The organism is Streptomyces mutomycini (genome assembly GCF_001700505.1).
Classification (GTDB): domain Bacteria; phylum Actinomycetota; class Actinomycetes; order Streptomycetales; family Streptomycetaceae; genus Streptomyces; species Streptomyces mutomycini.
This window is the reverse complement of the sequence record NZ_MAPV01000162.1, coordinates 1-41,582: the sequence shown is the minus strand read 5'-3', so window position 1 is coordinate 41,582 and position 41,582 is coordinate 1. Positions and strand designations below refer to the sequence as shown.

General features: G+C 67.8%; 30 protein-coding genes and 1 tRNA gene. 19 read left to right on the top strand and 12 right to left on the bottom strand.

All coding sequences use genetic code 11. The annotated features are described in order from the left end of the window. Positions 1–284 precede the first annotated feature (284 nt). Positions 285–1,466 carry a pyridoxal phosphate-dependent aminotransferase gene (locus BFF76_RS22805; RefSeq protein WP_053929486.1) on the top strand — a complete coding sequence of 394 codons (1,182 nt, stop codon included), beginning with the start codon at positions 285–287 and terminating at the stop codon, positions 1,464–1,466. A gap of 106 nt (positions 1,467–1,572) precedes the next feature. Here the strand turns inward: BFF76_RS22805 and BFF76_RS22800 are convergent, their stop codons facing one another. The 3 genes from BFF76_RS22800 to clpB all read right to left on the bottom strand — a co-directional run bounded on the left by BFF76_RS22800 (position 1,573) and on the right by clpB (position 6,390). Beyond that, positions 1,573–2,118, bottom strand: coding sequence for a type III secretion system chaperone family protein (locus BFF76_RS22800; protein ID WP_031090719.1), 546 nt, complete (start codon positions 2,116–2,118; stop codon positions 1,573–1,575). Between the two features lie 70 nt (positions 2,119–2,188). Next, positions 2,189–3,457, bottom strand: a complete 1,269-nt coding sequence (locus BFF76_RS22795; RefSeq protein ID WP_053929487.1) for an MFS transporter — start codon at positions 3,455–3,457, stop codon at positions 2,189–2,191. Positions 3,458–3,789: 332 nt separating this feature from the next. Next, entirely contained in the window at positions 3,790–6,390 is a 2,601-nt protein-coding gene (gene clpB, locus BFF76_RS22790; protein ID WP_031090717.1) for an ATP-dependent chaperone ClpB, read from the bottom strand. 136 nt (positions 6,391–6,526) lie between these two features. On the opposite strand from clpB, the gene BFF76_RS22785 reads away from it, so the two are divergent. Beyond that, on the top strand, positions 6,527–6,928 hold the full coding sequence (locus BFF76_RS22785; RefSeq protein ID WP_031090716.1) for a pyridoxamine 5'-phosphate oxidase family protein: 402 nt from the start codon (positions 6,527–6,529) through the stop codon (positions 6,926–6,928). 131 nt (positions 6,929–7,059) lie between these two features. Here BFF76_RS22785 and BFF76_RS22780 read toward each other — a convergent pair whose 3' ends face one another. Continuing rightward, positions 7,060–7,380 (bottom strand): Rieske (2Fe-2S) protein, encoded by a 321-nt coding sequence (locus tag BFF76_RS22780; RefSeq protein WP_031090715.1) that lies wholly within the window; start codon positions 7,378–7,380, stop codon positions 7,060–7,062. A gap of 505 nt (positions 7,381–7,885) precedes the next feature. Between BFF76_RS22780 and BFF76_RS22770 the strand changes: the two genes are divergently transcribed. Then, positions 7,886–8,731: a hypothetical protein gene (locus tag BFF76_RS22770; RefSeq protein WP_031090711.1), complete on the top strand. Its 846-nt coding sequence runs from the start codon at positions 7,886–7,888 to the stop codon at positions 8,729–8,731. A 437-nt stretch (positions 8,732–9,168) separates the two neighbouring features. Next, positions 9,169–9,315, top strand: a complete 147-nt coding sequence (locus BFF76_RS33370) for a hypothetical protein (protein WP_199831511.1) — start codon at positions 9,169–9,171, stop codon at positions 9,313–9,315. 30 nt (positions 9,316–9,345) lie between these two features. Here the strand turns inward: BFF76_RS33370 and BFF76_RS22765 are convergent, their stop codons facing one another. The 4 genes from BFF76_RS22765 to dnaK form a co-directional block, all read right to left on the bottom strand. Continuing rightward, positions 9,346–9,792, bottom strand: a complete 447-nt coding sequence (locus BFF76_RS22765; protein WP_031090709.1) for a heat shock protein transcriptional repressor HspR — start codon at positions 9,790–9,792, stop codon at positions 9,346–9,348. Between the two features lies 1 nt (position 9,793). Continuing rightward, positions 9,794–10,987: a molecular chaperone DnaJ gene (gene dnaJ, locus BFF76_RS22760; RefSeq protein ID WP_031090707.1), complete on the bottom strand. Its 1,194-nt coding sequence runs from the start codon at positions 10,985–10,987 to the stop codon at positions 9,794–9,796. Positions 10,988–11,080: 93 nt separating this feature from the next. After that, a complete protein-coding gene (gene grpE, locus BFF76_RS22755; RefSeq protein ID WP_065848955.1) occupies positions 11,081–11,728 on the bottom strand; it encodes a nucleotide exchange factor GrpE in 648 nt (215 codons plus the stop codon). After that, complete coding sequence (gene dnaK, locus BFF76_RS22750; RefSeq protein ID WP_031090704.1) at positions 11,725–13,572, bottom strand: molecular chaperone DnaK; 1,848 nt, start codon at positions 13,570–13,572, stop codon at positions 11,725–11,727. The genes grpE and dnaK overlap by 4 nt, the downstream gene beginning before the upstream one ends. Before the next feature lie 295 nt (positions 13,573–13,867). On the opposite strand from dnaK, the gene BFF76_RS22745 reads away from it, so the two are divergent. The 5 genes from BFF76_RS22745 (at position 13,868) to BFF76_RS22725 (ending at position 20,343) form a co-directional block, all read left to right on the top strand. Further along, the gene (locus tag BFF76_RS22745) at positions 13,868–14,602 is read left to right on the top strand and encodes a sugar transferase (protein ID WP_053929488.1); all 735 of its coding nucleotides are present in this window, start codon (positions 13,868–13,870) and stop codon (positions 14,600–14,602) included. Between the two features lie 92 nt (positions 14,603–14,694). Then, complete coding sequence (locus BFF76_RS22740) at positions 14,695–16,962, top strand: (Fe-S)-binding protein (protein ID WP_065848954.1); 2,268 nt, start codon at positions 14,695–14,697, stop codon at positions 16,960–16,962. 188 nt (positions 16,963–17,150) lie between these two features. Next, positions 17,151–18,077 carry a Yip1 family protein gene (locus BFF76_RS22735; RefSeq protein WP_031090700.1) on the top strand — a complete coding sequence of 309 codons (927 nt, stop codon included), beginning with the start codon at positions 17,151–17,153 and terminating at the stop codon, positions 18,075–18,077. Between the two features lie 218 nt (positions 18,078–18,295). After that, positions 18,296–18,580 (top strand): hypothetical protein, encoded by a 285-nt coding sequence (locus tag BFF76_RS22730; protein WP_065848953.1) that lies wholly within the window; start codon positions 18,296–18,298, stop codon positions 18,578–18,580. A gap of 305 nt (positions 18,581–18,885) precedes the next feature. After that, positions 18,886–20,343 carry an FG-GAP-like repeat-containing protein gene (locus BFF76_RS22725; protein WP_065848952.1) on the top strand — a complete coding sequence of 486 codons (1,458 nt, stop codon included), beginning with the start codon at positions 18,886–18,888 and terminating at the stop codon, positions 20,341–20,343. 242 nt (positions 20,344–20,585) lie between these two features. Here BFF76_RS22725 and BFF76_RS22720 read toward each other — a convergent pair whose 3' ends face one another. Together BFF76_RS22720 and dcd are read right to left on the bottom strand one after the other, a co-directional pair. Then, positions 20,586–21,098, bottom strand: a complete 513-nt coding sequence (locus tag BFF76_RS22720) for a phosphoribosyltransferase (protein ID WP_031090697.1) — start codon at positions 21,096–21,098, stop codon at positions 20,586–20,588. A 6-nt stretch (positions 21,099–21,104) separates the two neighbouring features. Beyond that, on the bottom strand, positions 21,105–21,680 hold the full coding sequence (dcd, locus tag BFF76_RS22715) for a dCTP deaminase (protein ID WP_031090696.1): 576 nt from the start codon (positions 21,678–21,680) through the stop codon (positions 21,105–21,107). A gap of 464 nt (positions 21,681–22,144) precedes the next feature. Here dcd and BFF76_RS22705 point away from each other — a divergent pair. The 4 genes from BFF76_RS22705 to BFF76_RS22690 all read left to right on the top strand — a co-directional run bounded on the left by BFF76_RS22705 (position 22,145) and on the right by BFF76_RS22690 (position 26,100). Further along, positions 22,145–22,218: transfer RNA gene (locus BFF76_RS22705), tRNA-Gly, on the top strand. Positions 22,219–22,881: 663 nt separating this feature from the next. Then, positions 22,882–23,655 (top strand): DUF2637 domain-containing protein, encoded by a 774-nt coding sequence (locus tag BFF76_RS22700; protein WP_065848951.1) that lies wholly within the window; start codon positions 22,882–22,884, stop codon positions 23,653–23,655. 94 nt (positions 23,656–23,749) lie between these two features. Next, complete coding sequence (locus BFF76_RS22695; RefSeq protein WP_381823993.1) at positions 23,750–24,403, top strand: MobC domain-containing protein; 654 nt, start codon at positions 23,750–23,752, stop codon at positions 24,401–24,403. Next, positions 24,400–26,100 (top strand): relaxase/mobilization nuclease domain-containing protein, encoded by a 1,701-nt coding sequence (locus BFF76_RS22690; protein ID WP_065848949.1) that lies wholly within the window; start codon positions 24,400–24,402, stop codon positions 26,098–26,100. Before BFF76_RS22695 ends, BFF76_RS22690 begins: the two co-directional genes overlap by 4 nt. 35 nt (positions 26,101–26,135) lie before the next feature. Here the strand turns inward: BFF76_RS22690 and BFF76_RS22685 are convergent, their stop codons facing one another. Then, a complete protein-coding gene (locus tag BFF76_RS22685) occupies positions 26,136–26,978 on the bottom strand; it encodes an NAD(P)-dependent oxidoreductase (protein ID WP_065848948.1) in 843 nt (280 codons plus the stop codon). Between the two features lie 299 nt (positions 26,979–27,277). Between BFF76_RS22685 and BFF76_RS22680 the strand changes: the two genes are divergently transcribed. The 6 genes from BFF76_RS22680 (at position 27,278) to BFF76_RS32745 (ending at position 35,677) form a co-directional block, all read left to right on the top strand. Continuing rightward, a complete protein-coding gene (locus tag BFF76_RS22680; protein ID WP_065848947.1) occupies positions 27,278–28,507 on the top strand; it encodes a helix-turn-helix domain-containing protein in 1,230 nt (409 codons plus the stop codon). A 178-nt stretch (positions 28,508–28,685) separates the two neighbouring features. Then, positions 28,686–29,009 carry a hypothetical protein gene (locus tag BFF76_RS22675; protein WP_244167327.1) on the top strand — a complete coding sequence of 108 codons (324 nt, stop codon included), beginning with the start codon at positions 28,686–28,688 and terminating at the stop codon, positions 29,007–29,009. A 391-nt stretch (positions 29,010–29,400) separates the two neighbouring features. Next, positions 29,401–30,633 (top strand): SIR2 family protein, encoded by a 1,233-nt coding sequence (locus BFF76_RS22670; RefSeq protein WP_065848945.1) that lies wholly within the window; start codon positions 29,401–29,403, stop codon positions 30,631–30,633. Positions 30,634–30,742: 109 nt separating this feature from the next. Continuing rightward, positions 30,743–32,065: a UDP-glucose dehydrogenase family protein gene (locus BFF76_RS22665; protein ID WP_065848944.1), complete on the top strand. Its 1,323-nt coding sequence runs from the start codon at positions 30,743–30,745 to the stop codon at positions 32,063–32,065. Between the two features lie 1,027 nt (positions 32,066–33,092). Next, on the top strand, positions 33,093–34,322 hold the full coding sequence (locus BFF76_RS31555) for an ATP-binding protein (RefSeq protein WP_079122457.1): 1,230 nt from the start codon (positions 33,093–33,095) through the stop codon (positions 34,320–34,322). Positions 34,323–34,396: 74 nt separating this feature from the next. After that, positions 34,397–35,677 (top strand): DUF6414 family protein, encoded by a 1,281-nt coding sequence (locus BFF76_RS32745; protein WP_141695647.1) that lies wholly within the window; start codon positions 34,397–34,399, stop codon positions 35,675–35,677. A gap of 250 nt (positions 35,678–35,927) precedes the next feature. On the opposite strand, the gene BFF76_RS22660 is transcribed toward BFF76_RS32745, so the two are convergent. Continuing rightward, complete coding sequence (locus tag BFF76_RS22660; RefSeq protein WP_208604869.1) at positions 35,928–41,510, bottom strand: hypothetical protein; 5,583 nt, start codon at positions 41,508–41,510, stop codon at positions 35,928–35,930. Between the last annotated feature and the right edge of the window lie 72 nt (positions 41,511–41,582).

The following is a 41,582-nucleotide window of genomic DNA, read 5'->3' as shown; positions in this document are numbered from 1 at the left end:
CAGCTGCCCCCGCCGCCGCCTCCTCCCCCGTCGCTGCTGGAACCACGGCGTGCGCGACGCCCCGCGACCGGCTTCTTGCGGCCACCCGATCCCGAGGCGAGGGCGGCGATGCCCACGACCACGACCACCAGGAACACGATGAAGACGAACAACTCCACCGACCTCACATCCTTCTGTCCCCCGAAGCGAGGTCCCCGCTTCTCGACTGACCGTTGGATTCCCATGCCCCGCCGGAGCCAAAGCGGACTTGAGCAACTCCAGAGCTTCGGCACAGGATGGCGCCCATGACACAAGGACGACCGCTGCTCAACCGCCGCCTCACCGAGTTCGGCACGACGATCTTCGCGGAGATGTCCGCGCTGGCCGCACGAACCGGATCGATCAACCTCGGTCAGGGGTTCCCCGACACCGACGGCCCCGAGGAGATCCGCGAAGCCGCGGTCCGCGCCCTGCGCGCCGGCCACGGCAACCAGTACCCACCGGGCCCCGGCGTCCCCGAGCTGCGCTCCGCGGTCGCGGAGCACCAGCAGCGCCACTACGGACTGGAGTACGACCCCGACGCCGAGGTCCTGGTCACCACGGGCGCCACGGAGGCGGTCGCGGCCTCCCTGCTGGCCCTCCTGGAGCCCGGCGACGAGGTCATCGCCCTGGAGCCGTACTACGACTCGTACGCCGCCTGCATCGCCATGGCGGGCGGTACCCGCGTCCCCGTCACGCTCCGGCCGCACGAGGGCGCCTACCGGCTCGACCTCGACGAGCTGCGCGCCGCCGTCACGCCCCGCACCCGGCTGATCCTGCTCAACACCCCGCACAACCCGACCGGCACCGTCCTGACCCGGGACGAACTGACGGCCGTCGCCGCACTCGCGTGCGAGCGGGACCTCCTGGTCGTCACGGACGAGGTCTACGAGCACCTCGTCTTCGAGGGCGAGCACATCCCCCTCGCGTCCTTCCCCGGCATGCGGGAGCGTACGGTCACCATCAGCAGCGCGGGCAAGACGTTCTCCCTGACGGGCTGGAAGATCGGCTGGATCACCGCGAGCCCGGAACTGGTCACCGCGGTCCGCTCCGCGAAGCAGTTCCTGACGTACGTCTCCGGCGGCCCCTTCCAGTACGCCGTCGCCGACGCACTGCGGCTGCCCGACAGCTACTTCGACGAGCTGCGCGCCGACCTGCGCGCCAAGCGCGATCTGCTCAGCGCGGGCCTCGCCGAGGCCGGCTTCGAGGTCTACAAGCCCGCCGGGACGTACTTCGTCACCACCGACATCCGCCCGCTCGGCGACGAGAGGGACGGCTTCGCCTTCTGCCGGGCGCTCCCGGAACGCTGCGGGGTCGTCGCCATCCCGAACGCGGTGTTCTACGACCACCGCGAGCAGGGCGCGCACTTCGTGCGCTTCGCGTTCTGCAAGCGCACGGAGGTGATCACCGAGGCGGTCACCCGGCTGAAGACACTCCAGGCGTCCTGACCGGGGGCGCGGCAGAGGCCGGACCCGATCAAGACAGAGGCCCGGTCGGGGCCGCCGGCCGTACCGGCCGCGCCCCTGACCGGGCCCGTGTCGCACTTCCCGCGGATCAGGCCTCCGTGGGCTCGCCGCCCTCGTCCTTCTTCTCGGCGGGCTCCAGACCCAGGCGGTCCACCAGCCACTTGTCGAACTCGATGGAAGCCCGCACCCAGCTGACCGTCGAGGAGACGAAGTGCTCCAGGCTGACACCCGTGCCGATGAGCATCTGCGCCTCACCGACCAGCCGTACGGAGGCCGCGGCGCCCTCCTCGCCCTCGTGGGCGTGCGTGTAGACCTTGGGCCACAGGGTGCGGCGGTTCCAGTCGTCGATCGCGTCGAGCAGGACGGCGCGCTGGTCCAGGGCGTGGGGGCGGTCGTAGAAGGTCCGGACCGAGAAGACCTGCTGCTCCTCCTCGCCGCGGAACATGAAGTACGTCCGGAAGTCTTCCCACGGCGCGGCGAGGTCGCCCTCGTCGTCGACGACGAACTTCAGCTCCATCTGCTCGAGAAGCTGCTTGACGAGGTCCTGGTCGGGGACCACGGGGCCCTCGGGTCCTGACGTCTGCGGTTCGGGCTGTCCCCCGAAGTTGGGGATCGAGGACGGGTCGATAGACATCGCTGGGTACTCCTGTGGATCGCACGTGGTTTCCTGGCTTCGACCCTAGCCGCGATCGCGGCCGGTAGTCCTACGCGCTCAGGGGAATCGTCCCCGCGGTCGTTCCCCTGGCCCGCGACCAGGAAACCGCGACCACGACCGCGCAGAGCGTGCCGACGAGTCCCGCCCCTCCGATCGTCTGGGCGGAGGACCCCGACAGCTCGGCCGCCAGGCCCCCCGCGGCGACACCGATCCCCTGCACCGCGGTCAGCCCCGACCTGGCGAGCCCCAGTGCCTGACCGCGCTGGTCGGCCGGGGTGAGCAGGACGAAGGTCGCCCCCGCGGTGATCTGGTAGGCGGAGCAGATGCCGGACACCAGCAGCACCAGCAGGGCCACCCCTACGCCGGGCCCGGCCCAGTAGACGACCAGCGGGAGGTTCGCGCCCACCGCGAGCGGCCCGAGCAGCCGCCGGCGGCGCTCGACGTCGAAGCCCGCACGCCCCAGGAGGGCCGCGCCCAGGACCATTCCTGCGGGGTGCGCGGCAAGCAGGAGCCCCACGGACGCGGCGCTTCCGCCGGCCTCCTCCGCGAAGGGGGCGGCCAGGCCCTCCGGCAGGACGATGAACCCCGCCAGCCAGCCGAGCGCCACCAGGGACCGCAGACGGGGGTCCGACCAGATCAGTGCGGCCGCCTTGCCCACCTGGGTGTGCATCCGCTTCGGCCGTGCGTCGGCGCCCGGGTCCACCGGCCGCGCCTTCACGCCCAGCCTGATCAGAGCCGCGGAGATCAGGAACGTCACCGCGTTCAGCCCCAGGGAGACATGGCTGCCGAGCCACACGACGAGCGCCCCGCCCGCCGCGAACCCGATCAGCTGTCCGGCCTGGTGGGTGATCATCACGACCCGCTGCCCCCGCTCGTACAGGCGCTCCCCCAGGACAGCCGGCAGCAGGGCGCCCTGCGAAGCCCCGAACGGCGCCTCGGCGAGCTGTGCCAGCACCAGCAGCCCGGCCAGCAGCGGCAGGGGCGTGCCGGGCAGGGCCATCAGGCCGACGAGGACGGCGCGCACCAGGTCGCATCCGATCATGACGGTGCGCCGGGGAAAACGGTCGGCGAGGCCGGAGAGGAGCACCCCGGACAGCAGAGCGGGCAGGCTCGTCAGGGCGTAGGTCGCGGCGGTCCAGCCCGCCGACTCGGTGCGCTCGTACACCAGCAGGGACAGCGCCACCCGCGCCAGCTGGTCGCCCAGCACCGACTGGGCATATGCCGTCCACAGCGTGCGGAATTCGCTCAGGCGAATGAGACTGTCACTTTTGCAATCCTTCGGCTCCGCACTCGCCTCGCCAGGTATTCGCTCCGTCATGGGCGTACCTTACCGGCTTCAGAATTCGTGACAGCCGCCCCCGCCATTAAAGAAAAGGGTCCCAAGTGTCCCGATATTGCGCGGAACGCGATCACTCACCAGCACACCAATAACGCTTCGGCCGAGGGTGCCGATATGTATCGCCCCGACACAAATCGAGGTCTGGACCTTTTCGCATCCGCCATTCAGCCACGGAATGCAAATTTTCGGCTCGATTTGGAGGGCGGTTCCGCGGACAGTGTGTGCCGGATGCACCCTTCAATAGGCCGGGGCCGTACACACGTGTGTCCCCTGCCGGACCCGCGGGGTCCGGCAGGGGACACCGGCGGCGCCTAGAGGGTCTTCGCCTCCGTAGCGGCCACCACGGAGAGCCCGTCACCGGCCCGTTCCACCCGGACCGTGTCGCCGTCCCTGACCTCGCCCGCGAGGATCTCCTTCGCGAGCCGGTCGCCGATCGCGGTCTGGATGAGCCGGCGCAGCGGCCGGGCGCCGTACGCCGGGTCGTTGCCCTCCTCCGCCAGCCAGGCAAGCGCGTCCGGGGTGACGTCGAGGTGGATCCGGCGGTCGGCCAGGCGGGCAGCGAGACGGGCCACCTGGAGCCCCGCGATGTGGGCGAGCTCATCGCCGGACAGGGCGGAGAAGACGACCAGATCGTCGAGCCGGTTGAGGAACTCCGGCTTGAACGAGGCCCGTACGACCTCCAGCACCTGCTCCTTCTTCACCTCGGGGTCGGTCAGGGGGTCCACCAGGAACTGGCTGCCGAGGTTCGAGGTCAGGACCAGGATGGTGTTGCGGAAGTCCACCGTCCGCCCCTGCCCGTCGGTGAGCCGGCCGTCGTCGAGCACCTGGAGCAGGACGTCGAAGACCTCGGGGTGGGCCTTCTCGACCTCGTCGAGCAGCACGACGCTGTACGGGCGGCGGCGGACCGCCTCCGTGAGCTGGCCGCCCTCCTCGTAGCCGACGTAGCCGGGCGGGGCGCCGACGAGCCGGGCGACGCTGTGCTTCTCGCCGTACTCGCTCATGTCGATGCGGACCATGGCCCGCTCGTCGTCGAACAGGAAGTCCGCGAGTGCCTTGGCCAGCTCCGTCTTGCCGACACCGGTCGGGCCGAGGAAGAGGAACGATCCGGTGGGCCGGTCGGGGTCGGCGATCCCGGCGCGGGTACGGCGTACGGCGTCCGACACGGCCCGCACGGCCTCGGTCTGGCCGATCAGCCGCCGGCCGAGTTCGGACTCCATCCGCAGCAGCTTCTGGGTCTCGCCCTCCAGCAGGCGTCCGGCCGGGATACCTGTCCAGGCACCGACCACGTCCGCGATGTCGTCCGGGCCGACCTCGTCCTTGACCATGGTGTCGACGGCGGCCTCCTGCTCGGCCTCGTCGGCCTCCGCGAGCTCGCGCTCCAGGCCGGGGATCTCCCCGTACAGCAGCTTGGACGCGGTGTCGAAGTCGCCGTCGCGCTGTGCGCGCTCGGCCTGGCCGCGCAGCTCGTCGAGGCGCTCCTTGAGCTCACCGACACGGTTCAGGCCCTGCTTCTCCTTCTCCCAGCGGGCGGTGAGACCGCGCAGCTCCTCCTCCTTGTCGGCGAGGTCGCGGCGGATCTTCTCCAGGCGCTCCTTGGAGCCCTGGTCGCTCTCGTTCTTGAGAGCCAGCTCCTCCATGTGCAGCCGGTCCACGGAGCGCTGGAGCTCGTCGATCTCCAGGGGCGAGGAGTCGATCTCCATGCGGAGCCTGGAGGCCGCCTCGTCGACCAGGTCGATCGCCTTGTCGGGCAGGAAGCGGGACGTGATGTAGCGGTCTGAGAGCGTCGCGGCGGCCACCAGCGAGGAGTCGGCGATCTGGACCTTGTGGTGCGCCTCGTAGCGCCCCTTGAGGCCACGCAGGATCGCGATGGTGTCCTCGACGGACGGCTCGGCGACCAGGACCTGCTGGAAGCGGCGCTCCAGGGCGGGGTCCTTCTCGATGCGCTCGCGGTACTCGTCCAGCGTGGTGGCGCCGACCATGCGGAGCTCACCGCGGGCGAGCATCGGCTTGAGCATGTTGCCCGCGTCCATCGACGAGTCGCCGCCGGCGCCCGCGCCGACGACGGTGTGCAGCTCGTCGATGAAGGTGATGATCTGTCCGTCGCTCTCCTTGATCTCGGAGAGGACGGTCTTGAGGCGTTCCTCGAACTCACCGCGGTACTTGGCGCCGGCGACCATCGCTCCGAGATCCAGCGAGACCAGCTTCTTGTTCCGCAGGGACTCGGGGACGTCGCCCTTGACGATGCGCTGGGCGAGGCCCTCGACGACGGCCGTCTTGCCGACGCCCGGCTCACCGATGAGCACGGGGTTGTTCTTCGTGCGTCGCGACAGCACCTGCACGACGCGGCGGATCTCCTGGTCACGGCCGATGACCGGATCCAGCTTGCCCTCGCGCGCGGCGGCCGTGAAGTCGGTGCCGAACTTCTCCAGAGCCTTGTACTGGCCCTCGGGGTCGGGAGTGGTCACCCGGCGCCCTCCCCTGCTCTTCTCGAATGCGTCCAGGAGCTTCTTCGCACTGGCTCCCTGCCCGTCGAGGATCTCACCGGCGCGGCCGCCCTTCGCGGCGACGGAGATCAGCAGGTGCTCGGTGGAGAGGTAGTCGTCGCCGAGCTCCTTGGCGCACCGGTCGGCGTCGGCGAGGACTGCGAGCAGATCACGGCTCGGCTGCGGTGGCGCGACGGTCGACCCGGTGACGCTGGGCAGCGAACCGAGGAGCCGCTCGGTCTCCTCACGCACCGCCACCTGGTCGGCCTCGACGGAGGCCAGCAGGTCGGTGATGTTCGCGTTGTCCTCGCCCGCGAGCAGCGCAAGCAGCAGATGTCCGGGGGTCAGATCGGGGTGACCGTCCTTGACGGCCCTGCTGGTGGCCGCGTTGAGGGCGTCCCGGCTCTTGTTGGTCAGCTCGGCGTCCACGGGCGTCGTCTCCTCCTCGTGCTGGTGCTTCACGAAACTATGACCCGAACAACGGGTACAAAGTTGAGTCTATTCCACTCAAGGCTGATCCGGTGCCTCCGCGCCCTCCGAATCTCCCTCTGTCTAGGCTGACCCCATGCCTGACGTGCGCAACCCCGGCCCCGAGTACCTCGCCTTCTGGAGGGAGCGCCATGTGTGCACCCTGACCACGCTCCGCCCGGACGGCACGCCCCACGTGGTGCCGGTCGGAGTGACGTACGACCCGGAGACACGGATCGCCCGCGTCATCACCGGCGGGAACACCAGGAAGGCCGCCCACGTCCGCGCGGCCGGCCCGGACGGGGCACGGGTCGCCGTCTGCCAGATGCAGGGGCGCCGCTGGGCGACGCTGGAGGGCCGGGCGGTGATCCGCACGGAGCCCAGCGAGGTCGAGGACGCGGTACGCCGATACGCGGAGCGCTACGAGCGCACCCCGAGGGACAACCCGGAGCGCGTCGTCATCGAGATCGCCGTCGACCGGGCGCTCGGAAAGGGCTGAGAGATCTGCTCGAATCGAGCTGGTTGTTCAGAACGTTTCCGCGCAGCACAACGGCGCCATCGTGTTCAGGTCACGATGGCGCCGCTGTGTGGGGGAAGTGCCTGAACGACATGAAAAAACGGGGGAATCGTTCAGGCACTGCGGGGGGTGGCGGAAATGGCTTCTTGTTCGAACAGCTCATGGTCACGCTGATCGAGATTCACGAAAATCATGCCGTACCTCACGGCGCAGCGGACCGGTTGCGGCGCTCCACGAGGCCGGCGAACACAGCGATAGGCACGGATATCGTCATCCGTTTCCATGACGACGACGATCGGCTCTCCGAACAGGGTGACCATCAACGAATCGCCCTGGCGGGTGAGCGCCGTGAGCAGATCGATGAAATGCCACCCTGAGCGATAGGCCGTGGCCATCTCCCGCCGGAAGGTGCGGTCGTCCGGTGGGGTGGTCATGCGCCGACGTGGTTCGGAGCCGCGCCCCACGTGATGTCACTCGGAGCCGCGCCCCACGTGATGTCACCGGGTGCCGCGCCCCACGTGATATCCCCCGGAGCCGCACCCCACGTGATGTCACCGGGTGCCACCTGCTCGACCGACGCAACCCCCCAGGTGATGTCCTGGGTCCCCACCGCCCCGTACGCCAGGGCCCCGACAAAGGCAGTGGCAAGCACCGAGCGAAGCATTCGCTTAGACATTTCGGCTTCGTCCTCACTTGATGGATTCATCTCCCCCGCAACCAAGACGATGTCTTACACGGACACGCAAGCACCACCGGATCGATGCATCATGTTCCTGCACGTTCAGGAACATGGGGGGTGGAGATATGCGCACAAGTGACTCAAAAGCGTCACATCCTCACGGGATCACCCAACTATGCGATGCGGGGCAGGCCCTCTACGCCAGCGCGTTGCGGTCCGGACGCATCCCGCGCGTGGAGGTCGAACCAGCCCCTTGCCTGATGGATTTCGCCCTGCTCCACCCCGATCCCGACGACGCCGACTGGCTACGCCCCGTACCGCCCTCGGCGGCCCTCGCGCAATGGCTCCACCCCATAGAGCGGGAGATCCAGGAGCGGAGGCGCCACTCCCTGGAACTGGCCGAGTCCTTCGAGCCGTTCATGGACATCAGCGCCCAGGACCCGCCGACGACACACGCCATCACCGTGCTGGAGGGCAGCACACGCATCAACGCCGCCATCGACGCTGCCACGGCGGAGTGCCACACCGAGGTGCTCACTGTGCAGCCGGGGGGCGGCCGGAGCGAGGACATCCTCAGCAAAGGACTGGAACGGGGCAAGGCGGTGGTGGACCGCGGTGTGAGCATCCGCACGCTCTACCAGCACACGGTGCGCCACCACCAGGGGACGTTCGCGTACGCGGAACGCCTGGCCGAAGGCGTGACGATCCGCACGCTGGAGGAACTCGTGGAGCGCCTTCTCATCTTCGACCGGACCGTCGCCTTCATCCCGGCCCAGGACGACCGGACAGTCGCTCTGGAACTCCGGCACCCCGGTCTCGTCTCCTATCTGATCAGCGTCTTCGAGCAGCTCTGGCAGACCGCCACCCCGCTTCTGGAAGACATCCGGTACGAGCCGACTCCGGTCGGGATCAGCGGGGTTCAGCGCTCCATAGCCCATCTCCTGGTCGAGGGCCATGTCGACGACTCCATAGCCCGCAGGCTCGGCATGAACGTCCGGACCTGCCGGGCCCACATCGCCAAGCTGTCGGCCACCCTGGGCAGCACGAGCCGTGCCCAACTGGGCTTCCTGATCGCGCGTTCAGGAATCCTGGATCAGGACTCCTGAACGCGCGTGCCCCGAGGAACTTACGCCTCGGGCCGACGGACCACCCGCGCTCAGGGGGGGGCGAACGCAGCCAAGTCCTATCCGCACCGGGCGAGTTCGGCTCTCGCCCGACCCGTCCACACTCTCCCGGCGGCGCCGCTTCCACCACCGTCATCTCCCTGCACTGCACAAAGTGAGGGGTCATCATATGGATACCGATGGGACAAAACCGGCGCATCCGCACGACCTGAGGGAGCTCTGCGCGCCCGCGATCCATCTGCATGAGGAAGCCCTCCGAACCGGCCGCGCCCCTCGCACCGCCCTGGCGCAGGCGGCGTGCCTGATCGACATGGCACTCGTCCACCCGGACACGAGCGACGACGCGTGGATGCGGCCCGTCCCACCGTCCGCCGCACTGGCCCACCTGCTGCAGCCCCCGCGCCCACATCGCCAAGCTGATGCAGACTCTGGGCGCCGACAGCCGCACCCACCTCGGTGTTCTGATCGTGCAGTCCGGCATCGTCGAGTCCGGCGATGCCGAGTCCGGTGATGTCGAGTCGGGCAATGCGACCGCGACGCCGAAAGGGCCTGTCCCCGAGTCCTGAGACTCGGGGACAGGCCCTTTCACCGCCGGCTCAGCCCTTCGGCCTCTTCGGCCGCCAGACCACCAGCGCACCGGCCTGCTGAACGTCCTGGTACGGCACCAGGTCACGCCGGTAGGAGGCGTGCACCTGTGCCTCGCGCTGCTGCATGGCCACGGCCGCGCCGTCCACCGCAGCCGAGAGCTCGGCCACGCGCTGCTGGAGCGCGGCGACCTGGTTCTCCAGCTCGATGATGCGCTTGATGCCCGCCAGGTTGATGCCCTCGTCCTGCGACAACTGCTGCACCGTGCGCAGCAGTTCGATGTCACGGGCCGAGTAGCGCCGGCCGCGCCCCGCCGTGCGGTCGGGCGAGACCAGGCCGAGGCGGTCGTACTGGCGCAGCGTCTGCGGGTGCAGGCCCGAGAGCTGGGCCGCGATCGAGATCACGTACACCGGTGATTCGTCTGTCAGCTGGTACGGATTACGTCGACGGCCGTCCATCTCAAGCTCCCTTCGCAGCCTGGAACAGCTCCGCCCGCGGGTCCTCCCCCGCGGTCGCCTTCCGGTACGTCTCCAGCGCTTCCTGCGCCTCCGGGCCGAGGTCCGTGGGCACGGACACCTCGACGGTGACCAGGAGGTCGCCGCGGGTGCCGTCCTTACGCACGGCCCCCTTGCCCCGGGCCCGCATCGTACGTCCGTTGGGCGTACCGGCAGGGAGCTTGAGGGTGACCGGAGGCCCGCCGAGCGTGGGCACCTTCACCTCGCCGCCGAGCGCCGCCTCCGGGAAGGTGACGGGCACGGTGACGGTGAGGTTGTCGCCCTTGCGGCCGAAGACGGGGTGGGCGTCGACGTGGACGACGACATAGAGGTCGCCGGCCGGGCCGCCGCGCTCGCCCGGACTGCCCTTGCCGCGCAGCCTGATCCGCTGGCCGTCCAGCACCCCCGCGGGGATCCTGACCTGCATCGTGCGGGCCGACTTCGCCCGGCCGCTGCCCTTGCAGACGTCGCAGGGGTCCTGGGCGATGAGGCCCCGGCCCTTGCAGTCCACACAGGGATCGGTCAGCGAGAACCCGCCTCCGGTGCCGCGAGAGACCTGACCGGTGCCGACACACGTCGGGCAGACCCTCGGGGTGCCGTTCTTGTCGCCGGTGCCCGAACACGCCTTGCAGGGAGCCTGGCTGGACATCCGCAGCGGGACCGTGGCCCCGTCGACCGCCTCGGTGAAGCTGAGCGTCACCTCGGACTCGATGTCCTGGCCGCGCCGCGGCTGGACACGTGTGCCCGCACCGCCGCGGTTGAACAGCCCGCCGAAGACATCGCCCAGGCCGCCACCGCCGCCACCGCCGAAACCACCGGCGCCGGCACCCTGGCCGCCACCCGGGGCACCTCCGAAGAGGTCGCCCAGGTCGAAGTTGAAGTTGCCGCCCGCACCGCCGGGACCCGCCCTGAAGCCTCCGTTGCCGAAGAGGGCGCGCGCCTCGTCGTACTCCTTGCGCTTCTTGGGGTCACCGAGGATGTCGTTCGCCTCGGAGATCTCCTTGAAGCGCTCCTCCGCCTTGGCGTCACTCTTGTTGGCGTCCGGGTGGTACTCGCGGGCGAGCTTCCGGTACGCCTTCTTCACCTCGGCGTCGGTGGCGTCCTTGGGGACGCCGAGAACCTTGTAGTAGTCCTTCTCGACGAAGTCCTTCGTGCTCATCGACGTCCCTCCTTCCGGACGATCGGCCATGCGGCCGGCCCCGTGGCCGGCCGCACGCCCCGTCGGTGTTCACCGCAGTGGTCGGACGGAATGTCAGACCTCTTCGGTGCCACCGCTCTCCTCGTCGTCTGCCTTCTCTTCCTTCGCCGCCGCGGGCGTGGCGCCCGGCTGCGGCTCGGCCACGGCCACCCGCGCGGGGCGGATGGTGCGCTCCCCGATGCGGTACCCGGGCTGCAGGATCGCCACGCAGGTCGTCTCGGTGACGTCCGGCGCGTACGAGTGCATCAGGGCCTCGTGGATCGTCGGGTCGAAGGGCTCGCCCTCCTTGCCGAACTGCTGGAGGCCGATCTTCGCGACGACCGTCTCCACCGACTCGGCCACCGCCTTGAAGCCGCCGACGAGCTCGCCGTGCTCCCGCGCCCGGCCGATGTCGTCGAGCACGGGCAGGAGGTCGGTCAGGAGGTTCGCCGCGGCGACCTCCTTGACCGTGACCCGGTCGCGCTCGACCCGACGACGGTAGTTCTGGTACTCGGCCTGGAGCCGCTGGAGGTCGCCCGTGCGCTCGTTGAGCGCGGTACGGACCTGGTCCAGCTGAGCCGTCAGAGCCGCTGTCTGCTGTACGTCCCCGGCCGGGGCCGCCGCCTCCTCGGAGGGTGCGGCTGCCTTCGGCTCGGCGTCGTCGGCTTCGGCGCCGGAGGGGACGTCAGGCTTCTCGTCGAAGCCCGGAGTCTCCTCGGTCACGCCGCACCGCCCTTCGTGTCCTTCTCGTCGTCCACGATCTCGGCGTCGACGACGTCGTCGTCGGCCTTGGCCTGACCGTCACCCGGCGCCTCGGCGCCCGGCGCAGCGCTCTCGGCGTTGGCGTACATCGCCTGGCCCAGCTTCTGCGAGACGGCAGCGACCTTCTCGGTGGCCGTACGGATCTCGGCGGTGTCCTCGCCCTTGAGCTTCTCCTTCAGCTCGGTGAGCGCGGTCTCCACCTCCGTCTTGACGTCGCCGGGGACCTTGTCCTCGTTGTCCTTGAGGAACTTCTCCGTCTGGTAGACGAGCTGCTCGCCCTGGTTGCGGGACTCGGCGGCCTCGCGACGGCGGTGGTCCTCGTCGGCGTACTGCTCGGCCTCTTCACGCATCCGGTTGACCTCGTCCTTCGGCAGCGAGGAGCCACCGGTGACGGTCATCTTCTGCTCCTTGCCGGTGCCGAGGTCCTTGGCAGCGACGTGCATGATGCCGTTGGCGTCGATGTCGAAGGCGACCTCGATCTGCGGCACGCCACGCGGGGCCGGCGGCAGACCGGTGAGCTCGAACATCCCGAGCTTCTTGTTGTACGCCGCGATCTCGCGCTCGCCCTGGTAGACCTGGATCTGCACGGACGGCTGGTTGTCCTCGGCCGTCGTGAAGATCTCGGAACGCTTGGTCGGGATCGTGGTGTTGCGCTCGATGAGCTTGGTCATGATCCCTCCCTTGGTCTCGATACCGAGGGACAGCGGGGTCACGTCGAGGAGCAGGACGTCCTTGACCTCGCCCTTGAGGACACCGGCCTGGAGCGAGGCGCCGATGGCGACGACCTCGTCCGGGTTCACACCCTTGTTGGCGTCCTGGCCGCCCGTGAGCTCCTTGACGAGCTCGGCGACGGCCGGCATACGGGTCGAGCCACCGACGAGAACGACGTGGTCGATCTCGGAGAGCTGGATGCCCGCGTCCTTGATGACGTTGTGGAACGGGTTCTTGCAGCGGTCCAGGAGGTCCGCGGTCAGCTGCTGGAACTGCGAGCGCGTGAGCTTCTCGTCCAGGTGCAGCGGGCCCTCGGCGGACGCCGTGATGTAGGGCAGGTTGATCGTGGTCTCGGTCGAGGACGAGAGCTCGATCTTCGCCTTCTCCGCGGCCTCGCGGAGACGCTGGAGAGCCATCTTGTCCTTGGACAGGTCCACGCCGTGCCCGTTGGCGAACTGCTTCACCAGGTAGTCGACGACCCGCTGGTCCCAGTCGTCACCACCGAGGTGGTTGTCACCGTTGGTGGCCTTCACCTCGACGACGCCGTCGCCGATCTCCAGGAGGGACACGTCGAAGGTGCCGCCACCGAGGTCGAAGACGAGGATCGTCTGGTCGTCCTTGTCGAGGCCGTACGCCAGGGCGGCGGCGGTCGGCTCGTTGACGATGCGCAGGACGTTGAGGCCCGCGATCTCACCGGCCTCCTTGGTCGCCTGACGCTCGGAGTCGTTGAAGTACGCCGGGACCGTGATCACCGCGTCGGTGACCTTCTCGCCCAGGTAGGACTCGGCGTCGCGCTTCAGCTTCTGCAGGATGAAGGCGCTCATCTGCTGCGGGTTGAAGTTCTTGCCGTCGAGCTCGATCTTCCAGTCAGTGCCCATGTGGCGCTTGACCGAACGGATCGTCCTGTCGACGTTGGTGACCGCCTGGCGCTTGGCGACCTCGCCGACCAGCACCTCGCCGTTCTTCGCGAAGGCGACGACGGACGGCGTGGTCCTGGCGCCTTCGGCGTTGGTGATGACGGTGGGCTCGCCGCCTTCGAGAACGCTGACGACGGAGTTAGTCGTGCCCAGGTCGATGCCGACCGCACGTGCCATTTCAATTCCTCCAACTGACTACTTGAGTGGATCTGACTCAAGGATGCATGACGTCCACCCCGGAGTCAAAGGACCTGAGCCACTTACGCTCAACTTATATGCTCACACATGCCCTGACCAGGCATTCTCTGCGTTTGGGCGATCAGAAGGACCCGCCGGGGCGCCCTCGGCCCGCGACACCTGCCCTGCACCGGGCGCCACACACACCCCACCCACCATCGCACCGTGGGATCGTTCTGTCACAAACTGCATCGAGACGGTCATACCGTCCCTTCATCGACTCCGGGCAGGTGCAATGCGGAACGCGAAGCAGACTGCGGCACGAAGGACACGGCGCTCCGCCACGCCGGGACCGGCCGGCCGTGCCAGCGGGATGCCCCGGGCCCGGGTGATCCGGACCGGAGCGACCCGGGCAGCCACGGCCCTGGCGACCGCGACGGCGGAACGCGTCACCGGGACCCTTGCGGCCACGACCGCCAAGCGGACCCTGGACCTGGCACTCGGCTCGGCGCTCCTGGCCCTGACGACCCCCGCACTCGCCGTCGCCGCCCTGGTCCTCGCCCTGCGCCCGCCCCGCGGCCGGGCGTGCGTACTGAGCCGGGAGACCCGGATCGGCCTCGGCGGCCTCCCCTTCGAACTGCGCTCACTGCGCACCCGGCGGTTCCGCCTCGACCTGCTGTCCCGGCTGCCCCATGTCGTACGGGGAGAGCTCTCCCTCGTCGGCCCGGCACCCCTCACCAAGGACGAGGCCACCCTCCTGGGACACGCCGCCGGGCGCTGGCGGCACAGCGTCCGGCCGGGCCTGACCGGCCTGGCACAGGTGCGCGCCCGCTCCGGAATGCCCTGGGACGAACCCGCCCTCCTCGACGCTCACTACGCAGAGCATCATGGGACCGGGCTGGACCTGGCGATCCTGGCGCAGTCCGCACTCATCCCCCTGCGTACGGCGGTACACGGACTGCGGCACCCGGGGAAGGCTCACCTGAGCGACACAGATCACCGCCTGCCCGGCTACAGCGTGGCGGAATAAGTGGATAGTGTCAGCACAGACTGATTAAGTTACTGCTTAGTAATCACTTGTACGCGCTGGATCCCACCCTCGCAGGCCCGAGGAGCCCCCAAATGCAACTCGCCGCGATCATCGTGTCGCTGGTGCTGACCGTCGTCGGCGTTGCGCTCATCGCCCGAGCCGTCGCGCAGATCTACCGGTTCGTCCGTCTCGGACAACCGGTGCCGGCAGGCAGCCGCACCGACGACCCCAAGCAGCGCACGATCACCCTGGTCAAGGAGTTCCTCGGCCACACCCGGATGAACCGGTGGGGGATCGTGGGCTTCGCCCACTGGTTCGTCGCCATCGGCTTCCTGACCCTGCCGCCGACGCTGCTCCAGGCGTACGGACAGCTCTTCCAGGCCGACTGGGTCCTGCCGATCGTCGGCGGATGGCTGCCGTTCGAGATGTACATCGAGTTCATCGGCATCATGACCGTGCTCGGCATCGTCACGCTGATGGCCATCCGGCTGCTGAACCTGCCCTCCCGGGCCGGCCGCAAGTCGCGCTTCGCCGGCTCCAAGGCCTGGCAGGCGTACTTCGTCGAGTACGTCATCCTCGTCATCGGCCTGGCGATCCTGGCCCTGCGCGGCCTCGAGGGCGCGATCCACCACGTCGAGGGCTACGAGGCCGCGTACTTCGTCTCGTACCCCCTGGTCCTGGCCTTCAAGGGCATCACGCTCGGCACCCTCCAGAACCTCATCTACTTCACCGCGATGGTCAAGATCGGCACCTCGCTGATCTGGATGATCACGGTCTCCCTCAACACCAACATGGGTGTCGCCTGGCACCGCTTCCTCGGCTTCCCGAACATCTGGTTCAAGCGGAACGCCGACGGTGAGGTCGCACTCGGCGCGCTCCAGCCGATGACCACGGGCGGGAAGGAGATCGACTGGGAGGACCCGGGCGAGGACGACACCTTCGGCGTCTCCCAGGTCGAGCAGTTCTCCTGGAAGGGCATCCTCGACTTCTCCACGTGCACCGAGTGCGGTCGCTGCCAGTCGCAGTGCCCCGCCTGGAACACCGGCAAGCCGCTCTCCCCGAAGCTCCTGATCATGTCCCTGCGCGACCACGCGCACGCCAAGGCCCCGTATCTGCTGGCCGGCGGCGGCAAGGACATGGAGGGCAACGAGAAGGCCACCGAGGAACAGCTCAAGGACGTCCCCGCGGCCGCCCTCGCGGAGGCCGAGCGCCCCCTCGTCGGGACGCTCGAGGAGAACGGCGTCATCGACCCGGACGTGCTGTGGTCGTGCACCACCTGCGGTGCGTGCGTGGAGCAGTGCCCGGTCGACATCGAGCACATCGACCACATCGTCGACATGCGCCGCTACCAGGTGATGATCGAGTCCGCGTTCCCGTCCGAGGCGGGCACGATGCTCAAGAACCTGGAGAAGAAGGGAAACCCCTGGGGGCTCGCCAAGAAGCAGCGCGTCGAGTGGACCAAGGAGGTCGACTTCGAGGTCCCGATCGTCGGAAAGGACGTCGAGGACCTCAGCGAGATCGACTACCTGTACTGGGTCGGCTGCGCGGGCGCCCTCGAGGACCGCGCCAAGAAGACCACCAAGGCCTTCGCGGAGCTCCTCCACATCGCGGGCGTCAAGTTCGCGATCATGGGCGGCGACGAGAAGTGCACCGGTGACTCGGCCCGCCGCCTCGGCAACGAGCCGCTGTTCCAGCAGCTCGGCCAGGAGAACGTCGCGATGCTGAACATGGCGTTCGGCGAGGACGACGAGGACGACTCGACCAAGAAGGCCAAGGCGACGAAGAAGATCGTCGCGACGTGCCCGCACTGCTTCAACACCATCGCGAACGAGTACCCGCAGCTCGGCGGCGAGTACGAGGTCATCCACCACACGCAGCTGCTCCAGCACCTGGTGGACGAGGGCAGGCTCGTCCCGGTGACGCCGGTCGAGGGTCTGATCACCTACCACGACCCCTGCTACCTGGGCCGTCACAACAAGATCTACACGCCCCCGCGCGAGATCATCGCGAAGGTCCCGGGTCTGCGGAACGAGGAGATGCACCGCCACAAGGAACGCGGCTTCTGCTGCGGTGCCGGTGGTGCCCGGATGTGGATGGAGGAGCGGATCGGCAAGCGCATCAACAACGAGCGTGTCGACGAAGCCCTCTCCCTCAACCCGGACATCGTCTCCACCGCGTGCCCGTTCTGCCTCGTCATGCTGACCGACTCGGTCAACGGCAAGAAGAACGACGGCCAGGCGAAGGAGTCGGTGCAGGTCGTCGACGTCTCCCAGCTGCTCCTCGAGTCGGTGAAGACACCCGCCGACCCGGCGGACGACGCCGAGACGGCCGGCCAGCCGGAACCGGAACCCGTCAAGTAGCCGTCTCCACCACGGAAGCGGCCGGACCTGCCTCGGGGGCAGGACCGGCCGCTTCGGTGCGTCCGGGCCGTCGGAAAGGGGGCAGGCCCCCCAGGGTCCCCCTAGGGGATGTCACAGCTAGGCCGCAAAGGCACCCCTGTTCCCCCGGCTCACCCCCCGCACCCACACGGACCAGGTACGTTCGATGTGTGGCTGGATTCAGGATCGGACGCGGCCGGGACAACCGCACACCGCAACAACACCCGCAGCAGCAACAGCCGTACGGCGCGCAGCCATCATCGCCGCCCTACGGCCGGCAGTCGTGGCCCCCCACAGGAGGCAACGGCGCACCGTACGCAGGCCCACAGGGCGCCCCGTACAGCGGCGGGCACGGCGGCAACGGACACGGGGGTGGGAACGGGCAGGCAGGCGGACACGGCGAACCGGAGTACTTCGGCGAACCGCACCACCAGCCCTCGCAGCAGGACCCGTATGCCAACGCCCCGGGGCACACCCAGGCGTTCAGCATCAACGAGGACCCGTACGGCGACGGCAGCACCTACCGGGCCGACCAGGCCCCCGCGCAGCCCTCGGGCCCCAGGCTGCACTGGAAGCAGCTGCTGAGCGGCATCGTGATGCGGCCGGGACCGACGTTCTGGCAGATGCGCGACTACCCCGTCTGGGGCCCCGCGATCGTCGTCACGTTCGTCTACGGCCTGCTCGCGCTCTTCGGCTTCGACCAGGCACGCGACGAGGCGATCCACGCGGAGGTCTCCACGGCCGCCCCGTACGTCATCTTCACCGGCGTCGGCTTCGTCATCGGCGGGCTGGTCCTCGGCGCGGTCACCCACACCCTGGCCCGCCAGCTCGGCGGCACGGGGTCCTGGCAGCCGACCGTGGGCCTGTCGATGCTCATCATGTCCATCACGGACGCACCCCGCCTGGTCTTCGCGCTGTTCCTCGGCGGCGAGAACTCCCTGGTGCAGATCCTCGGCTGGATCACCTGGCTGGCCGCCGGCGCGCTGTTCACCTCGATGGTGAGCAAGTCGCACGACCTGCCGTGGCCCAAGGCCCTCGGAGCCTCGGCGATCCAGCTGATCGCGCTGCTCTCGATCCTCAAGCTCGGCACGATCTGACACAACCGTGAACGAGGAGGGGCTTCCGGTGCCTGCCACCGGAAGCCCCTTTCCGTTCAGCCGTGCCGGATGAGGCGGGGACGTACGGGGAACTGCGGCTGCCTACGGGTAGCGCAGCCAGCAGATGCCGCAGTCGGAATGCTGCAGGTCGGACCGCAACTCGTCCCACCTCGCTCCCGAAGCGGCGGTCCACACCGGGCGGGTGAGATCATCCGTGGATGGCAGACGCGCGACTACCCCCGGGGTGGACCCTTCAGCAGATCGCCGACGTATCCGGGGACCAAGAGGCTGTTGTCCTGGACCCCAACAGGGCGGTGAAGTGGGTAGCCGTCGACGGAGCCGACGAGGTGCTGCAACCAGAAACCGTGCTCGGGTTCCATGGTCTGTGCCTCGTGAAGCCAGTCCACGACGACGACTGGTACATGGGCAGCCTGTACGAAGACGGCAGCATCGACTGTTGGACAGCCTACGGCGACCTGTACGAGGCACTACGCGGCCTGTAGGGGCACAGGCCGAGTGTCCAACTGCGCTACGACGACCCCACACCGAGGCGGACGTCCACGGACTCTGGCGAACAGTTCACACAGGTCAAGGACCGTTGAGCCGCTGCCCATCGGGGCGGACGCATTGCTTCGGGACGAAGAGGTCCAGGGTGAACGCGCCTCGCTTCGACTCCTTCTGACGCTGCTTCAATCGTCTCAAAGGGCTTCTGCAGTATCCCCGCCCGGCCACCGCGCCCCGCACGCCTTTACAATCCGTCGCGATGTCTGGGTGCACAGGAGGTGTGCCCGGGTGGAGGGGGCTCAACATGAGAATGAACCGTGCTCTGACCGGGCGCAGGTGGAGAGCCGCCGGCCTTCTGGTCGCCGGTCTGATCGGCGGCACGTTGGTGCCGGCCACTCCCGCGGCCGCCGTGCACGGGGCGGTACCCGGTGACTTCAATGGCGACGGCTACCGTGACGCCGTCCTGCCCGCCCCCGGCGCCGATGTGGCGGGCAAGGAGGCGGCCGGTGCGGTCGTCGTGATGTACGGGTCGAAGTCGGGACTGTCGACGACCCGGCGGAAGACCATTACGCAGAACACCGCCGGCGTGCCGGGCACCGCCGAGGCGTACGACCGGTTCGGTGCCGCCACCGCCACGGCGGACCTGAACCGCGACGGGTACGCGGACCTGATCGTCTCGTCCCCCTACGAGGGCACGGCCCAGGGGATCAATGCCGGGACTGTGACGGTGCTGTGGGGGAGCAGCGCCGGCCTCACCGCGGGCACCAACCTGCCGACACCGGAGAGCGATCCGCTGCACTACGGCCTGGACCTGGCTGCTGTCGGCGCCGGTCCGGGAGTGAAGACCGAAGTCCTGGCGGGCGGCTGGCACGGGGCCGTCCGCTTCACTGGCCCCTTCAGCCGCACCGGCTCGTTCGGCAACGCGGCGATGCCGGCGGACATGTCCTGGGGCGAGTCTGTGGCGCTCGGCGACTTCAACGGGGACGGAGCCCAGGACCATGTGAACGTCACCTACCGCTACGGGGGTCTCTCCGGTGGCGTGGTCCTCGTGAACCCCGAGAACCACGTTCACAAGCCGGGTGTGTCACCCGGTCTCCAGAAGGGCAACGGACTCATCTCCGCAACCGGCGACCTCAACGGCGATGGATTCGCCGATCTCGTGGTCGGCGACCCGGACGAACCCGAAGTCGCCGGAGCCGACGGCGCGCTGGGCGGTCGCATCCTGGTCTGGTACGGCTCGGCACTCGGCATCGCGGCCGACGCGGCACCCGTTCAGATCACGCAGGACACCGCTGGCGTCCCCGGCGGGAGTGAGAAGTACGACGCCTTCGGCGGCGCTCTGGCGGTGGCCGACCTCAACCGTGACGGGCTCGCCGACATCGTGGTCGGGGCGCCGTACGAATCCATTGGCAAGGCCGGCCGGGCCGGGCAGGTGACCGTCATCCCCGGACGGCGCACGGGCACCCTCGGCACCGGTGCGTACGCTTTCAATCAGGACACAGCAAGTGTCCCCGGCGGCTCAGAGGCCGACGACTTCTTCGGTACGACGGTCGCCGCAGGTGACGTGAACAAGGACGGCAAAGCCGAGTTGTTCGTCGGAGCGGCCGACGAGAACAACTCCACGGGCGCCGTATGGGTCCTCCCCGGCGGCACCTCCGGACCAACAGCGGCGGGAAGCCGCATGTTCACCGCGTCCTCCGTCGGCCTCACCCAGCAATCCGGCACCCTCCTGGGCGGCAACGGGCTGCTCTGGGTGATCTGACACGCCATACGGGCAGCGGTCCCCCAATGCCGTACCGCCCGTAGTTGCCCAGATGACGCACAGATGACGCCACAGGTCAGGTACACGGCGCTACACCGCGCCCTACCCGTGTACCACCTGGGGCGGACAGCCTCGGTCAACAGGGGGCTGGACCGCAACAGCGCCGGCCGCATCGGCGGAAACCATCACATTGGCTACCCAGCTCACAGACCCGGCCCCCTCTCGCAGCCGTCACCCGCAGATCAGAGGGCTTCCCTGTTCTCCCGGGGCGCCCCGCCGGACCTATGTACGGGAGGCAAGACACTCCACGGGAAGTTGATCCACTGATCGGTCTTCTTCCACACGTATTCGCACTTCACGAGCGAATGCGGCTTCTCGTAGATGACGGCGCTGCGCACATCGGCCACCTGATCGATGCAGAAGTCCCGGACCAGCTTCAGCGTCTTTCCGGTGTCGGCGACGTCGTCGGCGATGAGGACCTTCTTCTCCGTGAAGTCGATGGCGTTCGGAACGGGCGCCAGCATGACCGGCATCTCCAGCGTGGTCCCGACCCCGGTGTAGAACTCGACGTTCACCAGATGAATGTTCTTGCAGTCCAGGGCGTACGCCAGACCACCTGCGACGAAGACCCCGCCCCGCGCGATGCTGAGCACGACGTCCGGCTCGAAACCGTCGTCGGCCACCGCCTGCGCCAGCTCACGTACGGCGGTCCCGAAGACCTCGTACGTCAGATTCTCCCGCGTCTCACCAGCCATGCCGTATCACACCTGAGTCCGATGGAAATTCATGAAGGAACGCGAGGCGGTCGGCCCCCGCTGGCCCTGATAACGCGATCCGTAACGATCGGATCCGTAGGGGAATTCGGAGGGCGAGGTCAGCCGGAACATACACAGCTGCCCGATCTTCATTCCCGGCCAGAGCTTTATCGGCAGCGTCGCCAGATTCGACAGCTCCAGGGTCACGTGACCCGAGAACCCGGGATCGATGAACCCGGCCGTGGAATGGGTCACCAGCCCGAGCCGCCCGAGAGAACTCTTCCCCTCCAGCCGCGACGCCAGGTCGTCGGGGAGCGAGATGACCTCGTACGTCGAGGCCAGGACGAACTCCCCGGGGTGGAGGATGAACGCCTCGTCACCGTCCGGCTCGACGAGACGGGTCAGGTCCCCCTGTTCGACGGCGGGATCGATATGCGGATAGCGATGGTTCTCGAACACCCGGAAGTAGCGGTCCAGCCGCACATCGATGCTCGAGGGCTGCACCATCGAAGCGTCGAACGGGTCAATGCGAACCCGCCCGGCGTCGATCTCGGCCCGGAGGTCCTTATCTGAGAGAAGCACGCACCGAGGATACGCAGAACGCGCGAGCCGACCCCAACCGGACCGCCCCGCGCGTCTGCCTCACCCCTCTAGCGCTCCTCGAACGCCACAGGAACGGCCTGCCTCAACCGCGCACAACGCGGACAGCGGATGAGCCGCCCGGGGCCGATCCGCTCGGACCCGAGCTGCTGCATCGGGAACGACGAGGCAGCAAACACGTGCCCTTCGGCACAGCGGACGACGGTGCGCTCCATCGACTCCATCAAGTCCCTTCCCCAACCAGCCATGGACGAGAACGCCACATTAGGGGATGAACGGGACGCCGCTCCACGCGGCACTCCGCTCACTCACGCTACGCCCTCAACTCCCCCCACCCGCAGCCGCATCCACACTCCGGAACGACACGCGGACCCCGCGGCGGAGACGCCGGGGGCCCGCGATGGGGTACAGTGTGGGCGATGCACTGCCGATCATCGGCACGCTTCGCGGGTGTAGTTTAATGGTAGAACATGAGCTTCCCAAGCTCAGAGCGCGAGTTCGATTCTCGTCACCCGCTCCACTAGAAAGCCCCAGGCCAGCGGCCCGGGGCTTTGCTGTTGTCTAGACCTCTTGAGGGGCGGCGTGCCCTCCGCGTGCCCCAAGTCGCCCAGATCGATCCACAGCCGAAAGGGCAGATGGCGTCCAGATCGCAGCGCGACAACTAAGGCTTCTCGGATCCCGAGACCCCCTGACGCGGTCTGCGTCACCCAAGACGAACAAGGCTCGCGGCAAGTACGCAGTTGCCGCACGTCACCCCTCCCTCACCTGAGCCGCCACCAGCCAATCCCTCCGGTTGCGGCAAGCCAGGCCGTCGCCGTCGATGAAGAACACCGCCGAACGTTCGCATTACCACTCAAGCCAGCCCTGCGGGTTGGAAACTCACCCGCCGCTTCCACGGCAACGTCCAGGCCCGAGGCTTCACCCGCCTGCAGTTCGCCGACTCCTGGGCGCGCTACTGCCCCGAGCCCACCCCCGAAACGGCCACCGGGGCCTGACCCGGCACGACCCGTCACGACCCGTCTCCGCACAGGTCAGCGCGGTGACGAGTCGCGGCCCTGTGACGAGTCGACTCATCACTACCGCCGCACTCGTACCAGCCCTGACCAGGCACGCGACAAGTCGTGACGGGTCCCCCACCCTCAGGGCCACCTCAGCCGCACCCCGCACTCTGGAGCCTTTCCCTTTGTCCTCCCCCGCCATCACCGCGGCACCGTCTGCCCCGCTGCCACTGGCCACCGCGATCCGCACGGGTGTGTCGCTGCTGGCCGTGGCCGCCTTCGCACTGTCCTACGACGCCCTGCGTCAGATGGCGGCCGCCAGCCACATCCACCGGGCGCTCACCTACGCCTTCCCGCTCGTCATCGACGGGTTCATCGCCATCGGGATCGGCGCCCTGCTCGTCCTGCGGACCGCGCCCCTGTCCGCACGCCTCTACGTCTCCGCCCTGGTCGGCGTCGCCACCGCCACAAGCATCTGGGCCAACGTCCTGCACGCCATCCGCCTCAACCAGCAGACCCGCCACACCAGCCTCGCCCTCGACGACATCACCGTCGGAGTCATCTCCGCCATCGCCCCGCTCGCCCTGGCCGGAGCTGTCCACTTCTACCTCCTCGTCGCCCGACGCCCCACAGCCACCGACCGCCACAACAGCGGCGACCCCCACGAACCCGGCGCGGAACACATCATCGGTGAGCTCGCGCCACCACACGCCACGGGCACGGACACCGATGTGCCGCAGCAACCCGGTAAGCCGGGAGGCAAGCAGTCGAGCGTTTCCCTGGAGCGGGCCGTGGCCATCGGCCGCACGGCTCCCCTCGGACGAGGCAACAGCGTTTCCCGCCGCAACGTCGAGAAGGCGATCCGGGACAACGGATTCGGCATGTCACGCGCCCGCCTGGACAAGGTCAAGGACCTGCTGCAGGCCGAACTCGACGCCGTCACCACAAGCACCGACTGAACCTCGCACCCCACGTCACCCCAGCCCGTTCCTCCCATGAATCAGCACCGGAGGAACGGGCCCTCTCCCTCCACCACCGCTTGCAGGAGCTCTCATGCACAGGCCCGTCCGCGAACCCTTCCCGGCGCAGCAGCAGACCACCTACACCCCGGCTTCAGGCGGAGCAAGGTATGGCGTTGGACCGTCCACGGGCCGGTCCATCGCAGATGCCTCCGCCCCGGGGGTGGCGGAGGAGCTCGAGCGCCAGGGGGCGCCCGACCCGAACAAGCCCGTCGACACCGCCACCCGCACCGTGCTGCCGCAGCGTGCCGCCGAAGCCGCCGCACTGCACCGAGTCGCCCGCCGCCGTCAGCGCAAAGAGACCCAGCGCAAGGAACGCGTGGACGTCCGCTACAGCACCGACGAGAAAACAGCGATCCTCACCGTGGCCCGCTCGCTGAACATCGCCGCCGCCCACTACGTCGGCGCCGTCGTCATGGCCCACATCCAGGGAGACCTCACGCTGCCTGGTCAGCGCACTCAGCTCGACGACTACATCGACGAACTCACAGCCCTCCGAGGTGAAGTCGCCAAGATCGGCCACAACGTCAACCAGATCGCCAAGAAGCTCAACTCCGGCGACCGTCCACACCCTGGGGGCACCGCACTCCTCGACCATGCGGAACGCGTCCTCGACACGGCCGGCACCGCCGTCCGCCACATCGCAGCAGCCACCAATCAGGTTGCCGCCACAAAGGGGCCACGGTGATCGCGAAGATCAGCAGCGGCAAGAGCACAGCCGGCCTCATCCGCTACCTCTACGGCCCCGGCCGGGCCAACGAGCACACCGACCCGCACCTCGTCGCCTCCTGGGACGGCTTCGCACCCGACCCCGGCCGCACCGACGACACCGCCGCCACGAAGAAGCTCCTCGTGGCCGACCTCGACCTACGCGTCCAGCAGGCCAGGCGACTCGGCCGGGCCCCCAAGCAGCACGTGTGGCACTGCTCCGTCCGCGCCGCACCCGGCGACCGCATCCTCGACGACGCCGAATGGGCGGACATCGCCCGCCGTGTCGTCACAGCGACCGGCATCGCACCGACAGACGATCCGGACGGCTGCCGATGGGTCGCCGTCCGGCATGCCGACGACCACATCCACATCGCCGCCACCAAGATCCGAGGCGACCTGCGCACCGCACGCCACTGGAACGACTACCTCACCGCCGACCGCGAACTCGCAGCAATCGAGAAGGAATACGGCCTCTTCCAAGTCGTACGCGGAGACCGCACCGCCGCGAAACGGCCCACCCGCGCCGAGCAGGAGAAGGCCCGCCGCACCGGCCACGACAAGCCCGCCCGCGTACGCCTGCGCACCCTTGTCCGCACAGCAGCGGCTGCCGCCACCAACACCGAGGAGTTCCTCGCTCTACTCACCCGCACCAACGGCGTCCTCGTCGAGGTCCTGCACTTTCCCTCCGGAGAACCACGCGGCTACAAAGTCGCCCTGGAGCACGACACGAACGCCGAAGGAGAACCGGTGTGGTTCTCCGGCCCCACGCTGTCACCGGACCTCTCCCTCCCCAAGATCCAGAGCCGTCTCACCGCAGCAGACATCCCGGTCGGCAATCCCAACGGGCATCTACGGCCGCACCCGTGGCACCAAGCCACCGCAGCCACAGAGCGCATCCCCCACCACCTCGGCCGGCCGGACGCCGAAGCCGCCCAGGCCCACCTGGCCGCCCTCGGCGAAGCACTCGACGCCGTGGCCCTCACCGCACCGCCGGACATCCGTACCCAACTCCGTTCAGCGGCCTCTGCCTTCGAACGGGCAACCCGTTCACGTATCCACGCCGAACACCACCACGCCCGTGCCCTGCGCGGGGCAGTGAAATCTATGCTCCGCGAGCCATCACCCAAGGACGGAGCTCTCCTGGCGATGTTCCTCGATGCCGCGCTCCTGGCCGTCATCGCCGCCGCCCGCTGGCACGACCAACAACAGCACAACCAGCAGGCCGCAGCCGCCCACCAGACTCTGCTCCACCTCCAGGCCGCCTACGAGCGAATCTCATCCGGGCACCTGCCTGCCGCCGGCCAGCATCGACCGCCTCAGAAGGTCGCAGTCCGGTACGCCCAGCTCATCCGCCAGACCACCCCCGCACACGCTGACCAAATCCTCGCCGACCCCGCCACCGATGCGCTGACCACCGCATTGGCCGCTGCGGAGACCGCAGGCCACGATCCCGGCCAGCTGTTGCAGCAGGCGGCAGACGAACGCGCCCTCGACGACGCCCGCTCCCCAGCACGCACACTGGCCTGGCGCGTACAACGGCTCTCGCAGAGGCCCGCTCCAAGCCGGCAAGCTCAGGCGGCACAGGCACGTAGCACCGTCCTACGCCCCGTAGCTCTCCCGCAGCCTGCGCCACCGGCCGCACCCACCGCTACCTCTCGGCCTCGGCGTAGGTGATCAACCCTGGGCGGGCACTCTCGGCGGCAGCGGGGTCAAGTGGTTCTTCCTGACCGGAGCTGAGAGAGGACCTGCGCGACCGGCAAGTCGTACTGGTCCTTGTCCTGCTCCCAGAACGAAAGGGCCCGAGCCGTAGCCTCGGCCATGTCGGCGGGCAGGTCGGCCGCCCGGAGAGTCTCGGCGACCTCTTCCATCTCGGGCGCCCAGCGCCAGGCCCTGGCAGCCACGCTCGGCAGGTATCCCGGATCGGAGAGGATCGCAGAGACCATGATCTCGGCTTCAGCCGTGAGCTGGTCGCCGACTCCATGGGCGTGTGCGAGCGCGTGGGAGACCCCTGCGAGAGTACGAGCGGCTTTCTGGTAACTGGCGAAGGCCATCTTCAGGGCGGAAGCGGAACCGATGGCCTCGCCTGCCCGGCGCACATGCAGTGAGGACTTCGCGAACAGCGGCTCCACCAGGTCGACGGCGGGGCCGACCCCTGCGAGATAGAGCCGTGCCGTACGCCCTCCACCCGGCGGCGGACCGAAGACGGCACCGTCGACGACCTCGGATCCGGGACGGATCTCCTCGGCGATGCGCTGCACGCGCTGGGGACTGATGGCATTGACATCGACGTACACCCCAGCGAAGGCATGCGCAGCCACCGCAGCTGCCACCTCCTCCGCCGCCTGCGGAGGGCAGACCGAAAGAACGACGGCACTACGGGACAGCGCTTCCGCAAGCGAGTCACAGGCCGTGGCGTCCGCCTCCCTCGCGCGCCGCCACGTGTTCTCGCTGCGCCCCTTGGAAACCCACAGCACGCCGTGGCCGCCGGCGACAAGCTCGGCGGTGACCGCCGCTCCCATGCATCCAGGGTGCAAGACGGTCACGACGGTCACTGGCTGCCTCCGGTGAAATGCGACGTGGTGTGTTCCCTATCAACATGATCCGCTGTCGTGGAGCAGCAACGGCGGAGGACTGGGCACCAGGCTCGGACGGGCCGGTCGCCGACACGAGGCAGAAGTTCTCCCTACCTCGTGTCGGCCCTTCATGGCGAAGCAGGGAACACGGCTGGGGCACCCCTGACGCGGCAGCTGACTCACGCGCAAGCCGCGTCATGGGTACCGTGCTGGAGACGAACTCTGTACGGACAGACCGGCGATCGCGCCGGATCGTCCGGCGGCCAGGAGGTGTCCTGATGCTGGAGGAAGCCGAGGAGATCGGCAAGCGCGCCCGCAGGGCGAGGCTGCGGTTGGGCATGCCGCAGGCCGACCTGGCGACGGCCCTGGGAAAGTCGCAGGGCTGGGTCTCGAAGATGGAACGTGGCCTGATCGAGCTGGACCGGGTCGGGCTGCTCAACCAGGTGGCCGCAGAGCTGCACGTCCATCCGAACGACCTGATCGGGCGGCCATACAGCAGCTCCCCCGACGACAACCAGTGGCAGGTTGCCGCCTCGTCGATCCTGCGCGAGCTGCGCCGCTACGACCTCGTCCCCGTCTTCGACGGCGCACCGCGGCCCGCATCACAGCTGTGGCGTGAGGTAACCCGGCTGCACCGCTTGCGGGACACCGCTTCCAACGTGGCGATTCTCCGGGTTCTCCCGGACCTGTTCCGCGAGGCGCGCGCCCTGGCTGAGGAGTCGGAGGGGCACGAGCGGGAGGAGGCGTATGCCATCTACGCCGTGTGCTGCAAGTTCGCACACACCGCCGCCCACTCCCTCGGACACCCCGAACTGGTCGCCATGGCCTGCGAACGCGCCGCATGGTCAGCCAGGTTGTCGGGAGATCCGGTGCTGCCCGCCGTCGCCGACTGGATGAGGGTCTGGGACATGTGGGCGACGGCTGACTGGGCCGACGCTCTGACGCTCTCGGACAAGGCGATCACCTCGGTGGAGCAGGAGTACGACCGTGGCGAGCCGCTGGCCGTGCGGGCCTGGGGCACGCTGCAGCTACGGGCTGCGGTCTCTGCCGCCCGAGCCGGCCGCTCCTCGGAGGCCGAGGACCGGATCGGACACGCGAAAGCTGCTGCCGAACGCATGGACGCGTACGTCGGGGCACCGGTGTACGACCGGCATTCGCTGACGTTCTCTGCCGGGAACGTGCAGATCCACGCGATCAGCGTGGCCCTGGAAATGGGCAAGCAGGGCAAGGCGCTGGAGATAAACCGCCGTACCAGCCCGGGACTGGTGGGTTCGCTGCCCAACTCCCGCCAGGGACACCACCACATGGATGTCGCGCGAGCCTGGTTGTGGGACGGGAACCGGGGAAAGGCCCTGGCCGAACTGGAGACAGCCGAGCGGATCGCGCCCCAGCTCGTACGGAACCACCCCATCGCCCGTTCGACGCTTCGCAGCATCGTCTACGCGGAACGAGCAGCCACGCGGGAGAAGCTGCGGCGCATGTCCGACCGCTTCCACCTGGACGGATAGAGGTCGTATTCCTCCGGCTCATATTCGAGGGTTGGCCGGCCCCTAACTTCAGGGCATGACGCCACGACGTTCTCCCCACCTCCCATCCCAGGGAGCCGGGTTAGGTACCGCAGCTCCCTTCATTCCCCGGCTCGGCGACCTCGCCACCGACAGTGCCCGCGAGGACCGTGTGGGGGTCGTGGTCGCCCTCCCTGGTGAGGGCTCCGCCACGACCTACCACCTGCGCCCTCCCGGGGGCGGGACCCAGTGGTCCGCGCCCGCTGACGGGACGACGCTCAGGCCCGTGCCGGTGAAGGCCACCCACGCGACGCTGCTGGCCGGCCGGGACGCGGTCTACGACCCGAGGGCCCGGCAAGGGTCGGTTCCCGTCGAGTTCCACTTCGATGACGGCTCGACCCTCAATGGCGCCCTCATCCTCACCACGGCGGAGCTGGAGCGGTTGTACGCGCAGACCAGCCGCCTCTTGGATGCACACGAACGCGCCCTCGGCGGCACCTCGTGATCGGGGCACGGCGCCGCCATGCCCGAATCGCCGCGTCCACAACCGCACGGGCCGACCACGGAGGTCGAATCGCGCTCACGTTCCTGGCCGTCGCCGGCCTGGTCGGCCCGGCCTGGGCACTGCGTGAGCACGCCGGCCCGCTCCTTGAAGGAGCTGGCCATCGGCCCACCGCCGTCGCACCGGACGCGAGCCTGCCCTCGGACCGCTGAGGCCCTTTCCGGCACCGCCGCCGTCTGCCCGCGCTCGACCGCCGGAGCCTCCCGCGCTGCTCTCTCGTCGAGCGGCGCTGAAGAACCGCCCCGCTCAGCGCGGCTTCGGCTGCCCGGGGCGGGACGGCCTGCACCTCGTCAGCCATCTGGAACATCCACGCGTGATTCCCCAGGGAGGGATCATGGACATCCCGTACATCGTCATCGACCAGCTCGTCCCCGACCAGCAGCAGGTCTGGAAGACGTACTTCGGCGACGCCGACCGCCCCCGCTACATCGAGGAAGGCATCTGGCGCCGCACCCAGGAGAAGGCCACCGCCGGCCAGTCCGGCTGGGCGGCCTCCGACGACGCACGGCGGCGGATCATCCACTACCGCTACCGGTACGGCCTGGTGCCCACCACGGCTGCGCCGGCCATCGGCTTGACCGACCTGTACCTCTATCACTCCGCATCCGCCCCGGCCGACGAGATCGACGCGCACCACGACGCCCTGTGGGATTCGCTCGCCACCGGCGGCTGGAAGGAGGCCCCCGGTGGATTCTTATGGACACGGCGGGATCTGAAGTGCCGGATCACCGAGCACGACGTCCACCCCCAGGACGCCGCTGCGGGCCGCACCCTCCCAGCCGGCTACCGGAGCCTGGACGTGCAGATCGCCTCTGTGTCCTACGCGCCGCCGCCCGCTGTCCGGCAACTGCCGTGGAACGTGCTCTCCACCGGAATCCGGTTCAAGGACCGCCCCGGCACGCCGACCCGCGTGCCGGACCTGTCCGTCCTCGTGGACTTGCGGCCGTTCCAGGTGGAGATCGGATGCGGTACGTCGGTCGAGGCGGGTATCCCGCCCCTGCACCGGCTCCACGAGATCTACCGGGTCACCGACCGCCAGGGCCACGAGCCGCGTGAGCATCGCTTCACTCTCTCCCCGACCGCGGACACGCTCCTCCATGAGGTGCTGACAGAGCCGGAGGAGAAGACCGCGGAATTCGTGGAGATGTTCCGTGCCTGCTTTCTGGCCGAGCCGACTCCGGCCATGTGGGCGCTGAAGGAACTGAAGGACGCCGGGCACCTCGTCGGCCCGGTCATCACCAACAACTTCGACGTGCTCGCCGCGCGCGCCGGCCTCGACGAGTGCTTCATGCGCCGCTACGACCAGGCCGTACCCGACGTCGAGTGGGTCGACGGCGCCAAGGCACTCCTCGTCGTCGGCCTGCACGCCGACCGACGCAAGGTCCAGGCTCGCGCCCGTGCTCGCGGCATGCAGGTCGTCTACCTGGATCCGGAGGGCTTCTGGCACGACGGCCAGTTCATGCCGTACCCGCTGGAGGGGCCCCAGGACGGTGATCTGGTATGCCGGGCAACCGCCGCTGAGGCGCTGCCCGCACTCGTCAATCTCCTGAAACGGCACGCTGGTTGATTCACCTGCACGAAGAGGGCCGCGCCGGGGGGGGTGACGCTAGCGTGACGCACCCGGCCGGCCCGGACTCACCGGGCGGGCGAGAGGCAAGGAAAGGAGCGTAGATCCCATGCGCGTATCCGTCATCGGCTGCGGTCACCTGGGCATCCCCCACGCCGCTGCCATGGCCGAGATCGGCCACGAGGTCATCGGCGTGGACTTGGACCAGGCGAAGATCGACCGCCTCAACGCCGGCGAGTGCCCCATCTACGAGGACGGCCTGCCCGAACTCCTCACCACCCACACCGCCACTGGACGACTGCGGTTCACCACCAGCCTCGAAGAGGCGGCCGAGTTCGCGGACGTCCACTTCCTCGCCGTGGGCACGCCGATCGACGCGGACGGACGCAGCTACGACACCGGACAGGTCTTCGGCGCCGCCCGCGCCCTCGCCCCGCACCTGACCCGCCCGGCAGTGGTCATCGGCAAGTCCACGGTCACCGTCGGCACCTCACGCGACCTCGGCGCACTCCTCGCGCGTCTCTCCCCGGCGGGTGAGGACGTGGAGGTCGTCTGGAACCCGGAGTTCCTCCGCGAGGGCCACGCCATCGACGACACCCTGCGACCCGACCGGATCGTCGTCGGCGTCCCCTCGGCCCGCGCGGAGGACGCCGTTCGCCAGGTTTACGCACCTCTCCTGGCGAACGGGATCCCGCTGTTCGTCACCGACCCCGTCACCGCCGAACTCATCAAGGGCGCCGCCAACGCCTACCTCGGCATGAAGATCTCCTTCATCAACGGCGTCGCCGACATGTGTAACGCCGCCGGAGCCGACGTCCAACAGCTCACCGAGGCCATCGGCCTCGACCCCCGTATCGGCCGCGGCGGCCTCAACGCCGGCCCCGGTTATGGCGGCGGCTGCCTCCCGAAGGACGTCCGCGCATTCACCGCCTCCGCCCGCACCCTCGGCGCCACCGAAGCAGCAACCCTTCTACGAGCCGCCGAGGAGGTCAACGAATCGCGGCCCACCGCCGCGCTGAGGCTCATCGAGCAGACTCTCGGCCACCCCGTCGACGGCGTACGCATCACCGTCTGGGGAGCTTCCTTCAAAGCTGGCACCGACGATGTCCGCGAATCCCCGGCCCTGGCGATCGCCGCCCTCATGCACCAGCGCGGAGCGACCGTCACCGTCCACGACCCGCACGCCGTGCCCACGGCACTGCGTCGGCACCCGGAGCTTGACTACGCCGAAGCCCTCGACGACTCCGTCCAGGGCGCCCAACTGATCGTCCTGGCCACCGGGTGGCCCCACTTCCGAGAGGCCGACCCTAAGGCCCTCGCCCCACTGGTCGCGGACCAGGTCCTCGTCGACCTCCGCAACCTCATCGACGCCGACGCCTGGCGCATGGCCGGATGGACCGTACGCCAGCTCGGACGACCCGCACAGGAATAGCCGAAGCCATCGAACCGGAGGTCCGCCGTGGACACCCTGTGGGACAACATCGAGAAGCTCTCCGCCGTCTGCCGTGCGGCAGGCGCCCACCTCCCCGACGAGGAGCTCAAGGCCCTCCAAGTCGGCAAGGTCGCCGAGGAAGCCGGCGAGGCCATGCACGCCCTCCACGGCCTGAAGGGCCTCACCACCCTGCGGCGACGACCACGCCTGGTCCGAGGTCCAGAACGACCTCGTCGGCGCCGTCATCGCCGCTCTCCTGGCGATGCACTACATCGACCCCGCTGGCGCCCGCGACACCTTCGAAGAGATCCTCCACCGCCGGACGCGCAGGGGTCGCGGAGCCGCCCCTGCGGCCTAACGACCTCCGGACGCGGCCGTCGACCGCTCCAGGTGAGCGCGGTTGACTGCCGCGTCCGGCACACAAGCTGCGGCAGGCACCTGCTCCCAGCGCGGTAGAACTTTCCCTACTTCATCAAGACCCGCGCACGGCGCGGGCGCGCGTCGCCTCAGCGGCGCGGCCTGCCTCTGTCTTCGCCCCGGCTGGCCACGCCAGGCGGCGCGCTACGTGCCGCGGGCTGAAGCCCGAAAGCCATCCGTGGCTTCAAGGCATGCCTCCGGCTGGGGCGCCGTTTGCGGGTACCGGCGGATTCGTGGTGAGTGTGGCGGGCTCCCATCCCAACCGCCTTCGGCCAAGGGCGTCAAGGTCGTTCGTACAGTGCCGCGCTCCACCTTGAGGCGCTGAACCACGCCCACTCCACGGTGTGTGGGTCGAAGGCGGACGGGATGGGAGGTTGGGGCAAGCGAGTACTCCAGGCTGGATGTCCACCGTGCTCGCCCCCATCACCGGGCCGCAACAGAGGTACGAGCAAAGCAGCCGAAAACGCACCGCTGTCAGTGCGCGCCGCTAGATTCACTGCACGGGTGTCTGCATGCATCGGGACGCCGTCCAGCGTGGCGTTCACCCCCGTGCTGCACCGGTTCGCACCCCAACCGGGTTGTGACGACAACATACGCAACAGAGGCCGCCATGATTTGGGACTACGACGGTGCGACAGCTCTGGGCCGAGTCAAAGTAGTAAGCGCCGACAAAACATTTGTACACGTCGAATACCCCAACGGAAACACAGCAATTTGCTTCTCCGAGGAACCCTCAGATTTCAGAGTGGGGGATGTGGTGTTCATTACGGAAACCTCCTTGGAGACAGCACCTCCAGAATTGTGGCCCTCAGAAAGATCATGGGTTGGAGTAATTAAGCTACTGCACGCAACCGAAGCAGTAGTGGAAATCGGCAGCAGCCTACAGATCATGCCTCGCCCTCAGGAACTAACCTTGCACGTTGGCAATACGATCGAAGGCACGGGACTGGAGACGATTAACCGCGTCGTTTCAGACACTCCCATTCGCTACCTCGACCTAGCAAATGTCGACGATGTAACGATCAGACAATTCAAGGAACCACCGGAGAACACTTACTCGTTCGAAGATTTCGCAGGATCAGCTGGAATCGTAGCGAGGGCAAAAGAGCTCATTGAAACCCCCCTGAAGTACCACCAAGAGTTGGAGGAGATTGGAGCACGCCCCATCAAGGGCGTTCTCTTCACTGGGGACCCAGGGACCGGAAAAACACTACTCGCAAGAATTATTGCGAACAGGTCTGACGCCGTCTTCTATCAAATTAGCGGCCCGCAAATCATGAACAAATGGCTGGGCCAAAGCGAGGAGCTTATTCGCAAGATTTTCGAAGACGCCGCAAAACAAGAAAAGGCAATTGTCTTCTTCGACGAGATTGATAGCCTGGCGACTCAGCGGTCCGACGACTCTCACGAAGCATCACGAAGAATCGTTGGTCAACTCCTTTCATCTATGGACGGGTTTAAACGCGATGAGAACGTCGTCGTAATTGCAACAACCAACCGACCGCAAGATATTGACTCCGCTTTGCGGCGTCCAGGAAGATTCGACTGGGAAATTCACTTTCCGCTACCGGGCATAGGCGATAGGGAGGCGATCTTGCGGAAGTCTCAGCCTCGGGGAGCGGCGGCTGACCTTCCACATGCGATCATTGCCGAGAAAACTGACACATGGTCGCCGGCCGAACTGGTTGCGATTTGGAGCGAAGCGGCGCTCTTCGCTGTCGCCGATCGACGCAAGAAGATCCTAGAGGAGGATTATCTGGGAGGTTTCGAACAAGTGACTACGCAGCGAGCTCGCAAGCAAGCCGAACGGACATCCCGCGATGAAGGACTCATTCAGTGATTAGACGCCTAAGGACCTGGTGGCACCGCATCAGAAATAAGCCCCAGCACGAGGAAAACCCTCTTCGAGAATTCATGTACCTGGACGAGGTGAGTGTTACCAGTCTGCTCTCGTCACGCACAGGGGCAATTCCGTCTGAAATCACTGACACCATGTCGACGTCATCTAGATCTGAGGTAACCCGAGGACTCGAGGCGGATATCAAGATTCTGAAACCCAGCATGGGTTCAGTATTGGAGAACACACGGACCCAAGATCGTCAGGTTTTGAGAAAAGCTACCATCCAGGCGACCTTCAGAGACCTGTATAAAAACGAGAGGGAAAGACTGACAATTTGCCCTGTCCCTGAATCGGTTGACTTGCCCTCCCGAAGTCAGCTATATGCATTGATGGACTCCCCGGAACGCATTCTAGATTCACCATGGATTATCAGCTCTGAACGTCTCGCCCGCGGCAACCTGATCGAAGTAGAAGTCGAGCTTCAGGCCGATCCAATCTTCCGCGTCAGCGCGTTCTTTTCTAGCTTCCTCGACATGATCACAGATAGTGAGGAGCTGGCAGGTCAGGTAGACCAGGCTCAGGCGTCCAAAGTTCGAGAGTTCAACGGAATTCTCGAAAGGCTGCGAGTGGGCCTGATCCCCATCAGGTGCCGACTGGTCGATTATCAGACTTTCGCAACGACGAGGGGTGAGTACCTTATTCACCGGAGACTCGTTGAGGCCCTTCCCGAGGATAGGCGGCCTGCCCTAACCCCAGCCTTCCTAGTGGGAGTGACCGAGCAAGACTTGTACTGGAAAGACACTAGAAGAATTCTATTCTCCGACGCAGAGGTCAGAATTCTCTGCCGGTTGAACAAGCTTGGAATTCAATCCACGTGGAATTCGGTAAAGCTCGCCGACATGGTGGGTTCCTTGCTGCCAGAGTTCTCCGAAATGATGAATAGTTTCGGATCTGACGCGCTACACGCGATGATGACCAATACTGGAGGCAGCGGCACGCATGATTCAAATGCGGAAACCCTGGTCACATTCGCCTCTCTGATTGCTACCGATGCAGGCATCTCATTGAGTGATGAGGAGCGCGCTGAGGTGCAGAGGTTGGCGATGGAAAATTCACATCTCCTGGAAGGTGAGCTTCCGGAAATTAGAGCAGCCTTTACATCTATTTCTGATTACGTTCTCACCCAGCATGGGGCGGAACTAGACGCGGAGAGGGTCTCGAGCCTCCGTACACGAGCCAGAAGTCAAGCAGGATTGCGGCAAGGGCTGGCTATCCAAGGGACCAGTAGCGCCCCTGCGCCAGACACCGAACAAGGCAGGTTCCTCGACTCCGAGGTAATCGCGATTTACTGGTAACAAACATCTATGACCGGCGACGGCGGCCGTGCCAGAACCGCGCCATTGACACTGGTAAACACCGGCCAACGTCAGGCCCGGATCCAGTCCGACCAGATGGGGCTGGGCTCCGTTGCCCCAGAAACGGGCAGGCTCGTGCTGGATCACCAGTGATTCCCAAGCTCAGAGCGCGAGTTAGATTCTCGTCACCCGCTCTCTTCGATGAGACCCCAGGTCAGCGACCTGGGGTCCCATCGTCGTCTAGACCTGATCAGGAACCAGTGACCCTCGACCAGCAGGAGAGCAGCACCGGTTCGGGGCTGTGCAGACCGGTCGTGTCCACGTCGAAGACTTGGAGGGCACGAAGGATCCGAATGGCGTCGAGGGCTTCGGGTCCAGGGTCCAGGCCGGCGGCGCTGGCGGCTGCTCCCAGGTCCTCGAACGGCAGTCCCTGCTCTGTCATGAACTCCAGCACAGCGGTGAACGCCGACCATCGGAACGTCTCCGGTACAAGACCCACCTGGGCCAGGAAGTCGGCCGCGCCCTCGATGCTCTCCAGCCGACTGCGTACCGACTTCAGGGCAGCGCCCTCCGAGTCGCCTCGGGATACCTGTTCGGAGAGTTGATCGATGAGCAGCGGCCAGCCGCCCGTGGTCTCCGCCACCCGTTGCAGCGCCGCCTCCGACGTGAAGGAGTTCTGGTCGAGGGACCAGGTGCGCAGTCCGTGCCGGGTGAAGCGCCTCAGTGGGACGACTTCCACGCCGGACGTCTGTTCGTCCGACAGCAACGATGCCCACAGGGTGAGCTGCTCCAGCCCTGCCACGACCACGGCGGAGCGAGTGACCCCTGGGCCGTCGGGCAGTCGGGTGGTCGCCAGTTCCGGGGAGATGAGGCAGGACTGCTCGCCGGGAGACTTGACGGTCAGGTCGGAGACTACGAGTCGGCTCATCCCCGGCTCGCCGCCGACGAGTTCCCGCTCGAAGTCGGCCCTTCGGGCCACATGCGGCATCTTCCAGCCGGTGGTCTCAGCGATCTCGCGCAGCGCGGCGGTGACCCGGTTCACGCCGGTGGCGGGAGAGCCGAGTACCACCCGAGCCAGATTCCGGCGACCCGGTTCGGAGCCGGAGACCTGCCTGCCCGGCAGGATGTCCGCAATCTGTGCGGCGGTCAGTGGACAGTGCGAGTGGGACTTCGCGGACTTGTGTCGTGTCTCCAGGGCGCTCAGCCGCTCGGTCACCTGCCGACTGGAGGTATTTTCCAGCTGCGCGTCAACGTCCTCCAACGTGCCGATCATGCTGAGGGCGTTGGCGCTCCGCAGATGCCAGCCCCTGTAGTCCGGGTCGGGGGCGAGGACACCGAGACCCTCCATCTCCGTTAGGTAGGCGCGGAACTGGTCCGGGTCCAGGTCCCTGAAACCCTCTGCCCACCAGTAGGTGCACTCGTCGCGCAGTTCGGCATGGGTCATCCGGGCGTCGATCCCGTGATGATGAGCATGGTGCGCCACCACGTTGGCGATCATGTTGTACCGGGAATCGAGCCGCAAGGTGTCGTGGAAGGCGGCGGTGATGCTCCGCTGGAGGTCCTTGTCGGACTGTACGCGTTCGACGTCGTCGCGGGCGATGAAGTGCAGCGGACCCGACTTCGCCTCCCGCCTCTTGGCGTGCATGGTCTGCACAAGCCGGTGGGCGAACATCTGTAGCAGGAACGGCTGGTACGAACAGTGGCCCAGGATGCGGTGCACCAACTGCGGCTCCAGGAACTGGTATCCCAGTGCGGCCAGCGGTTTGAGAAGTAGGTTCGCCGCGTCCTGGGGCTGGAGCGGGCCGATGACTGTCGGGTGCTGCGAGAGGTGGCTGAACGGATTGTTCGCCGCGAGGGTGGCGTATCGCTGTACCGAGTGGAGCCCGGCAAAGACGATCTTGACGCCGTCGTTGGTCTCGGAACTGAGGTCACGCAGCCGCCGGGTCTCGGTGAACCTCGGCGAGTCCGACTCGAAGAATCCGTCCGCCTCGTCCAGCATGATGAGCATCCGCCGGCTGTTGTCGGCCTTTAGCCAGGCCCTGATGCCGGTCAGCACGTTGTCATAGGTGAGGGTCGCATCGGCCCGTACACGCTTGGGCAGCGGAAGGGCTCCCTCCTCCAGCAGCCTGCGCCCGATGAGATTCCACACGGCCGAGGACTGGCCACTGGTGCCGTTGTAGGTGGAGTCCAGGCTGAGAGCCATGCTGATGTGAGCCGTGGGCGCCTGTGCGGTGAACTTCCGGCCCGCTTCCTTCAGCAGCGCAGACTTGCCGAGCCCTCGGCCCCCGAACACCACCTGGTTGCCCACCGGGTTCTGTACGGAGCCGAGTTCCTCCAGGCGTCCGAAGAACATTTCCTCGGCCACCCGGCCGCGCTTCTCACTGACGTACGGATTCACGGCCGAAAACGGCAGCAACACCCGCATCGCCGGGTCAAGCAACTGGTTGCCCCTGGCGGCGAGATAGGCGAGGGCTGCGTCGTCAAGCACCACCATGGGCCGACGTCCGACGCTGAGCGCGGCCAGCGATGTCCGGGCGTGCGCGGAAAGGGTGCCGAAGTACGCGACGAGCAGGCTCTCCTGGCTGGGGTCCTGTTGTACGCGGGCCATCAACGCTTCCGGAGTCGGCTGGCCCCACGCCAGCATGACCCGCAGCCTGCCGCGCAGGGCGGACCCGAAGGACGGCACCAGGGCTTCTCCCGTGTACCGGACCTCCTGGAGGTCCAGGAAGCGGTGTTCGGGGGTGGTGCTGCGCTGACGGTCTCGTTGCGGTTTGCGCAGGCTTCGGTATCCGATGAGACGGAGCGCCGGCATGAGCAGGTTCTCCTCGCTCAGGCCCTCCGTCCTCCTGACGCCCCGTCGTGAGGCCATCTCTCGCCAACCCGACAGACCATTGGCTGCCTGATCGCTGAACTCCTGGGACATGGTGGAGAAGTCGAGTGCGTCAAGGTTCTGGTAGCGCTCCCGGGCCCGAACCGCCCGAATGAGTTCCTCGGTGATGCCATGGGGCAGGGCATCGGGCACCGACGGGAAGAAGGCGTTCAGCGGGTGGTCCCCGTAGCGCGTGTCGGGGATGCTCTCGCCGTTGGAAAGGTGAGAGATCAGCTCCTCGGCGGTCAGCAGGTCGCCATCGTCGAGGAGGGGAGTCACCCGTGTGACGTCCTCGGTCCTCAGGCCGGGGATCTCCATGAGCCGCGCCCGCAGTTTGGCGGTGGCCGTCGCGTGGGCACGTTCGAGCTCCTCCGACAATTCGTCGAGCCGTTGCCGTGCGGAGGCGAGGTCGGATTTCGTGGTGAGCGCGGGCGCCTGGAGCCGGTGTTCAAAATCGCGCTCCTCCTCTTCCTTGAAGACGCCGTTGACGCGCGTGCGACGCAGCGAGTCCTCCAATACCCGCCGCTTGCCTTCCAGGGCGGCCACAGTGTGCCGTGCCGCCTCCCCCACCGCAAGGTGCACGCTCTCGTCGGTCAGCTCTTCGTGGCCATTCGGGCCAGGGGGCAGCAGACGCATCTCGGAGAGACCCAGGAGGTGAGCCGCGAGGTCGAACCGTTCGGCCACCCGATGGCTGTCGATGACGTCCAGCCACGATCGTTCGGCGCTCTCAACGATGCTCTCGGCGGTCAGTTCCGGCGGAATCACGCGTCCGGTCGCCTCTTCCACCCGCACGCCGGGGAGCTTGAATAGGTCCCTGCCCAGGACGACTTCCGCCGGGTACTCGGCGGGATCGAGCCGGGTGTCGCCCGACAGCAGATCGAAGGTAAGCCGCAGCGAATCCGCTGCCGCTCGCATGGCGGACCGCGTGTAGGTATCGTCGGCGAGCGACTGTGCCGCCAGGTCGTCCAGCACGTGGTCGCGCAAAGCCAGCACGGCCGCGCGCATCGCCTGAACCTGGTCGATGCTCCAGTCATTCGCTCCGACCTCGAGAGCGCGAGCGGCGACGACCCACTTGTCGGCCGAGCGCAGCCGGTCGTTCATCAGCCTGAGCAGGTTCTGCCTGGCTGGTCCTTCCAGGCGGCTCCTGCTGGATTTCATCAGCCTGCGGTCGACCTCGTTGAGTTCGTCCTGGAGGGCGGACCCGTTGGCCAGTGTCCGCACGCCGTCCGCGACCTCGTCCAGGCCGTCCCTGTCGTCGTCAGCGGCCCGCCGGAGCAGGCTGCCGATGAGTCCGGAGGGCGCGAGCCAGAGCCGTGTGATCTCGGTGGCCCGGTTGAACCGGATGCGGGGCAGTTGGTCCAAGCCCTGCCGGCATTCCTCGCGGGCCTCCTGGAGGGAACGTTCCAGTTCGGCCGTGCCACGCGCCAGGGCGAGCGGCGGGGAATGCAGCAGCATGGACTGGAGCGCGCACCGGGAGACCTCGTCGGCCACGGACACGAGGCTCGGCGGCAGTACGGCGGCCACCTGCTGGAGCGGAGCACTGGTCTCGGCGTCCCCGGTCACAAGAACGACCCGCAGCAGAGCGGTCGTGACGAGAGCCGCGTCGGGGCGGCTTCGGACGAGGGCGTCGACGTCCATCCCGGCCAGTTCGGCGCGTACCCGCGAGGCGCACTCTCCGCTGGAGGAACGGAGCGCGAGGGCGTACGCGGAGATCCGCAGGGCGGCGGTACGGAATCCGGGTTCAGCGTTCTGCTCGGCCAGCGCCGCGGCGGCGCCGTAACGGTGTTCGGCCACCAAGGGGGCGAGGACGGCATCCGGGGACTCAGCTGACCCGAGTGCTGTGTCCGTCTTCACGGCCGTGTCGTCGGCCGGGTGCGGGAGCTGCTGCGGCAAGAAGACGCTCGAAGCGGCGGGCTGCGCGGACGCTGGAGCAGGGGGCGGGGTCTGCCGCCGACCGGCAGTGAGCAGCGGACCGTCCGCCGCTTCGGCGGAGCGGGACGGCGCGTCTGGCTGTTTCGGGAGCTCGACGGGCTGCCGGTCTTCCCCCGGGGCGGGTCCCCGGCGCGGCCCGGATGCGACGTCATGGTCCGCGGGACCCTCGGTCCTCTGTGAGCAAGGCTCCGTCGTACGGGGGCTCCCGTGCGGGTGCCGGCCGCCGGGGCCGGAGGCACCGCGGGCCCCGTGAGCCCGTACGGCATCAGCGTGGGCTGCTTCGCCAAGCTCTGGGTCCACTCGCGTTCCCCCGCCCTCGGCCGGCTCGACGACCGCTCCCGCTGCCACGTCCGCGGTCGTGTCCCGGGCCGGCTCCGAGTCGGGTTCGGGGGAGGACGCGAGGTCGGCGTCCGGGGCGGGCCTGAGAGTCAGACCCCCGTACTGCGCGGCCAGCACGAGGAGGGCGGGGGCCTTCGCGGACATCTCCTGGAGAAGCCCGAGGATTTCAGCCGAACGTTCCTCGCCGCTGTGGGCGAGTTCCACCATTCTCAGCAGAATCCCGAGGGCCTCGGCGTCCGACCGGTCCTGCTGGGACCAATCGGCTCGGGCTAGCAGCGCACGGGCGGCCCCCCGTGCTTCGGACACGGCGGCGGCGGACACGGTGGACGCCGGAGCGCGGCGCAGCTCGTCCACATCGGCAAGCCGGGTGCGCAGTGCTTCGGAAGCGAGTGTCTCGGCCACCGAAACCGTACATTCGCGAAGGCTGCCGAGGTCGGACCCGGGCTCCGCACCGTAGGCCCTGAGTCCCGCCAGCGCATCGTCGAACGCCGCCGTGAGCTCGTGGAGCGAGACGAGGTCCGCGTCGGCCGGCCGGCTCTGCGCGGACACCGAGCCGGCAAGCCGCCAGACCGGCTCGCGGGCGGCCGTCAGCGCCCGTTCCACGCGCTCGACGGCTACGGTGAGCGCGGCGGCGTCGGGCTGGAGCTCCACGGTCCCGCCGTGGTCCGCAGGCTCCTGTGGGGCTGCGGTCACGGCCGGTTCCGTCCCGGTGCCGGTGGAATCGTCCTCTCCTCGCAGAGGCTTAGACCGTGTCCTATGTGGGGG

What these genes read in the sequence shown, in the direction of transcription:
- BFF76_RS22730 (WP_065848953.1), top strand. Translation starts at nt 18,296, where the DNA reads ATGGCAGACGCGCGACTACCCCCGGGGTGGACCCTTCAGCAGATCGCC.
- BFF76_RS22805 (WP_053929486.1), top strand. Translation starts at nt 285, where the DNA reads ATGACACAAGGACGACCGCTGCTCAACCGCCGCCTCACCGAGTTCGGC.
- BFF76_RS22795 (WP_053929487.1), bottom strand. Translation starts at nt 3,457, where the DNA reads ATGACGGAGCGAATACCTGGCGAGGCGAGTGCGGAGCCGAAGGATTGC.
- BFF76_RS22800 (WP_031090719.1), bottom strand. Translation starts at nt 2,118, where the DNA reads ATGTCTATCGACCCGTCCTCGATCCCCAACTTCGGGGGACAGCCCGAA.
- dnaK (WP_031090704.1), bottom strand. Translation starts at nt 13,572, where the DNA reads ATGGCACGTGCGGTCGGCATCGACCTGGGCACGACTAACTCCGTCGTC.
- BFF76_RS22770 (WP_031090711.1), top strand. Translation starts at nt 7,886, where the DNA reads ATGGATTTCGCCCTGCTCCACCCCGATCCCGACGACGCCGACTGGCTA.
- BFF76_RS22670 (WP_065848945.1), top strand. Translation starts at nt 29,401, where the DNA reads ATGGACATCCCGTACATCGTCATCGACCAGCTCGTCCCCGACCAGCAG.
- BFF76_RS22665 (WP_065848944.1), top strand. Translation starts at nt 30,743, where the DNA reads ATGCGCGTATCCGTCATCGGCTGCGGTCACCTGGGCATCCCCCACGCC.
- BFF76_RS22785 (WP_031090716.1), top strand. Translation starts at nt 6,527, where the DNA reads ATGCCTGACGTGCGCAACCCCGGCCCCGAGTACCTCGCCTTCTGGAGG.
- BFF76_RS22680 (WP_065848947.1), top strand. Translation starts at nt 27,278, where the DNA reads ATGCTGGAGGAAGCCGAGGAGATCGGCAAGCGCGCCCGCAGGGCGAGG.
- BFF76_RS22780 (WP_031090715.1), bottom strand. Translation starts at nt 7,380, where the DNA reads ATGACCACCCCACCGGACGACCGCACCTTCCGGCGGGAGATGGCCACG.
- BFF76_RS31555 (WP_079122457.1), top strand. Translation starts at nt 33,093, where the DNA reads ATGATTTGGGACTACGACGGTGCGACAGCTCTGGGCCGAGTCAAAGTA.
- dnaJ (WP_031090707.1), bottom strand. Translation starts at nt 10,987, where the DNA reads ATGAGCACGAAGGACTTCGTCGAGAAGGACTACTACAAGGTTCTCGGC.
- BFF76_RS22720 (WP_031090697.1), bottom strand. Translation starts at nt 21,098, where the DNA reads ATGGCTGGTGAGACGCGGGAGAATCTGACGTACGAGGTCTTCGGGACC.
- BFF76_RS22725 (WP_065848952.1), top strand. Translation starts at nt 18,886, where the DNA reads ATGAGAATGAACCGTGCTCTGACCGGGCGCAGGTGGAGAGCCGCCGGC.
- BFF76_RS33370 (WP_199831511.1), top strand. Translation starts at nt 9,169, where the DNA reads ATGCAGACTCTGGGCGCCGACAGCCGCACCCACCTCGGTGTTCTGATC.
- BFF76_RS22695 (WP_381823993.1), top strand. Translation starts at nt 23,750, where the DNA reads ATGCACAGGCCCGTCCGCGAACCCTTCCCGGCGCAGCAGCAGACCACC.
- BFF76_RS22740 (WP_065848954.1), top strand. Translation starts at nt 14,695, where the DNA reads ATGCAACTCGCCGCGATCATCGTGTCGCTGGTGCTGACCGTCGTCGGC.
- BFF76_RS22745 (WP_053929488.1), top strand. Translation starts at nt 13,868, where the DNA reads ATGCGGAACGCGAAGCAGACTGCGGCACGAAGGACACGGCGCTCCGCC.
- BFF76_RS32745 (WP_141695647.1), top strand. Translation starts at nt 34,397, where the DNA reads ATGTACCTGGACGAGGTGAGTGTTACCAGTCTGCTCTCGTCACGCACA.
- BFF76_RS22765 (WP_031090709.1), bottom strand. Translation starts at nt 9,792, where the DNA reads ATGGACGGCCGTCGACGTAATCCGTACCAGCTGACAGACGAATCACCG.